The 57671-nt window shown below is 64.1% G+C and carries 45 protein-coding genes, 1 tRNA gene and 1 pseudogene (2 of these 47 only partly in view); 23 read left to right on the top strand and 24 right to left on the bottom strand.

Annotated elements, in window-relative coordinates; all coding sequences use genetic code 11:
- On the bottom strand, positions 1–215 hold the 5' end (the start) of the coding sequence (locus tag K408_RS40920) for an AAA domain-containing protein (RefSeq protein ID WP_024336893.1). The gene continues 3358 nt to the left of window position 1, outside the view; the window shows 215 of its 3573 coding nt (coding positions 1–215); it begins with the start codon at positions 213–215; its stop codon lies beyond the left edge, outside the window.
- A 272-nt stretch (positions 216–487) separates the two neighbouring features.
- On the opposite strand from K408_RS40920, the gene K408_RS0105110 reads away from it, so the two are divergent.
- The 7 genes and pseudogenes from K408_RS0105110 to K408_RS43285 form a co-directional block, all read left to right on the top strand.
- Entirely contained in the window at positions 488–823 is a 336-nt protein-coding gene (locus K408_RS0105110; RefSeq protein WP_024336894.1) for a helix-turn-helix domain-containing protein, read from the top strand.
- Complete coding sequence (locus tag K408_RS0105105) at positions 816–2063, top strand: type II toxin-antitoxin system HipA family toxin (protein ID WP_024336895.1); 1248 nt, start codon at positions 816–818, stop codon at positions 2061–2063. The genes K408_RS0105110 and K408_RS0105105 overlap by 8 nt, the downstream gene beginning before the upstream one ends.
- Positions 2060–3184, top strand: a complete 1125-nt coding sequence (locus K408_RS37590; protein WP_024336896.1) for a hypothetical protein — start codon at positions 2060–2062, stop codon at positions 3182–3184. Before K408_RS0105105 ends, K408_RS37590 begins: the two co-directional genes overlap by 4 nt.
- A 67-nt stretch (positions 3185–3251) precedes the next feature.
- On the top strand, positions 3252–5876 hold the full coding sequence (locus K408_RS0105095; protein WP_024336897.1) for an AAA family ATPase: 2625 nt from the start codon (positions 3252–3254) through the stop codon (positions 5874–5876).
- A gap of 129 nt (positions 5877–6005) precedes the next feature.
- The gene (locus tag K408_RS0105090; protein ID WP_024336898.1) at positions 6006–6497 is read left to right on the top strand and encodes a hypothetical protein; all 492 of its coding nucleotides are present in this window, start codon (positions 6006–6008) and stop codon (positions 6495–6497) included.
- A 110-nt stretch (positions 6498–6607) separates the two neighbouring features.
- Entirely contained in the window at positions 6608–9292 is a 2685-nt protein-coding gene (gene mobF, locus K408_RS37585) for a MobF family relaxase (protein WP_024336899.1), read from the top strand.
- Between the two features lie 313 nt (positions 9293–9605).
- Positions 9606–10757: pseudogene (locus tag K408_RS43285) on the top strand (recombinase family protein); the annotation flags it as partial.
- A gap of 165 nt (positions 10758–10922) precedes the next feature.
- On the opposite strand, the gene K408_RS43280 reads toward K408_RS43285, so the two are convergent.
- From K408_RS43280 to K408_RS0105015, 13 genes are all read right to left on the bottom strand, one after another.
- On the bottom strand, positions 10923–11282 hold the full coding sequence (locus K408_RS43280) for a hypothetical protein (RefSeq protein ID WP_024336901.1): 360 nt from the start codon (positions 11280–11282) through the stop codon (positions 10923–10925).
- A tRNA-Arg gene (locus K408_RS0105070) sits at positions 11268–11344 on the bottom strand. The genes K408_RS43280 and K408_RS0105070 overlap by 15 nt, the downstream gene beginning before the upstream one ends.
- A 351-nt stretch (positions 11345–11695) precedes the next feature.
- Positions 11696–12739, bottom strand: a complete 1044-nt coding sequence (locus tag K408_RS0105065) for a sensor domain-containing diguanylate cyclase (protein WP_024336902.1) — start codon at positions 12737–12739, stop codon at positions 11696–11698.
- On the bottom strand, positions 12739–15846 hold the full coding sequence (locus K408_RS0105060; protein WP_024336903.1) for a bifunctional diguanylate cyclase/phosphodiesterase: 3108 nt from the start codon (positions 15844–15846) through the stop codon (positions 12739–12741). Before K408_RS0105060 ends, K408_RS0105065 begins: the two co-directional genes overlap by 1 nt.
- A gap of 173 nt (positions 15847–16019) precedes the next feature.
- Entirely contained in the window at positions 16020–17105 is a 1086-nt protein-coding gene (locus K408_RS0105055) for a branched-chain amino acid ABC transporter permease (protein ID WP_024336904.1), read from the bottom strand.
- Positions 17102–18112, bottom strand: coding sequence for a branched-chain amino acid ABC transporter permease (locus K408_RS0105050; RefSeq protein WP_024336905.1), 1011 nt, complete (start codon positions 18110–18112; stop codon positions 17102–17104). Before K408_RS0105050 ends, K408_RS0105055 begins: the two co-directional genes overlap by 4 nt.
- A complete protein-coding gene (locus tag K408_RS0105045; RefSeq protein ID WP_024336906.1) occupies positions 18109–18831 on the bottom strand; it encodes a branched-chain amino acid ABC transporter ATP-binding protein in 723 nt (240 codons plus the stop codon). Before K408_RS0105045 ends, K408_RS0105050 begins: the two co-directional genes overlap by 4 nt.
- Complete coding sequence (locus tag K408_RS0105040; RefSeq protein ID WP_024336907.1) at positions 18828–19604, bottom strand: ABC transporter ATP-binding protein; 777 nt, start codon at positions 19602–19604, stop codon at positions 18828–18830. Before K408_RS0105040 ends, K408_RS0105045 begins: the two co-directional genes overlap by 4 nt.
- A 174-nt stretch (positions 19605–19778) precedes the next feature.
- Complete coding sequence (locus tag K408_RS0105035) at positions 19779–20963, bottom strand: substrate-binding domain-containing protein (RefSeq protein ID WP_024336908.1); 1185 nt, start codon at positions 20961–20963, stop codon at positions 19779–19781.
- Positions 20964–21069: 106 nt separating this feature from the next.
- Positions 21070–23094: an acyl CoA:acetate/3-ketoacid CoA transferase gene (locus K408_RS0105030; RefSeq protein WP_024336909.1), complete on the bottom strand. Its 2025-nt coding sequence runs from the start codon at positions 23092–23094 to the stop codon at positions 21070–21072.
- A 240-nt stretch (positions 23095–23334) separates the two neighbouring features.
- Entirely contained in the window at positions 23335–24777 is a 1443-nt protein-coding gene (locus tag K408_RS0105025; protein WP_024336910.1) for a sigma-54 interaction domain-containing protein, read from the bottom strand.
- Between the two features lie 152 nt (positions 24778–24929).
- Positions 24930–26666 (bottom strand): putative bifunctional diguanylate cyclase/phosphodiesterase, encoded by a 1737-nt coding sequence (locus K408_RS0105020; RefSeq protein WP_028145801.1) that lies wholly within the window; start codon positions 26664–26666, stop codon positions 24930–24932.
- A 301-nt stretch (positions 26667–26967) separates the two neighbouring features.
- Positions 26968–27933: a sensor histidine kinase gene (locus K408_RS0105015; protein ID WP_024336912.1), complete on the bottom strand. Its 966-nt coding sequence runs from the start codon at positions 27931–27933 to the stop codon at positions 26968–26970.
- Between the two features lie 171 nt (positions 27934–28104).
- Between K408_RS0105015 and K408_RS0105010 the strand changes: the two genes are divergently transcribed.
- Positions 28105–28944, top strand: a complete 840-nt coding sequence (locus K408_RS0105010) for an SDR family NAD(P)-dependent oxidoreductase (protein WP_024336913.1) — start codon at positions 28105–28107, stop codon at positions 28942–28944.
- A gap of 120 nt (positions 28945–29064) precedes the next feature.
- On the opposite strand, the gene K408_RS0105005 is transcribed toward K408_RS0105010, so the two are convergent.
- The gene (locus tag K408_RS0105005; RefSeq protein WP_024336914.1) at positions 29065–30441 is read right to left on the bottom strand and encodes a cytochrome P450; all 1377 of its coding nucleotides are present in this window, start codon (positions 30439–30441) and stop codon (positions 29065–29067) included.
- A 135-nt stretch (positions 30442–30576) separates the two neighbouring features.
- Positions 30577–31812 (bottom strand): LLM class flavin-dependent oxidoreductase, encoded by a 1236-nt coding sequence (locus K408_RS0105000; protein ID WP_024336915.1) that lies wholly within the window; start codon positions 31810–31812, stop codon positions 30577–30579.
- Positions 31813–32003: 191 nt separating this feature from the next.
- On the opposite strand from K408_RS0105000, the gene K408_RS0104995 reads away from it, so the two are divergent.
- Together K408_RS0104995 and K408_RS0104990 are read left to right on the top strand one after the other, a co-directional pair.
- The gene (locus K408_RS0104995; RefSeq protein ID WP_024336916.1) at positions 32004–33416 is read left to right on the top strand and encodes an MFS transporter; all 1413 of its coding nucleotides are present in this window, start codon (positions 32004–32006) and stop codon (positions 33414–33416) included.
- A 140-nt stretch (positions 33417–33556) separates the two neighbouring features.
- A complete protein-coding gene (locus K408_RS0104990) occupies positions 33557–34741 on the top strand; it encodes an extracellular catalytic domain type 1 short-chain-length polyhydroxyalkanoate depolymerase (protein WP_024336917.1) in 1185 nt (394 codons plus the stop codon).
- A 69-nt stretch (positions 34742–34810) separates the two neighbouring features.
- On the opposite strand, the gene K408_RS0104985 is transcribed toward K408_RS0104990, so the two are convergent.
- The gene (locus tag K408_RS0104985; RefSeq protein WP_024336918.1) at positions 34811–35479 is read right to left on the bottom strand and encodes an MBL fold metallo-hydrolase; all 669 of its coding nucleotides are present in this window, start codon (positions 35477–35479) and stop codon (positions 34811–34813) included.
- 157 nt (positions 35480–35636) lie between these two features.
- Between K408_RS0104985 and K408_RS0104980 the strand changes: the two genes are divergently transcribed.
- Positions 35637–37238, top strand: coding sequence for an alpha-amylase family glycosyl hydrolase (locus K408_RS0104980; protein WP_024336919.1), 1602 nt, complete (start codon positions 35637–35639; stop codon positions 37236–37238).
- A 101-nt stretch (positions 37239–37339) separates the two neighbouring features.
- Positions 37340–37831: an MmcB family DNA repair protein gene (locus tag K408_RS0104975; protein ID WP_024336920.1), complete on the top strand. Its 492-nt coding sequence runs from the start codon at positions 37340–37342 to the stop codon at positions 37829–37831.
- Positions 37832–37905: 74 nt separating this feature from the next.
- Here the strand turns inward: K408_RS0104975 and K408_RS37580 are convergent, their stop codons facing one another.
- From K408_RS37580 to K408_RS0104955, 3 genes are all read right to left on the bottom strand, one after another.
- Positions 37906–38895: a c-type cytochrome gene (locus K408_RS37580; protein ID WP_024336921.1), complete on the bottom strand. Its 990-nt coding sequence runs from the start codon at positions 38893–38895 to the stop codon at positions 37906–37908.
- Positions 38896–39250: 355 nt separating this feature from the next.
- Complete coding sequence (locus tag K408_RS0104960; RefSeq protein ID WP_024336922.1) at positions 39251–39805, bottom strand: ActR/PrrA/RegA family redox response regulator transcription factor; 555 nt, start codon at positions 39803–39805, stop codon at positions 39251–39253.
- A gap of 102 nt (positions 39806–39907) precedes the next feature.
- Complete coding sequence (locus K408_RS0104955) at positions 39908–41230, bottom strand: ActS/PrrB/RegB family redox-sensitive histidine kinase (protein ID WP_024336923.1); 1323 nt, start codon at positions 41228–41230, stop codon at positions 39908–39910.
- A gap of 107 nt (positions 41231–41337) precedes the next feature.
- Here K408_RS0104955 and K408_RS0104950 point away from each other — a divergent pair, with 107 nt between their 5' ends.
- From K408_RS0104950 to K408_RS0104935, 4 genes are all read left to right on the top strand, one after another.
- Complete coding sequence (locus tag K408_RS0104950) at positions 41338–42141, top strand: ABC transporter ATP-binding protein (RefSeq protein WP_024336924.1); 804 nt, start codon at positions 41338–41340, stop codon at positions 42139–42141.
- Positions 42142–42179: 38 nt separating this feature from the next.
- The gene (locus K408_RS0104945) at positions 42180–42998 is read left to right on the top strand and encodes an ABC transporter permease (RefSeq protein WP_024336925.1); all 819 of its coding nucleotides are present in this window, start codon (positions 42180–42182) and stop codon (positions 42996–42998) included.
- A gap of 121 nt (positions 42999–43119) precedes the next feature.
- Positions 43120–44448: a polyhydroxyalkanoate depolymerase gene (locus K408_RS0104940; RefSeq protein WP_024336926.1), complete on the top strand. Its 1329-nt coding sequence runs from the start codon at positions 43120–43122 to the stop codon at positions 44446–44448.
- Between the two features lie 217 nt (positions 44449–44665).
- Positions 44666–45505, top strand: coding sequence for a M48 family metallopeptidase (locus K408_RS0104935; RefSeq protein ID WP_024336927.1), 840 nt, complete (start codon positions 44666–44668; stop codon positions 45503–45505).
- 168 nt (positions 45506–45673) lie between these two features.
- On the opposite strand, the gene K408_RS0104930 is transcribed toward K408_RS0104935, so the two are convergent.
- Complete coding sequence (locus K408_RS0104930) at positions 45674–47890, bottom strand: transglycosylase domain-containing protein (protein WP_024336928.1); 2217 nt, start codon at positions 47888–47890, stop codon at positions 45674–45676.
- Between the two features lie 184 nt (positions 47891–48074).
- Between K408_RS0104930 and K408_RS0104925 the strand changes: the two genes are divergently transcribed.
- The gene (locus K408_RS0104925) at positions 48075–48500 is read left to right on the top strand and encodes a DUF1330 domain-containing protein (protein WP_024336929.1); all 426 of its coding nucleotides are present in this window, start codon (positions 48075–48077) and stop codon (positions 48498–48500) included.
- Between the two features lie 95 nt (positions 48501–48595).
- Here K408_RS0104925 and K408_RS0104920 read toward each other — a convergent pair whose 3' ends face one another.
- Positions 48596–49819, bottom strand: a complete 1224-nt coding sequence (locus tag K408_RS0104920) for an ABC transporter substrate-binding protein (protein ID WP_024336930.1) — start codon at positions 49817–49819, stop codon at positions 48596–48598.
- A 134-nt stretch (positions 49820–49953) separates the two neighbouring features.
- Complete coding sequence (locus K408_RS0104915; RefSeq protein ID WP_024336931.1) at positions 49954–50310, bottom strand: DUF1304 domain-containing protein; 357 nt, start codon at positions 50308–50310, stop codon at positions 49954–49956.
- A 98-nt stretch (positions 50311–50408) separates the two neighbouring features.
- Here K408_RS0104915 and K408_RS0104910 point away from each other — a divergent pair, with 98 nt between their 5' ends.
- Entirely contained in the window at positions 50409–50939 is a 531-nt protein-coding gene (locus K408_RS0104910; RefSeq protein ID WP_024336932.1) for a methylated-DNA--[protein]-cysteine S-methyltransferase, read from the top strand.
- Positions 50940–51060: 121 nt separating this feature from the next.
- On the opposite strand, the gene K408_RS0104905 is transcribed toward K408_RS0104910, so the two are convergent.
- Positions 51061–53850 carry a [protein-PII] uridylyltransferase gene (locus K408_RS0104905; protein ID WP_024336933.1) on the bottom strand — a complete coding sequence of 930 codons (2790 nt, stop codon included), beginning with the start codon at positions 53848–53850 and terminating at the stop codon, positions 51061–51063.
- 188 nt (positions 53851–54038) lie between these two features.
- Between K408_RS0104905 and K408_RS0104900 the strand changes: the two genes are divergently transcribed.
- From K408_RS0104900 to K408_RS0104880, 5 genes are all read left to right on the top strand, one after another.
- Positions 54039–55010, top strand: a complete 972-nt coding sequence (locus K408_RS0104900) for an aliphatic sulfonate ABC transporter substrate-binding protein (RefSeq protein WP_024336934.1) — start codon at positions 54039–54041, stop codon at positions 55008–55010.
- A 241-nt stretch (positions 55011–55251) separates the two neighbouring features.
- On the top strand, positions 55252–56097 hold the full coding sequence (locus K408_RS0104895) for an ABC transporter permease (protein ID WP_024336935.1): 846 nt from the start codon (positions 55252–55254) through the stop codon (positions 56095–56097).
- 4 nt (positions 56098–56101) lie between these two features.
- Positions 56102–56887: an ABC transporter ATP-binding protein gene (locus K408_RS0104890; protein WP_024336936.1), complete on the top strand. Its 786-nt coding sequence runs from the start codon at positions 56102–56104 to the stop codon at positions 56885–56887.
- Between the two features lie 54 nt (positions 56888–56941).
- Entirely contained in the window at positions 56942–57451 is a 510-nt protein-coding gene (locus K408_RS0104885; protein ID WP_024336937.1) for an OsmC family protein, read from the top strand.
- A 187-nt stretch (positions 57452–57638) separates the two neighbouring features.
- Positions 57639–57671 carry the 5' end (the start) of a hypothetical protein gene (locus tag K408_RS0104880; protein ID WP_028145800.1) on the top strand. It continues 747 nt past the right edge of the window, so 33 of the gene's 780 nt are visible here — the first part of the coding sequence; its start codon is at positions 57639–57641; its stop codon lies off the right edge, out of view.

Here is a 57671-nt window from a genome sequence, read left to right as displayed (position 1 = left end):
ATTTCATGCCGCCACAGTTCTCGGAAGTCCGCGTCGACCGCGGTTCCGGTCTTTGCCCAGTATTTAAGGACCACCGGATCGCCAGTACGGCGGTCGGTCGCACGGATCACTGCAGATTTCAGCGCGGCCGTGTTTGGGGATGACAGGAAGGTTTCATCGAGCTCGAAGCGTTGCTCAAGCGTATCGAGTTGCCGTTTGGCATTCCTTGATTGCATCAATCTCCCCAACGCCACCTTGAATGCAAACGTCGATATGGCGCTTGCGCGTTGTTCGAATCAGTCACGGCGGAGCCCTCACGATCCGTGTTTCCTGTTTTGTTCGCAAGGAGGGTCATGGTAGCCAGCTGCCCGAGTCTTACGAGGATCTCGCTGGCTGTCTCCATTCTGGGTTGGCACCGTTCTGGCGTAGCGCGGGTAGCCCCGAAGGACTAGCGAAATTGTTAGCTTCGTGCTACATATATCAAAATTTTGTAGTGCGAAGATGTCAAATGCCGACTCCTCACAATCCTCCCGCCGCTGTGCGGCGCACCCTGCGCAAGCTGGGCGCGGACATCCATGACGCCCGCCGCCGCCGCCGGCTGCCCATGGCGGTTGTGGCGGAACGCGCCTTCACGTCCCGCTCCACCCTCCAGAGAGTCGAAGCCGGCGACACCAACGTCAGCATCGGCATCTATGCCGGTGTTCTCCAAGCGCTCGGTCTCCTCGACGGCCTGAGCCAGATTGCCGACATCAGCAACGATAGCGTCGGGCGGGCTCTCGCCAGTGCCGAGCTGCCCAAGCGCGTCCATCTCAAGCGGCCGGCTGGACCGCCCCGTAATGGCTGATTTCGAGGTCCATATCGATCTCGAAGGTCGCACGCACCAGATCGGGCTGGCGCGGAGCAATCGCGTTCGCGGCGCCGAGACGATCCTCTTCGAATATGACGGCGCATGGCTGGAAGACCCCGACGCCTTCTCGCTTGAACCTGCCCTCGCTCTGGGCCGCGGCGCCTTCGCGCCGCCCGCCGGCCTTGCAACTTTCGGTTCCATTGGCGATTCGGCTCCTGACACCTGGGGGCGTCGCCTCATGCAGCGTGCCGCGCGCCGCCTCGCCGAACGCGAAGGCCGTGCGGTCCGCACGCTCGCGGAGAGCGATTATCTCCTCGGCGTCGCCGACGAGACCCGATTGGGCGCGCTGCGCTTTCGCTGGGCTGGCGACGATACCTTCCAGGCGCCGATTCGCGCGGGCGTGCCTGCCCTGGTCGAGCTTGGCCGCCTGCTTCAGATCACTGAACGTATCCTTCGCGACGAGGAAACCGACGAAGATATGCAACTCATCTTCGCCCCTGGCTCCTCCTTGGGCGGGGCGCGGCCCAAGGCGTCGGTGATCGACCAACACGGGCAACTCTCCATCGCCAAGTTCCCCAAGGAAACTGACGACTACAGCATGGAGACGTGGGAGGAGATCGCGCTGCGCCTTGCGAGCCAGGTCGGCATCGTCACCCCCAGACATGAATTGATCGACGTCGCCGGTAAGAAGGTCATGCTGTCGCGGCGCTTCGATCGGCGTGGCGCAATCCGCATTCCGTTCTTGTCAGCCATGGCGATGATGGGCGTCCGGGACGGCGAACGCGGCAGCTATCCCGAAATCGTTGATGCCCTCGCTGAATATGGCGCGCAGAGCAAGACCGACGCGCATGCTCTTTTTCGGCGCGTCGTCTTCAATGTGCTGATCTCCAATGTGGACGATCATCTGCGTAACCACGGTTTCCTGTGGCTCGGAAGGGCAGGATGGTCGCTCTCTCCGGCCTACGATCTCAATCCTGTCCCGACGGATCTCAAGGCGCGGGTTCTGACAACCAACATCGATCTCGACGAGGGCACCTGTTCGCTCGATCTGCTGGAGGCTGCTTCCGAGTTCTTCGCGCTGACGCTGGTGCAGGCCCGCGCGATCATCAAGGAAGTCGCCACCGTCACAGCGACCTGGCGCCACACCGCGAAGTCGGTGGGCGCGCGCGGGGCCGAGATCAACCGCATGGCCAGCGCATTCGAGCACGACGACCTGAACCGAGCGCTCGCCTTATGACGAGAACCTTTCTTCACAGCTTCGACCCGCCGACCGCCAATCCCGTCACTGGTCCCACCGTCGACCTTGATGTCGCAGCCATCGAGGACGCGGGTATCCGGGAAGTGCTGCAAACGCCGGGCGCTGCCTATGGCGCATGGTCCATTCTGGATGCGCTGCTCACCCCAACCGGCTCTGGAACGCCCTTCATTTTCAAGGAGCCACTTGGTCAGGCCCGCGAGGTGAAGGTGGCCCTATCTGGTCTGTTCGGGCGCTTCATCGCGCGCGCCTATCTTGAGCGGTACTTTAGCCTGTCGATCTTCGCGCATCTCGGCAGCCGCGTCATCGATCTCGACGGGCGCCGAAAGGTGAAGGTCAAGCGGTTGTCCCGAGGTGATCTGCCTGACTGGATCGCTTGTGCCTCCGACTTGGCCGCCCTGACCGTCGCGGAGGCCAAGGGCTGCCATGATGCAGGAGGTCCGGCATCGGCATTGGCCCGCGCCTGGAGGCAGGCCGCGCGAATTGATGTGACGGCCCGAGGCCGCAAAGTCACCGTGAAGCGCATTGCCGTCGCGACACGTTGGGGCATGGCCGTCTCAGGCCCGGCTGATGCCCATCTCTCGGTCAAGGACCCCGTGGACGAGGGCGAGCCCATCAAGCCAGAGGAGAAGGACGCACTCTTCATTGGGCTGCTCCGCCTCCACATCGCCAATCTGATTCGGCCGCTTGGTCATGTCGAACTGTCGGATGCCCTGAAACGCATGACCCATCAGCCCTTCGCCAACCGGCTCCAGGCTGACCTCCAGACGGCACGATCGCTGCTCGACGCCGCCCCGGTGGGCGATGTTGAAAAGGCAAGCGCGATCGGCGGGCTTGTCGGTGGATTCGTCACACGCGCCGGACCTGTCAACGATGCCGATATTTCCGTTGCCGATCAGGAAGCGCTCGCCCGCCTCAATCTCCGGCCGATCTTCGTGGGGATAGACCGGGATCTCATCCGCGCTGCCATCGACGCCGAGCCCGACGCGGTGCGCGTCCGGCTGACTGAGACCGCGCAGCCGGATGACTTTGCACGGCCTGATCGTGCGGGTGGCTGGATCGTGCCGCTCGGCCAGGAACGCCGCATCATCAGGGGGACCTGAGACGGTGATTGCGAGAACGAAACGTGGAAACGGGGCCTGTGGCAGCAGGTAAGGGTCGGGGGAAACCATGGACGGACAGGACGAGGATCTTTCGAACGAAGCAGCAGCTCTTGCCGACATTCTCAAATGGTCCGCAGATTTGCCGGCTTGGCAGCGCGATGCGCTGCGGCGGCTATGTAGTCAGCCCAAGCTGGAAAGCGCCGATATCATAACGCTTGTCGCCATCTGCAAGGCCGCCGAACAGGGAGTGCCCCTCGACGCCAGCCACGTCCGCGACCCGTCGGCCAGCCATGCCGTCGTCAGCCTTGCCGCCCTTTATGGCCTCTCGCACGTCAACGCCCTCGCGCCCGGCGAGCGGCTATCCTTTGGCAAAGCCGGCCTCACGGTCATCTATGGTGACAATGGCGCAGGTAAATCCGGATATGCTCGCGTTCTCAAGCAGCTTTGCCGCGCGCGTTCGCCGAAAGGCGATGCGATCCTGCCTAACATCTACGCGGCCAGCCCCGGCACTCCCGCTGCCTGCATCGACTTTTTTATCGGCGCACAGAAGCGAAGCGCGTCGTGGACCCAGGGCAGCGCGCCGGACGCCATGCTTTCCGCCGTGAGCGTGTTCGATTCCCGAACCGCCAACGTCCATGTCGAGAACACCAACGATCTCGCCTACACTCCGCTTCCGCTCCGCATTCTCGCCGGCCTCGCGCAGGCCTGTCAGGACGTAAAGGCCAAGCTGGCCGCGGAGATTAAGTCGCTCCAGGAGCAGACGCCGGCTGTCCTTTCCACACCCGAATGCAAGGAGGACACTGCAGTAGGCAAGCTGATCACCGGGCTGTCGGGCAAGACCAAACCGGAAGACATCGAGAACCTCGCCGGTCTATCGCCCGACGAGGAAGCACGCCTCCAAATGCTCACAACAGATCTCTCAAGTGATCCGACCCGGACTGTTCGTCAGCTCCAGGGCGAGGAAAACCGCATCAAGACCATTGTCAGCCAGCTCGAGCACCTGGCTGCGGTCGCCACGGATGAAACGTGGACAGAGCTCAGCGAAGCCCACACGCATTTGTCGAACGCGCGCTCCGCCGCCGCAGCCGCATCCGCAAATCTCTTCGCCGATGAACCGCTGCCCGACATTGGTGCTGACGTTTGGAAGGTCTTATGGGAGGCCGCTCGCGATTATTCGCGCGCATCTGCCTACCCGGATCGGCCGTTTCCGGTAACGGAAGGCCGCGCCCATTGTGTCCTCTGCCAACAGCCGCTCAGCGAGGAGGCCGCGCAGCGGCTCCGCAGTTTTGAGACCTTTGTTCAGGACGAGAGCAAGCGCCGCGAGCAGGAAGCCGCTGACGCCTACAGTGAGAAGTGCGAGGAGGTCTCGTCGAAAGCCATCTCGATGACGGATCTGCTGGCAATCGTCGCCCTGATGCGGGATGGCATCGGCCAGGAAGAACTGGCGGCCACTCTTCGCCGTGAAATCCTGCAACTGGCCTGGCGGCTGCGCGCGCTTCTCAGAACTCACCACTTGGCGGCGATGCCGGCCCTTCCGCCCGCAGCAGTCCCTTCCGTCGCGCCGTTGCGCACGGTGCTCGATGATATCGCCGCCCGCATTGCTGGCCTTCAGGCGGAGGCCAATTCTCCACAGCGGGCAGCGCTCATCGCGGAGCGTGATGGCCTCACCGACCGCAAATGGCTCGGTGTGGTGAAAGCCGATGCGCTGGCCCAGATCGAACGCCTCAAGGCTATCGAGGCGATCGAGAAGGCCAACAAGGACACGGCGACGAACAAGATCACGACCCAGAGCGCCCGTATCGCGCAGGCGCTCGTCACCAACCGCTTGCGCGGCCAGTTCGCCATCGAGGTAAACAAGCTCGGCGTCGCCGGTCTTGCCATCGAACTTCAGCAGGCGAAAACCAGTGCGGGGGTTCCCTTCTTCCAGGTCCGGCTCATCAACAGGCCGAGTGAGCCGGTCGGTAAGGTCCTGAGCGAAGGCGAGCATCGCTGCGTGGCGCTCGCCGCTTTCATGGCGGAGCTTTCGACCATCGACGCCCAGTCGGCGATCGTGTTCGACGACCCCGTCTCCTCACTCGACCATCTACACCGCGACAAGGTTGCCGCCCGACTGGCCGAGGCCGGGCAGACCCGGCAGGTGATCGTCTTCACCCACGATATGGCCTTCCTGCTCCTTCTTGATGAAGCCTCCCGGGCCACCAAAGAGCGGGAAGCGACACCGGTGGCCTATCGGCTGATCAGCCGCGGCGCCGACAACGCCGGCTATTGTCACCAGGAGCCGCCGGCCAGCGTGATGCCGCTCGACAAAGTGATCGAGGGGATGAAGGCGCATCTTGCGAACGTGAAAATCCATTACGAGCGCGGCGATCAGGCGAAGTGGCTTCGCGAGGTGACGTCCTTCCAGGATCAACTTCGCACCACATGGGAACGCGCCGTCGAGGAAGTGGTGGGGCCGGTGATCCGCCGCTTGTCGCGCAAGGTCGATACGACGGGCCTCATCAAACTGACGGTGCTTACCAACGCTGATTGTACCGTGATGCGCGAGGCCTTTGGGCGCTGCTCGGCGCTCCTACATAGTCAGCCCGGTGAGATCAATCCGCGCTTGCCAGCCCCGGCGCTTATCGAGGGCGAGATCGATGTGCTAGAAAAATGGATCGCCGACGTGCGGACCCGTCAGGATAAAGCGGCATGAAATGGTCCGAGCTGAAGCGGACGTCCGATACCATCCTCGCCGCCGGTCGGTACCGCTTACGCACCTCAAGAATGATAGCCGTGACGGACTCTCCTCTTCTCGTCGCCGCGCCGGCACGGAACACCGACCATGCTGCTACGGCTTCTCGCGCTGGGGCGCGAATTGCGCGTCAACACCATCGCAACCGCACAGGAGCTGGGTCAGATCACAGCTATGTTCGGCCAAGAGCAAGGCTCGGTTGTCGAAGCACGCTTCGGAATCCGACTAGTCCTTCGTCTGGAGCCGGGTGAAACCGCAAGGCGCATCTGCGAGGTCTGGATCGACCGGCGTCAGGTCCGCAGGCGCCGGGATGCGACCGTCGAGGAGCTGGCCCGAGGAATCACGAAGCCGATGGAGACCGTCTGGGAGGACACGATCACGACCGACTTCCTGTCGGATGCGCTTGGCGTGTTCGAGACATCGGCCGGGAAAATGATTCGTGTCCTGGTGACGGGGTTTCCCGCGCTCGCCGTCGTCGACGTCCCGCTGACGGCCTGGGCTGATCGGCGCGAAGCGCACGTCCCCGCGCCCTGGATTGCCGAATCCGGCATACTGCATCAGCACGGAGCGCAGCGGGCCTAAGGGGCGCCCCAGGGTCGAAACTAGGAGAATAGGCGAAAAGTTCATTCATTTCCGAGACCCCTACCAGCACGCGCTCTAATTGGAAGGCCTCCCATTCGGAGGTCTTCTTCGTGGTCGCGACGTGGAATCCTGCAGCAAGCGCGAGCTACTACACGCGCCAGACCGAGTATTACCTCGGCGACGGCGAGCCTGCGGGCCTCTGGTACGCCCCGGCGGGGGATTTTGGCGTTGTAGACGGCGCGCAAGTCGAGCGCCAGACCTTCGAGCAATTGTACAATGCCCTCGACGCGGATGGCCGCCCCCTCCTGGATAAGATTCGCCGCCATAGGGAGCGGACAAGCGCGTTCGACGTGACACTCAGCGCACCGCGCTCGGTATCCCTGGTCTGGGGGCTGGCGACGCCCGAGACGAAGCGCCTCATCGAAGTTGCGCAGCAGCGAGCTGTTAAAGCAACGCTGAACGTCCTGGAGCGAGAGGCCACCTGGGCGCGCCGGGGCCGCAACGGCATGTCGCTGGAGAAAGTCGCTCTCACAGCCGCCTTGTTTCAGCACGGCGAAAGCCGCCCTGCAAAACACGCCGACGGGCGCATATTCGCAGATGCAAATTTGCATACGCATTGCGTATGCATGAATATCTCGACCCGCCAGAGCGACGGCACAGTTGGAGGTCTTCACTCCAAGGTCATCCGCGATTGGAAGATGGCGGCCGGCGCGACCTATCACGCCGCCCTCGCACATGAGCTGACGAAGCTCGGCTTTGACATCGTCCGCGTCGGCAAGAACGGCATCTTCGAAATCGCCGGCGTGGATGATGCCACGATCAAGTACTTCAGCGCGCGTCGTCAGGAGATCGAAGACGAACTGGCCGAACACGGTGTCGCCAGTGCTCAGGCGCCGGCACTCGCCGCTGCCATCACCAAAGCGACGCGCACCGCCAAACGCGACAGCGAAACCGCTCGCCGCGAGGACACTTGGCGAGATGCCGCGGAATCGATCGGGATCGAAGTCGAGACGTTCACCGAACGTCTGCGAGATCCGTCGAGGATATTCGATCGCGCAGCGGCCGAACAACTCTTGTCGGAGCGACTGGACGCATTGCCGGCCGCCCTCACCGAGCAGGAGAGCGTGATCGAGCGCCGTGAGTTGTTGCGTTCCGTGACCGCCACGCTCGTTGGCACCGGGCTGCCGGCCGAGCGTGCGGAGGTCGAAGTCGATCGCCTGCTGAGGAATGGCGCAATCGTCGAGATCGGTCACGATGCCCTTGGCCTGCCCAACTATTCCACCCCCGAAATGCTCGCTATTGAACGGGAAGTCGTCGCGATGGCGCAGGACCTCGCGTCCCGCTCCTGGCACGCCGTCGATCTGACGCGAATCGCTGAGCGCTGCGTGGCCATCGGGCTGAGTACGGAGCAGACCGAAGCCGCCATTGCTGCGTGCGGCGGCAACGCGATCTCGATCATCGAAGGAGCGCCTGGCAGCGGGAAAACAACCACACTCTTCCAGATCGTTTCGGCCCACACCGCGATCGGCTCAGGTGATGTGACGTTCAAACAGGAGGGCCGACGAGCAGGTCCGCCGATCAGATGCATCGCCACGGCCACGGCCTGGCGTGTCGCAAATACCTTGGCTAGCGACCTCGGCATCGAGTCGCGCGCGACGGCGTCCTGGATCGCGATGCTCAAGGCCGGTCACAATGTCTTCGATGAACGCACGCTCCTGATCGTCGACGAAGCCGGCCTGCTGTCCTCGCGCGATATGCATGTGTTGCTCAGCGCTGTGAAGAAGGCCGGCGCCAAGGCCGTACTCGTCGGGGATCGCCGCCAGCTCCAGCCGATCGGGGGACCCGGGCTTGACCTGGTGTCCCGCGCCGTCGAAGCGACTCGGGTCGACAACATCGTTCGCCAACGCGAGGCGTGGGTCCGGGACGCCATTACCGCCTTCGGCAAGGGCGACGCTGCAGAAGGATTGAAGGCCTTCGCCGATCATGGCCTGCTGGTGGAATCCCAGGGCGCCAAGACTGCCATTGCAGCTACGCTTGATGCAGCCGAGGCGGCCAAGGTTCGCGATCCGGCCGGTTCAATCCTTATTCTTGCAAAGTCCAATGCCGCGGTTGCCGCGATCTCGCGCGTAGCGCGGGAACGCCGCAAGACCGCCGGCCTCATTAGGGGCGACGAGATCTCCTTCACGGCGGTCACTTCCTCGGGACACGCCACTCAATTGGCGCTGGCTGCAGGCGACAGGATCCGATTCCTCGTTCGCAATGACGATCTCGGCGTCATCAACGGCACGACCGCGACGGTCGTGACGGTCAGCGAGACGCAGGCGCCCTTCGGCGAGACGAGCCAGCTTCGGATCGAAGCCGACGTAGGTGATCGGCGCATCGTCTTCAATCCCACGTGTCTTGCCGACGCGCAGGGGCGCCCGCGCCTTGGCTGGGCCTACGCCTCAACGATCTATGGGAGCCAAGGCCTGACGGTCGACAACAGCATCGTCTATGTCGACCATACCCTCAGCCGGCACGATATCTTCGTGGCATCGAGCCGGGCGCGCGAGACGACGACCCTCGTGGTGGACTCACAGCGCATCGATCGACACCTCGCCTCCGAACTGCCGTTCGACCGGCAACATGACGGATCGGCCTTTTCCGAAACGCAGCGACGCGAGTGGCTCGCCGAGCGGCTCTCCCGCGCGGCACCTAAGATCTCCACGCTCGACGTGATCGAGGGCGTAAGTTTCCCTGATCGGAAAGCCGAACATTTGCGCGACCGGCGGCGGGAGCTCAACCATGAGCTCTAGACGCGCAAGCCTTCGCAAGCGAGCTGAGCTGAGGTCCCGCGATGCCGCACCAGGCGAGTCCTGTACTGCGTCAGCACAGTCCCCAAAGAAGCGCGGCCCGCGTCAGCTACAGCCGGGGGATTTCCGTGTGACGATCGAGATGCCGCATTCTGTTCCCATCCTGGAAAGAGAACTGCGCGCGATCGAAATTTTGCTCGGCGCTGAGCTTCAGAATGTGCTCAGGGGCAGTGCCAAAGAGCGCTAATTCCGTGCGCAGATTTTGATTGACAGAGCACCTTGTCTGCTGCGCAGATTCGATCCTGGCGACAAAGAAATGCATTGTGCAGCCGTAGATCTGACCATGAACAAGCACGTATTTCGCAACTCGGCCCAGAACCAAACAGATGCGCCGAGGCGCGTTGCCACCTATTATAGAGTTAGTACGGGACGACAGCTAAACCACGAAGCCTCAATCCCGAGCCAACGCAAGGTCACCGCAGCTTTCTGCGATCAGAATGGCTATGCCATTGTCGAAGAGTTCGTGGAGGCGAAGACAGCAACGGACGACCGCAGGCCCGTGCTACAGGACATGATCGATCGCGCCTGCGCTCCGGATCATCCCTACGATGCTATCGTGTTTTATGCGTTTAATCGCTTCTTCCGCAACGTCGCTGAAATGGAGTTGACCATCCGCAAGCTGCGGAAGCATGGCGTCGAGGTCGTGTCGGTCACTCAGCCGACGGGCGATGACCCTAGCCAGATTCTAGTTAGGCAGATCATCGGAGCATTTGATGAACATACATCTCGGGAAATCTCCAAGAACACTACGCGCGCAATGCGCGAGTCAGCGCGCCAGGGTTTTTGGAATGGCGCCACGCCGCCGCTTGGCTACAAGATTGTAGAGGCGGAACGACGCGGACAGAAGATCAAGAAAAAGCTCGGCATCGATCCCGTCGAGGCCGAAACGGTCCGGCTAATTTACAAGCTCTATATGGACGGCGATGGGACTACCGGTCCACTCGGCGTGAAGGAAACGACAAAGTGGCTGAACAGCCACGGCTACCGCACGCGACGGGGCGTGACCTTTGGCGTCGGGCCAGTGCACAAGATCCTGACCAACGCCTGCTATGCTACCGGTCAATGGCCCTATGGCGTGCGTAGCTCGCGGGATGGCCGCAAGCACGATCCATCCAGCGTCGTCAATATCACTGTTCCGATTCTGATCGAGAAGAGCGACTTCGACCGCGTGCAGGCGAAACTCACGCAGAACAATCCCAAGACGACGCCGCCACGCGTGGTCAACGGCCCCTCGCTGCTCACGGGCATCGCCGTCTGTGCGTCCTGCGGGGCGGGAATGACCCGTACGGGAACCACCAATCGGCAGGGCCGGTCGTATTCCTACTATTCCTGCGCGGGTTGCCAACAGAAGGGCAAGACGGTCTGCAACGGCCGGCATATCCCGGCGGCGACCCTGGACGATATCGTCCTGACCAACCTGAAGACGCGCGTGCTCGCTCCGGACCGGCTCGCCGACCTCCTGAAATCGCTGATCGAGCGCCAAGCCGCAAAGAGCGAATCCGCGGACCAGCGGCTGATAACGCTCCAGAAGGAGCTGACGGACGTCGACGAGCGCTTGAGGCGGCTCTACCGCTCAATCGAGGACGGCATCGTAGAACTCGACGAAATCTTGCGGGAACGCACCACGGCGCTGAAGTCCCAGCGGGAGCGCGCAAAAGCGGCTCTTGATCACGCTCGCGCTCAGTGCAGTACGGCGGCCGCAATCGACGCCGGGAAGATTGACGCTTTCGCGAGGCTCATGACCGAAAAGCTCGACGCAGGCGACACGAACACCCGCAAGGCGTACATCCGCTCGATCATTGACGCGGTCGAAGTCGACGATCGGGCGATCCGGATTGTTGGCAGCAAGGACATTCTCCAGGCTGCCGTTGCCGGCAAACAGACCGAGAACGGAAATGTTCGTGGTTTTGTACGCAAATGGCGCGCCCGACACGATTCGAACGTGTGGCCTCCACCTTCGGAGGGTGGCGCTCTATCCAGCTGAGCTACGGGCGCATCGATATTCAGATAGTGTCCGAGATCGACCACGGTCAATCGCGAATTCTAGAATCGACATGGCTCAAACGACGCGGGCTAAAGCCTCGCCGATCATCGCCATTCGTACTCCACAACCTCCTTTCGGTTTGCTTCCGTGGTGCTTCCGCGACCTCGAATGCGATTTTCGTGCTTCCTTCGAGTTTCGCCAATCGCTTGGTTTCACTCGTTTTTTACGACACCCTCGACCATCAGAAAGAGCTTGCATTTGCCTTCGGAGGGCAACGCTCTATCCAGCTGAGCTACGGGTGCAGAGAGGCTTCATGTAGCCGATTGGCGCGGGGCGGGCAACCGCTTCTCGCCGGATCGGACTCAAGCCATCTTGCGCCGGAAGGGCGCCGGAACCGCTGCGGCCTCCCGGCCGATGGCGGCGAACTCGGCCAGGACCTGTTCGGCGCAGATGACGCGGTTGCGGCCGAGCCGCTTGGCGACATAAAGCGCCTCGTCGGCGGCGCCCAGCAGCCGGTCGGCACTGCCGTCGGCGCTAACGGGAATGTGGCTGGCGACACCGACACTGAGGGTGACATGGTCGCCGGCGCCCAGGGCGCCGTGGGCGATCTGCAAGGCCATGACGGCGCAGCGGATCGCTTCGGCGACGCTGCAGGCGGCGTCGCAATCCATGTCCGGCAGGATCAGCGCGAACTCCTCGCCGCCGTATCGGCTGGCGAAGTCGAGCGGGCGCATGGCGTGCCGGCTCACGGCCGCGGCGATCGCGCGCAGGCATTCGTCGCCGCTCTGGTGGCCGTGGTGGTCGTTGAACAGCTTGAAATGGTCGACATCGACGAACAGCAGCGCCAGCGGCTTCTGCGTGCGCTGGGCGCGGGCCCATTCGCTCGTCAGCATCTGGTCGAAAGCGCGGCGGTTCGACAGGCCGGTCAATCCGTCCTTGGTGGCGAGCTCCTTCAGTGCCATCTCGGCGCGCTTCTGGTCGGTGAGGTCGCGCAGCGTCTCCACCACCGCGATCAGGTTGCCGGCCTCGTCGTGGATCGGGCCGGCGTCGATGGCGAGGTAGAGCTGGCTGCCGAGCTTCGGCATCACGCACCAATTCTCCGCGGAAAAGCCGAGCCCGTTATGGCCGCGCGCAGCGTATTCCGAATAGTATTCCGGGAGCTGCTCGGGCCGGTCGAGCGCGACGAGGTCTGCGAGGCAGGGGCGCTTCGTCTCATAGAAGGCCTGCCAGTGCTTGCTGGTGCCGATCACTTCGGCCGCGGCGACGCCGGTCAGCCGTTCGCAGGCCCTGTTCCAGATCACGACGCGACGTTGCGGGTCGATCACGAAAGTCGGCACCACCAGGTGCTGCATCAGCCGCACCGCGTAGGAATCCGCGACGTCGACCGCTTTGCGTGATCTTGTCATCAAGCCACCGCCGCCACCGGCCCGGTATCGCCGCCGAACAGCTTTCGCACCTCGCTGGCCGGCTTCGGCGCGCTGAACAGATAACCCTGCATCTCGGTGCAGCCGAGCGTGCGCAGCATCTCGCGCTGCGCTTCGGTCTCGACGCCTTCGGCGACGGTGGTCATGCTGCTGGCCGCAGCGATGTTCACCACGGCCTGCACGATGACGGGCGAGCCGCTCGCCTCCGCGATATCGGCGACGAAGCAGCGGTCGATCTTGATCTTGTCGAACGGGAAGCGCTTGAGGTAGCTGAGCGAGGAATAGCCGGTGCCGAAATCGTCCAGCGCGATGCGCACGCCGATCGAACGGAGCTGATGCAGGATCGAGAGCGCCGCCTCGTCGTCGCGGATCAGCACGGCCTCGGTGATCTCGAGCTCCAGCCGGCGCGGGTCGAGCCCGGAAGCGGCCAGTGCGCCCGCGATCCGCAGCGCCAGCGTGTCGCATTTGAGCTGCACCGGCGAGACGTTGACCGCGACGCGCACATGCGTCGGCCAGGTCGCGGCCTCGTTGCAGGCCATGCGCAGCACCCAGTCGCCGAGCTCGGTGATCAGGCCGGTGTCTTCGGCGACCGGGATGAACTCCGCCGGCGAAACCATGCCGCGCTCGGGATGACGCCAGCGCAGCAGCGCCTCGCAGCCCGAGACTTCGCCCGAGCGCAGGTCGACCAGCGGCTGGTAGTGAATCTCGAAGCCGCCGTCCACCAGCGCCTGCCGCAGGTCCTGCTCCATGCTCAATCGCGCCTTGGCGCTCGCATCCATCTCGGGCTCGAAGAAGCGGTGCGTGCGTCGCCCCTCGGCCTTGGCGCCGTACATCGCAAGATCGGCGTTCTTGACGAGCTGGTCGAGATCGTCGCCGTCCTGCGGCGCGAGCGCGATGCCGATGCTGGCGTCGGTGGAGAGCTGATGGCCGGAACAATGATAGGGCTGTCGGATCGCCCCATAGATCCGTTTCACGAACGAGACCACCTCGGCCGGTGACTGGACCGCGGTCTGGATGACCGCGAACTCGTCGCCGCCGAGCCGCGCGATCAGGTCGCCCTGCTTGAGACAGCTTCGGATGCGGCCTGCGATGGCCTTCAACAGCTCGTCGCCGACGTGGTGGCCGAGCGAATCGTTGATGCCCTTGAACTCGTCGACATCGATGTAGAGCAGCGCGAACTGATCCCCGTCGGCGACCTTTGCCAGCTCGCGTTCGATCTGCTCCCGGAACAGCGTGCGGTTCGGCAGGTCGGTCAGCGCATCGTAATGCGCCATATGCGCGATCTTTTCGTCGGCGCGTCGACGCTCGGTGACGTCGTCGATGACATGGATGAGGTAGCGCGGCTCTCCCGTTTCGTCGGGAATACCGATCCTGGTCGAGGTGATGTAGCGCAGACCCGTACCAGGCATCTGCCAGGCGTGCTCGTCCTTGAACAATCCCTTGGCCGAATTTAGCGCGCGGCTGTCGTCTTCGGTGATGCGGGCGGCCGGCGCCTCGGGGAAGACGTCAAAGGCAGTCCTGCCTACGACTTCCTGGCGAGACCGGCCGAAGAGCTGCTCGGCGACGCAGTTGAGCAGCAGATATTGGCGCGTGCGTGCGTCCTTCACGGTGATCTGCGAAGGGATATGGTCGATGATCTCGCGCAGGAAGGTGTGGTTGCGATCCCGCTCCTGCTCCAGCTTGCGGCGGTCGGTGATGTCTTCGATCGTGGCCACCCACCCGCCCTGTGCGAGCGGGGTGTTGATGACCTGGAAGGCGCGGCCATTGGCGAGCTGATGAACTCTCGTGGAGACCCTGCCCTCCGCGACGATCCTCATGACCTCGGCGCAGAATGCCTCGACGTCGCCGTCGAACGCGCCACGCTCCTTGCGATGGCGCATCGCCTCGCGGATGTGGCAGCCAGGCTTGATGACGTCGTGGGACAGGCCGAACATCTCGGCGTACCGGCGGTTACAGATGACGATGTAGCCGGCGGCGTCGTACAGGATCAGCCCTTGCGACATGTTGTTGAGCGCCGTGTCGAGCTGCATCCGCTTTGCTTCGATCCGTTCCCGGGCCTCACGATTCTGACGGCTGATCTGGCGGATGATGAAATAGAGGATCAGTGCGATCACCGCCGCCGAAAATCCGGCGGTCGCGACCAGGAAGCCGGTCTGCTGCCGCCAGTCGACGAGCGCTGCGTCGGTGGTGGTGGTGGCGATGATGACGAGAGGGAAGTGCTTCAGCGACGCCGCCGAGCCGAGCCGTTGCTCACCATTGACCGGACTGTTGCCGCGCAGCGTGTGCTGGCCGCCCTCGGCCAACACCTTCTGCATCAGCGGCCCATCCTTGAAGTTGCGCCCGATCAGCTCTTCGACGTGCGGATAGCGCGCCAGCATTTTGCCTTCGCGGTCGAACAGCGAGATTGCCGTGCCCTCGGCAAGCGCGACGGACGCGAAATACTTGTGGTAGCTGTCCGGATCGATCCGGCGCGCCATTGCGCCCAGGAACGACCCGTCGGCGCTGTTCAACCGTCGTGCGACGACGGTGGTCCATTTGCCTATGATGAAGCTGCGGACGGACTCCAGAATGACCGGTTCGGATTGCGGATTGGTCTTGAAGGCCTGAAAGTAGCCGCGGGAGGAAACGTTGATCTTCGGCAGCGGTTGAGCCCGCGACCAGCTAATCAGCTCGCCATCGGCGTCATAGATGGCGATGTCACCGAGATAGGATACGGAGCTGATCTTGCTGCGCAGCATCTGGCTGGTGGCGGGACCTGACATGCGCTCGCGGAACATTGCGGGCGAGGTGATCTCCTCAAGGTTCATCTGCGCGATCAGATCGGCGGCGACGACGTCGGAATCCTCGAACTGCTGATCGAAGTGCCGCGCGATCAGCTGCACCGTGTTTTCCAGCTCGCGTTCGCGGTTGGCGAGGGTGCGTTCTCGGAATTCGCCGACGGCCATGGCCGTGACGGTGAAGATGCCCGCGACCAGCAATACGCCGCACAGGGTCAGCCACAGGACAGGACCACGCCGCGTCAAGGCCTCCCAGCCGTTCCTCGCGGCTAGAGACATTCCGGCGGTCACCATGGAAAAGACCTGGCGCATTCCCTCTCCTTGGAGGGAGAGGAATACACCGCACAAATGGCGCAAACCTTAGGAAAACCAGTTACCTAAGGATTAATCCAGTTGCGCAGCCTGGCCGCATGCATCGGAGCGGGAGACGCGTCACGGTTGTGCGGCGCGCGCGGCAACCGACGCGCTGCATCATGAATCCCCGCTTAATGCGATCTGCCGCCGCTCTTGTCTCCGGCGGGATTGCGCAGCCGCCCCACCACGCCGGTCGGGAAGAAATAGACGCTGGCGATGAACAGCAGCCCGAGCCACAGCAGCCAGCGGTCTGGATGCAGCAGCCCCGGCAGCAGCGGCAGGCCCGCTTCGCCCGCTGCCGTGGAGGCGGCACCCATCAGCGCCTGAAGATAGTTCTGGGCCAGGATGAAGATGGTGGCGCCGATGATCGCGCCGTAGATCGTGCCCATGCCGCCGATCACGACCATCAGCAGGATGTCCAGCATGATCGAGAAGCTCAGCGACGTATCGGGGCCGGCATAGCGCAGCCACAGCGCGTTCAGGATGCCGGCGCTGGCGGCGACGAGGGCCGCGATGCAATTGGCGTAGGTGAGGTGGAACACGGTGCGGAAGCCGAGCGCCTCGGCGCGGAAACGATTTTCGCGGATGGCCTGGAGCACGCGCCCGAATGGCGAGTTCACGACACGCAGCAGCGCGAGGATCATCAGCGCCGAGACGGCGAAGACCAGATAGTAGGTCAGGATGCGGCCGTTGATCTCGAAGCCGAACAGGTTCTTGGAGATCAGTATCGTGCCGGGGCGAAGCAGCTCGGGCAGCTGGAAGCTGCGCCCGTCCTCGCCGCCAGTCAGCCAGGACAGCTGCGAGGCCAGCACCTGGAAAGCCGAGGCGACCGCGAGCGTGATCATGGCAAAGAAGATCGCGGCCACCCGCAGCGAGAACAGCCCGATCGCGAGCGCGAGCAGGGCGGCCAGCGGCAGGCCGGTGACGATGCCGGTGGCGACCGCCGCCCAGTTCGGCCCCATTCCGTACAGCGCGATCGCGATGGCGTAGCTGCCGATGCCGTAGAACATGGTGTGGGCGAACGACACCGAGCCGGTATAGCCGAGCAGGAGGTCGTACGAGGCGACCAGCGCGGCGAAGACGCAGATCTTGGCCGCGACGTTCAGGGCCTTGGCCCCCGGAAACAGGAACGGCGTCGCTGCCAGCGCCAGGATGATGAGAATGAGAACGAGCGTCAGAACGCGGCTGCGCGGCGGATCGCCTGAGAGGATCATCATCGGCTGGTCACCGCATAGAGGCCGCGCGGCCGCCACATCAGAATGGCGACCATCAGCAGGATGTTGGAGACGAGGGCGAGTTTCGGCACCAGGAAGCCGCCGTAATTGGCCACCATCGCCACCAGGATCGCGCCGATGAAGCAGCCGCCGATCGAGCCCAGCCCCCCGATGATGACGACGATGAAGATGAGCACGGTGAGCTCGTCGCTCATCGAGGCGTGCACCTGCTCGCGGTAGAGCGCCCACATCACGCCGCCGAGGCCGGCCAGCGCCGATCCCGTCATGAACACGCCGAGGAACAGCCGGCGGATGCGATAGCCCAGCGCCTCGACCATCTCGCGGTTCTCGACGCCGGCGCGGATCAGGAGGCCGAGCTTGGTGCGGTTGAGCACGAGCTGGATGGCGATGAAGACGGCGAGCCCGATCAGCATCGCCAGCACCCGGTATTTGGCGATGGCGACGTCCCCTATGATGAAGGAGCCGCGCAGCGACGTCGGCAGCGGCATCGGGATGATCTGCGGCCCCCACAGCGCATACAGCGTCTGCTCGGCGACGATCAGGCCACCCGTCGTCATCAGGATCTGCTTCAGATGCTGGCCGTAGACCGGGAGGATCAACACGCGCTCGACGACCAGGCCGAGCGCGCCCGAAACCGCCATCGAGAGCAGCGCGGCCGGCCCCAGCACCGCGAGGTTCATCCAGAGCGAGTCGGCCTGCACGGAAGCCGCGAACGGGGCCAGCACCAGGGTTGCGATATAGGCGCCGACGGCGATGAAGGCGCCATGGCCGAAATTGAGCACGTCCATCAGGCCGAACACCAGCGTCAGGCCCGAGGCCATGATGAAGATCATCATGCCCATGGCAAGGCTGGCGGCGGTCAAGGTCAGCCAGGAGCTCGGCGATCCGATCAGCGGGATCATGAGAAGCGCGAGCGCCACCGGCAGCAGGATCGGCGCGAGATCGCGCTTCGGTTTCGGCAGCGGATCGGTTGCGGCAAGTTCAGTCACTGATGCGTCTCCAGGCTCAGGCCGAGCAGCCGCTCCTGCAGCGGCACGTCGGCGGCGAGCGCCGCCATCTCGCCGCGATGGACGATGGTGCCGTTGTCCATGACCAGCACATTGTCGCCAAGCTCGCGGGCGGCGAAGAAATTCTGCTCGACCAGCAGGATGGTGGCGCCCTTGCGCTTGATCTCCTTCAGGCACTCGATCAGCGCCATGACGATCGCCGGCGCCAGCCCCTTGGTCGGCTCGTCGATCAGCAGGAGCTTGCGCGGCTCGACGATCGCGCGGGCGATGGACAGCATCTGCTTCTGCCCGCCGGAGAGGCTTCCGGCGCGCGACAGCCAGAACCGGCGCAGTGCCGGGAAGAAGCCGAAGATCCAGTCGAGCTGGGCGTCGTCGAGCGGCCCGTCGCGTGCCGCCAGCACCAGGTTCTCCCTGACCGTGAGGTCGGAGAACACCGCCATGCTCTCCGGCACATAGCCGACGCCGAGCTTCGCGATGTCCGGGGTGGCAAGGCTCTCGATGCGCTTGCCGGCAAGGCTGATTTCGCCGCTCGATGCCTGCCAGAGACCCATGACGGTGCGCAGCGTCGTGGTCTTGCCGGCGCCGTTGCGGCCGAGCAGCATCGTGACCTGACCTTGTGGCACCGCAAGATCGATGCCCTGAAGGATGTGGTAGCGACCGATATGGGTGTGCACGCCGGAGAGTTTCAACAGATCGCTCATGCTGCACCCTCGGTGGCATTCTTGGGTGCGACGCCGAGATAGGCTTCCTGCACGATCGGCGAGGCGATCACCTCGGCAGGCTTGCCGTCCGCGACGAGCTGGCCGTTATGCAGCACGATGATGCGGTCGGCGAGGGAGCGCACCACGTCCATCTTGTGCTCGACGAGGAGAATGATCTTGCTCTCGTCCTGCTTGAGCTGCGCGATCAGGTTGAGAACGACGGGCACCTCGTCGATGCTCATGCCGGCGGTCGGCTCGTCGAACATGAACACTTTCGGCTCCAGCGCGATCATCAGTGCCACCTCGAGCTTGCGCTGGTCGCCATGCGACAGTGCGGTTGCGGCGCCGCCGCGGCGGCTGCCGAGCGCGACCTGGTCGAGAATGGCGTCGGCCCGTGCGATCAGGTCGCGACGCACCATCCAGGGTCGCAGCATGTCGTAGTGAGTACCGCTAGCGGCCTGCACCGCGAGGCGCACGTTCTCTTCCACCGACAGGTTCGGAAACAGGTTGGTGAGCTGGAAGGCGCGGCCGAGGCCCGCGCGCGTGCGCATCGGCGCGGAGTGCTGGGTGATGTCGGCGCCGTCGAACAGGATGCTGCCGTTCGAGGCGCGCAATTGGCCCGAGATCAGATTGAAATAGGTGGTCTTGCCGGCGCCATTCGGCCCCACGATGGCCGTGAGCTCGCCCGGTCGAAACGTGCAGGAGACATTGTTGACCGCGACATGACCGCCGAAGCGGATGGTGAGGTCGCGGGTTTCGAGGGTGAGCGGCATGGGTGTCTGGAAATGATGAAGCTAGATTTATCCGCAGTCGCGGTGCGCTCCCTCCCCCGCTTGCGGGGGAGGGTAGGGAGAGGGTGTTTCCGCAATGGAACTATCCCCGAGAGGAGAAAGCCCTCACCCGGCGCTTCGCACCGACCTCTCCCGCACGCGGGAGAGGTGACCATATTACCTCTTGTTCTTGACCGGAACGTCCATGTCCTCGATCTTCAGCTCGCGCACGGGCTCGAGCACCGCCCAGGCGACGTTCGGATCGACCTTGACCTTGAAGTGATACATGCTCTGCAGCGCCTGATGGTCTTCCTTGCGGAACACCATCTTGCCCTTGGGCGTGTCGAACTCCAGGCCTTCCATCGCGGTGATCAGCTTCTCGGTGTCGGTCGACTTCGCCTTGGTGACGGCGGCGACGACGGACATCGCAGCGGCGAAACCGCCTGCGGTGAAGAAGTCCGGCGGTGCGTTGAAGCGCTTCTGGTGCTCGGCGACCAGCCAGTCGTTCACCGGGTTCTTCGGGATTTCATAGTAGTAGTAGGTCGCCCCTTCCATGCCGGGCAGGCTCTTATAGGCCGCGAGCGCCGGCAGGATGTTGCCGCCCGTTGAGAGCTCGATGCCGTAGCGCTTCGGGTCCATGTCCTGAAGCTTGGCCAGCGGATTGCCAGCGCCGGCCCATATCACCCAGATCACCTTGCGGCCGGGCTTGTCCTTCAGTGCGTCGAACAGGCGCTGGCCGACAGCGGTGAAGTCGGTGGTCGAGGTCGGTGCATATTCTTCGGCTGCGAGCGTCGCGCCGGTCTTGGCGAGCGCCTCCTTGAAGGCTGCGACGCCGTCGCGGCCGAAGGCATAGTCCTGCGCCAGCGTCGCGACGGTGACGCCCTGCTTGCCGATCGCCACCGCGTTGGAGATCGCGTCCTGCGAGGAGTTGCGCCCGGTGCGGAAGATGTAGCGATTCCACTTCTCGCCGGTAATCTGGTCCGCGACCGCGGGCTCGACGATCAAGATCTTCTTGTTCTCCTCGGCGACGGGGAGAATGGCGAGCGCGGCGGCCGACGAGGTCGTGCCGATCGCGATATCGACCTTGTCATCCTGATAGGCTTCGGCGAGCGCGGCCTTCGCAAGATCCGGCTTGCTCTGGTCGTCCTTGGTGATGATGACGATCTTGCGGCCGTCGAGCGTCATGCTGCCTTTGGTGGCGTATTCGAAACCCATCTTCAGGCCGGTCTCGGTCTGTTTGGCATAGGCCTCGAGCGGGCCGGTCTTGCCATAGATCAGCCCGATCTTGAGATCCTCGGCCCGTGCGGAGGAGCCCGCGGCGAGCGCGAGAATGGTTGTTGTTAAGATGAGTGATCGACGCACGATGGTCCTCCTGATCTAAAGTTTCTCGGCAACAGCGATTTGCACAAGCTTACGAACATTGCAATTGAACCTTGCGGTGGAGCGGGCGCTGGCTTTTTAGCATGCATCATCTTTGGGCCTGCCTCGCTGCGCCAGCCTCGACCTGGCGCCAGTCCGACTGCGCTTCTTCCGCGCTCTCGAAGATGTGCGGCGCGACGCCGCGTTTCTCCAGAGCTTCGCCGAGTTTGATGCGCAGGAAGCCCGACGTCGTGTAGCGCGACACGCCGGAATAGAAGCGATCGACGAGGCTGCGCACCATCGCCGAATAATCGTCCATTAGCTCCGGCAGGATGGAAAAATTGTCATAATTGACGATGGCGTAGACCCGGCGTCCGAGCGGCGCCAGGCGGGCCTCGACGATGGCGGCGATGGTGTCGATCTCGGCCTTGCTGCGCAGCGGATAGCGTTCCAGATTGACGAAGAACAGGTTCTGCTGCTCGTCCAGCGTGAAGCGCTGGTCGAGCGGGATGGTGAGCAGGCGCTCGCGCAGGTCCATCAGGCCTTCGCGGAAGATGCGCTCGTCCATCATAGCCGGGTCGCGCGGGATCAGCGGCTTGAAATCCATCAGCCGCAGAATGTCACGCTCGATGTCGATACCCGGCGCAACTTCGGTGAGCTCGAGCCCGTCCGCCCTGAGCTCGAACACGCAACGCTCGGTGACGTACAGCGCGCGCTGCTTGCGCGCGGCGGCAAACGGACCGCTGAAGGTGACGTGCTCGACGCGATCGACGAACTTGCGCGACTTGGCTTCGTCGAGGATGACGAGCTTGCCGTCATTCACTTTGATGCGCTGCTTGCCCGCGCCGAACGTTCCGACGAAGACGACCTCCTTGGCGTTCTGGCTGATGTTGATGAAGCCGCCGGCGCCCGCAAGCTTCGGCCCGAACTTGCTGACATTGAGGTTGCCGGCGCGATCGACCTGGGCAAGCCCGAGGAACGCGGCATCGAGACCGCCGCCGTCGTAGAAGTCGAACTGATAGGGCTGGTCGATCACCGCCTGCGTGTTGATCGCCGCGCCGAAATCGATGCCGCTCGCCGGGATGCCGCCGATCACGCCCGGCTCCGCCGTCAGCGTGATGAGATCGATGATCCGCTCTTCATTGGCGACGGAGGCGATCCCTTCGGGCATGCCGATGCCGAGATTGACGACGCTGTTGGCCTTCACCTCCAGCGCGGCGCGCCGGGCGATGATCTTGCGCTCGCTGATCGGCATCACCGGCAGCGAGGCCGCGCGGACGCGGATCTCGCTCGAAAAAGCCGGATTGTACTGCGTGCCGAAAGTCTGCCAGTGGTTCTCCGGCCTCGACACCACGACGCAGTCGACGAGGATGCCGGGAATCTTCACCTGGCGCGGATTGAGGCTGCCGGCCTCCGCCACGCGTTCGACCTGGGCGATGACGATGCCGCCGGAATTATGCGCCGCCATGGCAATGGCCAGCGCCTCCAGCGTCAGCGCCTCCTTCTCCATGGTGAGATTGCCGTCGGGATCGCCCGTGGTGGCGCGGATGATCCCGACCTGGATCGGAAACGTCTTGTAGAGCAAGCAGTCTTCGCCGCCGATCTTGATCAGCTCCACCATGTCCTCGGTGGTGCGTGCGTTCAGCTTGCCGCCGCCGTGCCGGGGATCCACGAAGGTGCCCATGCCGACGCGGGTGATGTGGCCGGGCCGGCGCGCGGCGATGTCGCGAAACAGATGCGTGATCACGCCCTGCGGCAGGTTGTAGGCCTCGATCTGGTTCGCGATCGCGAGCTGCTGCAGTCTGGGCGCAAGGCCCCAGTGCCCGCCGATCACGCGCCGGACCAGTCCTTCATGCGCGAAATGATTGAGGCCGCGCTGCCCGCCGTCGCCCTGTCCGGCTGCATAGACCAGCGTCAGATTGCGCGGCTTGCCCTGCGTGTAGGGCGCATCGCCCTCATGGGACAGATAGAGCTCCTCCAGCGCGATCGCGATCTCCTCGGCAAAGCCGATGCCGACGAAGCCGCCGGTCGCGACGGTGTCACCGTCGCGGATCAGCATGACGGCCTCGGCCGCCGAGACGACCTTGCCCTTCTCGGAATTGCGCAGATAGGGCAGAGCTGGGTGATGGCTCACGGCGTTCCTCCCGATCCCTCGACCGTATGCCGTTGTTCTTGTGCGTTGATCTTAGCGTGGGGAGCTGCCCTGGAACAGCTTGCTCCCGCGCGAGAAGACAGAGATAGCAAGGTCCGCGCCAGATGCCGCTGGTTCGCGGAAAGCGGCCGAAGTTGCGGCAATTCCCACATGCCGGCGTCAAAGAGTAGCCCGGCACCGTGTCCGGATTCCGAGACTCCGGACAGTTTCATGTCTCAAAACTCAGACGGGAGCCGACCCGGAGGCGAGGCCGAACTTGGCGAGCTTCTTGTAAAAGGTCGCGCGCGAGATCCGCAGCATCCTGGCGGCCTCGGTGATCTGTCCGTTGCTGGCAGCGAGCGCCTGCTCGAGCGTGTGCTTCTCGAACTCAGCCTCGGCTTCGGCATAGGGCACGACGGCCGCCGCGGAGCGTGCGGGCGCCGCCGGCCTGACCTCGGCACCGACAGGAAGGATGCGGGCGACATCCTCGCCGGTCGGTCGCCCGGAGTCGCTGAGGATCAGCGCGCGCTCTAGAATGTTACGGAGCTCGCGGACGTTGCCCGGCCAGTCGTAGCGGGCGAGCGCTGCAAGCGCGCTCGGTGTGATCTTCGCCTTGACGTAGTCGCCCGACGCGCTGATGTCGTCGAGCAGCCGGGCGCAGATGTCGGGGAGATCGCCGAGGCAGTGCCGCAGCGGCGGCAGATCGATCGAGAGCACGTTGAGACGGTAGTAGAGATCGGCGCGAAATGCGCCGTCGCTGACGCGCTTGCGCAGGTCGACATTGGTCGCGGCGATGACCCGGACGTCGACCTTGGTGATCTTGTCCGAGCCGAGCGGCTCGATCTCGCGCTCCTGGAGGACGCGCAGCAACTTGGCCTGCAATTGCAGCGGCATCTCGCCGATCTCGTCGAGGAACAGCGTCCCGCCGTCGGCGATGCGGAATTTGCCCTCGCGCCCCCTGCGGTCGGCGCCGGTATAGGCGCCCGGCGCGGTGCCGAAGAATTCCGACTCGATCAGCGTGTCAGGGATGGCGGCGACGTTGACGCTGACGAACGGCTTGTCTGCACGTGAGGAGGCGTTGTGAATGGCCTGAGCCAGCATCTCCTTTCCCGTTCCGGTCTCGCCGGTGAGCAGGACGGTGACGCTCTGTCGCGCCGCACGGCTCGCGAGCTCCTTGGCTCGCGCTATTCCCGGCGTTGAGCCGACGAAATCGGCGAAGGTGAAACGCGCGGCGCGGGCGCTCGACAATTGCCGCCGCGCCAGCCGCAGATCGCTCTCGAGCTGGGCGACGCGGGCGAGCAGCGGCTTCAGGCTTTCGAGGTGATCATAGAGCACGAAGCCGATCGCGCCGATCACCGTCCCGTTCTCGTCCTCGATCGGCATGCGCGTGACGACGAGCTGCTCGCCGCCGAGCTCCATGATGTCGAGCAGGATCGGCTCGCCGGTCTCGGCCACCTTCCGCATCAAGCTGTTCGGGATGACTTCCTCGATCGATCGTCCGATCGCCTCGCTGGTCTGCTTGAGACCGAGCGCAGCAAGGTATTTTTCGTTGACGTAGACGACGCGTCCGCTGCGATCGATCGCAATCGCGCCCTCGCAGAGCTTCTCCAGCCGCTCGAACAGCGTCTCCATCGCGCGTGCACGGAGATAGGCGGGATCGCTGATCGAGGAGGAGGGAGCGGACATGACATATCCCAGGCGGCGTCCGCCTGTGTATCAGCAAAATGCCAGCAATTTCAAAGGGGAAATGACGCTGAAGCCAGCTCCGCAATCGCGGTCGTCCCGGGTTCGCTTCGCGCCACGGAACGACAATGGTGCGTGTTGCGCCGCTCCGCGTCCTACCTTCGATACCCGCTCGCCCGGGAATAGCCTTGGCGATTGTGTTGCACCGGCCGGCTCGCCACGCTGATCCGCGCCTCGCTGGAGGCCGGCGTTGCGAGCTTCAGCTCCTCCAGGAAGATCGGCCGGGAGAAGTAATAGCCCTGCGCGTAGCGGATCTTCGTTGCCGCCTGGAGATAGGCGAGCTCCTCGTGGGATTCGAGGCCTTCGGCGATCACCGTCATGCCGAGCGCTTCGCTCAAGGATTCGATCGCGCGCAGGATGCCCTGGCTGCGCGGGCGCTTATGGATGTCGGTGATGAAGGAGCGGTCGATCTTGATCTCGTCGGCGGTGATGTCGGCGAGCGCGGAGAGCGAGGAATAGCCGGTGCCGAAATCGTCGATGGAGATGCCGACGCCGAGCTTGCGGAACATCGGCAGGATCTCGGTCTGGAAATGATTCTTGGCGACGAAGGCGTCTTCCGTCACCTCGATCATGAAACGCTGGGGAAAGCCGGTCTCGTCCAGCGCCTGCGCAAAGCTGCGCATGAACTCGGGATTGCCGGCCTGCTTGGCGGCGACGTTGATGCTGATGGTCGCTTCCGCGCCGAATGTGTCGTTGATCAGGTCGATCGATTTGACGATCTCGGCGAGCACGAGATGGGTCAGCTCGTCGATCAGCCCGAGCTCTCCGGCAAGATTGATGAACGAGCCGGGCGCCTGGATCACGCCTTCGTCGTCGCGCAGGCGCACCAAGGCCTCGATGCCTTTTACGGCCTGCGTGCGGATGTCGACCTTGGACTGGAAGGCGCAGCAGAAGCGTTTTTCCAGGATGGCGAGCCGCAGCGACTGCTCGACCTTCATACGCGCCTGCGCCTCGCGCTCCATGCTGGCGTCGAAGAAGGCCGCCAGCCCCTTGCCGTTGTTCTTGATGCGGTACATCGCGATGTCGGCGTTCTGCCGCAACGTCTCGAAGCTGCGTCCGTGGTCCGGATAGAGGCTGATGCCGACCGAGGTCGAGGCGAAGATCTCCGAATTGTCGATGAAGAACGGCGCGGTCAGCCGCTCCAGTGTCGATTGCATGAATTCGGCGACTTCCTCCTGGCTCTGGATCGGGGAGAGCAGCAGCAGAAATTCGTCGCCGGAGATGCGCGACAGCATGTCGGAATCGCGCAGGTCGCGCCCGAGCCGCTTCGACAGTTCGACCAGCAGCGCGTCTCCGACGGCGTGACCGTAATAGTCGTTGATGTGCTTGAAATTGTCGACGTCGAGAAAGGCCAGCGCGAATCGCTCCCCGCCGCGATCCCTCGCCAGCAGATTGTTGGCGCGATGCTCGATCACGCGCCGCGAGGGCAATCCCGTCAACTCGTCGAAATATGCCGAGCGGAACAGCTGGTCTTCGAAATTCTTCTGCTCGGTGATGTCGGAGGATGCCGAGATCAGGAGCTCGCGCCCGGCGAGGCGAACGGGACGATGGGTCGTGAGCAGCACCTGCCGCGCGGCGCCGGCGTGAAGCGCTTCCTCCGTCACGACCGCCTGGCCGGCGCTCAGTGCCTGCCGGCAGGCTTCGCGTCGCGGTGCGAGGTCGGCCAAGGGACGGCTGCCGTCGATGCCGAGCTGGGCGGCGGCGGCATCGTTGACCAGCAGAAGCTCACCCTGCGCGTCCTGCACGGTGAGGCCGGCCGGCAGCATTCTAACGATTTCCTTGAGAAAACCGAGTTCGGCTTCGGTCGCGCCGGAATAGCTATTGTCGTTCATAGAAGTCATGAATCTTGTTGTTTCAGCGCGCCTTTGCAATGGGCGCGATCTTCCGCGGTTCCCTCTTAAGTTTGGTTAAGGGGTCCGGAGAAATACGGGGGTGTTTTGGAGAAAACTTGCGGCGATGCGATGCGCGCCGACGATCGTCATTAACAGAGGGTCAACGCGCATAACGAAACTGCGTGACGTGCGCGCGCTTGGTTTTCGTTGGCGTCGTGGGTAGCATTTTGACGAGGTCGATCGGATGCAGCCTGGCCGTGACGCTGCGGAAACTCCGGTGGTCCGGTCGACCGGCCTTGCGTTAGCCGCTTCGCGGGATCCGGCATTGCATGATGCAATGGAGCCCGGTCTTCAGGTAGGAGATCTCTGTTCTGCCTTCGAAGGCGGAAAGCGCCGACTTCAGCAGCTTGGTGCCGAAGCCGGGCTCGGACACCTTGTCCACGCTCGGCCCCTCTGTTTCGTCCCAGGTGATGGTCAGGCGGTCCTCGCTGACGGTCCAGGACACCTGCAGCAGACCGCGCGGAGAGGAGAATGCGCCGTACTTGCCCGCATTGGTGGCGAGCTCGTGAAACATCAATGACAGCGTGACCGCGAGCTTCGGCGGCAGGAACAATCGATCGCCGTTGAGCGTGAAGCGGACATGGCCGTAAGGGCCGAGCTCGGAGATCAGGAGGTCGCGGATGTCGCAGCCGGCCTTGTCGATCCGCGAGATCAAATCGTCGGTTGCGGCCAGCGAGCGCAGCCGGGGATCGATCCGCGCCCAGACCTGCGGCTGGTCGTGCAGGACCTGATGCAGCACGGCATGCACCGTCGACAGCTTGTTCTTCAAGCGGTGCTGAAGCTCGTCGACCAGCAGCTTGCGATACTCTTCCTCCTCGATCAGGCGTTTGGAGATCCGGCGCTGCTCAGCCAGCATGGTGCGATAGTGCTCGACTCCCCAGATGGTCATCGCGCAGACGGCCCAGTAAAGCGCGAGCAGAGCGAACCGCGCACGATCGGCAAAGGCATCACCGAAATTCAGGACGACTCCGAGCACGCCGCCGACCAGCGCCGTCACCACGCCGATACGGAATCCGCCTAGCGCAGCGGCAAAGAAGACGGCCGGGAAGTACGGCGTAAAGTAGATGTCGGGGCGTACATGAGCGAGACCCCAGCGCACCAGGGTCGCGCCCAACAGGCAGATCACCGCAAAGGAGATGCTCAAACCGAGCGAGGGCGGTGCGGCGCCCTGCCAGCCTTTGCGAAACTCTTCGATCAGCTTCCCCATGCGCAGCCCGCTCGCGAGAGGCGTTCGAAAATCGGGCGGCCCGTGAGGATGTTACGCATGCCGCCTGCACAAGCATAGCTTGCCTTGGCGGACGCGGACAGGGATAGTGGTTGCTCTGGCGATGGCCGACATTCGTCACTCGACATCAATCGCTCAAAACAGGAACATCTCATGGGCAGGCTGGACGGCAAGGTTGCGGTGATCACGGGCGCGACCAGCGGGATCGGATTGCGCACTGCGGAAGTCTTCGTTGCCGAAGGTGCCAAAATTGTGATCGCTGGGCGGCGTCTACCGGAAGGCGAGGCGCTGGCGAAGCAGCTCGGAGCCAACTGCATCTTCCGTCAGACCGATGTCACGGTCGAAGCGCAGATGCAGGCGCTGATCGCGCTCGCAGTGGATAAATTCGGCAGGATCGATTGCCTGTTCAACAATGCCGGGGGGCCGGCGCAGACCGGCGGCATCGAAGGCCTCGAGGCCGAGCGGTTCGATGCGGCAATGGCGACGCTGGTGCGCAGCGTCATGCTCGGGATGAAGCACGCCGCGCCCTACATGAAGAAGCAGGAGGCGGGCAGCATCATCAACAATGGCAGCATCGCCGGCCGCCTCGCCGGCTTCTCGTCCTCAATGGTCTACAGCGCGGCGAAGGCAGCGGTGATCCATCTCACCAAATGCGTGGCCATGGAGCTTGGCGAGTCCAACGTGCGCGTCAACTCGATCTCGCCCGGCGCGATTGCGACAGGCATCTTCGGCAAGGCGCTGGGGCTCTCGATCGATGCAGCGGAGAAGACGCCGGCGGTGATGCGCGAGGTCTACAAGACCGCGCAGCCGATCCCGCGTGCCGGCCTTCCCGACGACATCGCCCATGCCGCGGTGTTCCTGGCCAGCGACGAGTCCAGCTTCGTCAACGGCCACGACCTCGTCGTCGACGGCGCCATGACCGGCGGCCGCAACTGGAGCCAGCAGCAGCAGGGTTACGTGGCGCTGCGCAAGGCGTTCGATCAGGGCGCGTAGTCGATATCTGCTGTCATTCCGGGGCGATGCGAAGCATCGAACCCGCAACCTCGAGATTCTCAGGTGCGCAATTGCGCACCATGGTTCGCAGTTCGTGCGCCGCAGAATGACGGAGTTGACTCAAGCAGGCTTCACGCTCACCCGCAGCCCATCCCGAGGCTTCGGGATCGGCCACATCTGCCAGTCCGGCTTGTAGCCGGGCGCGAGCGACACCTCTATGTTCTGCAGAAAGTGCCGCGCGAAGCACTTCGCCTGCATATAGGCGAAGTGCAGGCCGAGACACATGTGCGCGCCGCCGCCGAACGGGACGAAGGCGAAGCGGTGACGGTTGCGTTGCGCTTCCTCGGTGAATCGCAGCGGATCGAAGCGCTCCGGCTCCGGCCAGATGTCCTTCATGTGGTGTGTATAGAGCGGATTGATGCCGACGGCGGTACCGGCCGGCACCTTGAAGCCCTTGAAGGTGAAATCGCGCATCGCACGCCGCGGCATCGAGGGTACCGGCGGCTTGATCCGCAGCGCTTCCTTGAAGGCCATCTCCGTCAGCGGCATCTTTTCGAGATCGTCGAAGCTGCTCGGCGCATCCGGCGCAAGGCCGAGCGCGAGCACTTCCGCGCGCAACTTGTCCTGCCATTCAGGGTTGGCGGCGAGCTCGCCGATGAAGGAAGTCAGCGACGAAGTCAGCGTGTCGTGCGCCGCCATCATCAGGAAGCTCATGTGATCGATGATGTCCTGCTCCGAGAGCAGCGCGCCATCCTCATGGGTGGCGCGGCAGAGCTGCGAGAACAGATCGTCGCCGCCGTGATTGCCGCGGCGCAGCGGAATCTGCTCCCGGAAATAGGCGACGATGCGCTTGCGTCCCTTCACCCCTCGCGCCATCTGGGTGCCGGGCAAGGGGTGGCGGACCGGCGACACGGAGGCGGCGACCATATCGACAAAGGCGCGGTTGATCTCCTCGACCTCCGGCCCGATATCGGTGCCGAGGAACGAAGCCGCGGCGAGATCGAGCGTGAGCTGCTTCATCGCCGGATAGAGCTGCATCTCGCCGGGTCGTGCCTTCCACTTCGCGACGCGCGCGGAAATGCCGCGATCGAGATCGCCGAGATAGGATTTCATCGGCCCCGACTTGAACGCGACCGACAGCGCCTTGCGATGCAGCCGGTGCTCGTCGAAGTCGAGCAGCATCAATCCGCGCGGAAACAGCAGGCCGAGAACCTTGTTCCAACCGTGCGTCGAGGAGAACAGCTTCTGCTGGTCGAACAGCACGAGCTCGTTGGCCTCGGGCCCGAGCAGCACGACATTGGTCTCGCCGAAAAAGTGAGTGCGGTAGACCAGGCCGTATTTGGCGCCGTTCGCTTCGACATGGCCCTTGGGATCGGCGAGCACCTGAAAGGTCTTGCCGATGATCGGCCAGCCTTCGTCCCCGGGGATGTGGGTCAGCTCATTGCGTCGCGGCGGGGTGAACGGAAACGCAGGGGCGGCCACATTCTGCATCGACATGACGATTGCTCCGGTTGGCTGGCCTTGCCAGGATAGCACATCCGGGCAGGCTGGCGCGGCGGTCTCCCGTGCACGATAACGTCACCTCACCATCGTCGTCCCGGCTTTTGCCGGGATGACGACCGGGCATTCTCCCTATCGCTTCGCGGCTTCCTTTTGCAGATCCGGCGCGTTGACGGCGGGAATGGCGACACGGCCGGGGCCGGTGACCTTCAGTGCCTCGGCGGCCTTCTCGTTCTCCATGATCTTCGCCATCACGGCCTGCCCTGCGCGTTCGAAGATCGCGCGGTTCTCGATCACGAATTTCTGCGAGCTGCGCAGGCCGTCGATGTAGCCGTTGATCTCCGGCACGACATAGCGCGCCACCATGTCCCAGCTCCTGCGGGTGTTCTCCGGATTGGCCCAGTCGTGCACGAAGCCGATGATGGCGCCGACGCCGCCGGAAACCTGCATCACGTTCTTGATCGTCTTGACGAGATCGTCGGGCGTGCCGATCGTGGATGCCGCGCCTTCGACGAAGGCGGTCTTGTCGACGGCCTCGTCGGGCGAGGAGAATGCCGTGAGGCCCGGCCGCTGCAGCGTGCCGACGTTATATTCGTTGTGCCAGCGCATCAGCCCGGCGCCCGCCTCCTTGCGTGCCTGTTCGCGGGTCTCGGCGATGTGGAAGGTCAGCAGCACGCGCCAGTCGGCACGGCTCACCGTGGTGCCGTGCTTCTTGGCGGCATCCTCGGCGAACTGCCATTGCTGCTGCAGCGACATCAGCCCCTGCGTCGTCATCGATCCCAGCGAGATGATGCCGATGCCGTATTTTCCGGCCAGCGTCATGCCCGACGGCGAGATCTGCGAGGCGACCACGAACGGCATCTCCTCCTGCAAGGGCAGGATCTGCAGCGCGGCATCGTTCATCGTGAACCAGTCGCTCTTGGCGGTGACGCGCTCGCCGTTGAAGAGGCGGCGGATGATGCCGATGGCCTCGTCCTGGCGGTCGCGCTGCGTCATCGGATCGATGCCGAGCGTGTGCGCATCCGAGGCGAGCGCGCCCGGTCCGGAGCCGAAGATGGCGCGGCCGCCGGTCATGTGGTCGAGCTGCACCATGCGCTGCGCGACGTTGAAGGGATGGTGATAGGGCAGCGACACCACGCCGGTGCCAAGCTTGATTCGCTTGGTGCGCTCGCCGGCCGCAGCCAGGAACATCTCGGGCGAAGCGATCATCTCCCAGCCGGAGGAATGATGCTCGCCGCACCAGAACTCGTCATAGCCGAGCGCGTCCAGCTGCTCGACGAGGTCCAGATCGCGCCGGAACTGCAGCATCGGATGCTCCCCGATCGGATGATGCGGGGCAAGGAAGGCTCCGAACTTCAGGCGCGCCATGGGGTTCTCTCCGGCTGATTTTCTGTTTGTTGAGCCGATGAGGCTACGTGTCTCATGGCACGAACGCAATCGCGCGATGTCCCGTGCGGCGGAATGCGGTCATGCGTGCAGCGTCCTTACCTGCGAGGTAATCGCGGCGCCCTGTGCGATCTGAAATCCTGAGAACAGACAGGTTCCAGAGCCGTGCGCCAATGCACCAGATCGTCACAAGGCAAATCGATTCGTCCTGCCGCTGGTGGGTGCTGGCCATCGTCGTGGCCGCCCAGTTCATGCTCGGCGTCGATGCCTTCGTGGTCAACGTTGCCATTCCCACAATCGCCATCGACCTGCACGCGACGTCGGCAGAGATCGAGTCCGTCGTGGCGATCTATCTGATCGCCTATGCGACCCTCGTCGTCACCGGCGGCCGCCTCGGCGACATTCACGGCACCAAGAACCTGTTCCTGGCGGGCGTGCTCGGCTTCACCCTGACCTCGCTGTGGTGCGGCCTCGCGCAATCCGGCCTCGAACTGATCATCGCGCGGCTGGCGCAGGGCGCCACCGCGGCGCTGATGGTGCCTCAGGTGCTGGCGATGCTGCATCTGCTGTTCACTGACGAGGCGCGCAATCGCGCCTTCGCCGTTTACGGCATCGTGCTCGGGCTTGCCGGCGCCGCGGGCCTCCTGCTCGGTGGCCTTCTGCTCACGGTCGATCTCGCCGGCACCGGCTGGCGCTCGGTATTCTTCATCAACGTGCCGTGCGGCCTCGTCATCGCGGCCGCGGCCTGGCGCATCATGCCATCGACATCGCGCCGCGCCGACACGAAGCTCGACATCAAGGGCAGCGTGGTGCTGTTCGCGGGACTGTTGTGCCTGATCGGTCCGTTGCTGTTCGGGCACGATGTCGGCTGGGCGCCCTGGCTCTGGGCGATGATGGCCATCGGAGGCTTGATTCTCATTGCGTTCCTGAAGCTGGAGCAGGCGGTCGCACGCGCCGGCGGCATGCCGCTGATCGATCTCGCGCTGCTGGCGGACGCCGCCTTCATGCGCGGTCTCGGCGCCGTGTTCTTTTTCTTCTTCGCCAATCTCTCGTTCTATCTGGTGATGACGCTGTTCATGCAGCGTGGCCTGAACATCCCGCCGCTCGCAGCCGGCATGGCATTCATTCCGCTCGCGATTGCATTCGTCGCGGCTTCGCGCCACAGCGGGGTGCGGGCGCGCCATCGCGGCACCAAGGTTCTGCTCGAAGGCTGCGCACTTCAGATCGTAGGCCTCGCGGCGCTCGCGATCGTTTCGGTCCATGCCGAGCAGCCGACGGCGCTTGCGCTGGCGCTTACCATGATCATCTTCGGCTATGGTCAGGGTCTGGTGATGGCGCCACTGTCCGGGGCCGTGCTTTCGACCGTAAAACCTGGTGCCGCAGGCTCGGCCTCCGGCATGTACGGCACGACGGCGCAGATCGGAAATGCGGCCGGTGTGGCCGCAATCGGCGCGGTGTTCTTCGCGGGCGAAGCGCTGCAATCAGCGCGCGCGGGATTCCTGGTATCGCTCGCCCTGTTTGTGACATTCATCATGATCTGCGCCACGTTTCTGCTGTGGACTCGCCGCGCCGGAGCAAGAAGTTGAGGCATTGCGGTTAATACGTGCAGATTCGGCGCCATTTCCGCGCTTTTCGCCGCGATTGACCGCGCACGGCCTTTTTATTTTGCAGCGCAGCAACTATCTGCTTGGGCTGGACGTTGAACGTCGCCCACCAGGAAGCCGCCGTGTCGCTAGCCAAGAACATCGATCTCTTGAGACGCCTGCCCAGGCTGGACGGACTGCGTTTTGCCGGGCCAGGCCGCAGCCCGGATTCATCCAGTCCGCTGCAAGAGGTCACGGATTTCGGTGACAATCCCGGCGCCTTGCGCATGTTCGCGTTCGTGCCGGCCGAATGGCAGAAGCCGCGCGCGCTCGTCGTCGTGCTGCATGGCTGCGGGCAGACGGCGGCCGCTTACGACCTCGGCGCGGGCTGGTCGACGCTGGCAAGACACTATGGCTTTGCGCTGGTGATGCCCCAGCAGCAGCGCGCCAACAACGCCAACACCTGCTTCAACTGGTTCAATCCTGAAGACACCGCGCGGGACAGCGGCGAGCCGCGCTCGATCCGCGAGATGATCGCGTACATGGTGAAAGCGCATCGCATCGACCCCAAGCGCGTCTTCATCACCGGCCTGTCGGCCGGCGGCGGCATGACGTCGGTGATGCTCGCGACCTATCCGGAAGTCTTTGCGGCCGGCGCGGTCATTGCCGGACTGCCCTATGGCATCGCCTCCAATCTGCGCGAGGCGCTCGACGGCATGTTCCATTCGCCCGCGCGTCCGGCGCGCGAACTCGGCGACCTCGTGCGCAGCGCCTCCGATCATCGGGGGCCCTGGCCGAAGGTCTCGGTCTGGCACGGCAGCGCCGACCGCACCGTCAATCCCGGCAATGCCAATGAGATCGTCAAGCAATGGCTGGATTTGCACGATCTGTCCGTTGACGCGCCGATGGCGGAGACGATCGTCGACGGCTATCCGCGCCAGGCGTGGTGGGACAGGGACGGCGAGACGCTGGTCGAGTCCTATGCCATCACCGACATGGCGCACGGCACGCCGCTTGGCCTTGCCGACAACGATCAGCGCTACGGCGTCGAAGGCGCATTCCTGATCGAGGCCGGCATTTCCTCATCCTACCATATCGCAAAGTTCTTCGGCCTCACCGGTTGGATTGCCGACGCCGCAAAGGCGGAAGCCAAACCCGCGACAAAGCCTGCAACGAAGCCGGCGCTGACCTCCGCGCCGCATCTCGCCCGCTCGATCCGCACCACGATTGCCGAAGCGCCGGTCGAGCCGCAGCGCGAGAAGACAGGCGGCTTGGATATCGGTCAGATCATCACGCGGGCGCTGACGGCAGCGGGCTTGATGAAGTAGCCCCCGCGGTCGTCCCGAAATGACGGCGGAGTTCGAGACGGCGGCGCGGTGGCCGCCATCGCGTAGCGCTTACATCTCGCCGGTGATGAACGGATTGGTCATCCGCTCCTGGCCGATGCTCGAGCCGGCGCCGTGGCCGCAGATGAAACCGACATCGTCGCCGAGCGGCAGCAGCTTGGTGAGAATCGAGTTGATCAGCGTGGCGTGACTGCCGCCGGGCAGATCGGTGCGGCCGACCGAGCCGGCGAACAGGACATCGCCGACATGGGCAAAGCGCAAATCCTTGTTGAAGAACACGACGCTGCCGGGCGAATGACCCGGGCAATGCAGGATGTCGAACTGCAGGCCGCCGATCGACACGCTATCGCCCTCGTCGAGCCAGCGATCAGGCGTGAAATCGCGCCCTCCGGTCATGCCGAAGCGCGCTCCGCTCGCGACGACATTGTCGAGCAGGAACTTGTCCGCGGCATGCGGACCTTCGATCGGCACCCCCAGCGCATCGCGCAGCTCGGCCGCGCCGCCGACATGATCGATATGGCCGTGGGTGAGCCAGATCTTCTCCACGGTGACGCCGGTCTGCTTGATCGCGTCCAGGATCTTCGGGACGTCCCCGCCTGGATCGATCACCACGGCCTTCTTGGAAGGCTCGTCCCAGATGATGGTGCAGTTCTGCTCGAACAGCGTCACGGGAACGATGATCGCGCCCGCCTTGGCTTTGGTGTCGTTTTGCTCGGTCATGGCCTCACAATGCCGATTTTTGCCGGGCCGCCAAGCAAAAGATTCGGACCGCTCTTCCGGAACAAATGTCACAGGGCCGTCCCAATTGGCCCTGCAATTTGAACCGGGGCGTTGCTGTGGCGTTCTCTCGCGCAAGGCGGCAGATTTCGGGTGGTCTATGGCTCACGGCAACGAGAATTGGTGGCGCGACGGCATCTTCTATCAGATCTATCCGCGCTCGTTTCAGGACTCCGGCGGTGATGGCGTCGGCGACCTCGCCGGTATCCTGCGTAGGCTGCCTTACGTGAAATCGTTGGGCGTCGACGCGATCTGGCTGTCGCCGATCTTTCCCTCGCCGATGGCCGATTTCGGCTACGACATCTCCGACTACGTCGGCATCGAGCCGCTGTTCGGCACGATGGCCGACTTCGACGCGTTGCTCGCGGCCGCTCATGACAATGGCCTGAAGCTGATCCTCGACCTCGTGCCGAACCACACCTCGGACCAGCATCCCTGGTTTGTCGAAAGCCGGTCCTCGCGCGACAATCCCAGGCGCGACTGGTACATCTGGCGCGATCCGGCACAAGGCGGCGGCGTGCCGAACAACTGGCTGTCCGAGTTCGGCGGCAGTGCGTGGCAGTTCGACGAGACCACGGGTCAGTATTACTATCATGCCTTCCTCGCCCGGCAGCCGGACCTGAACTGGCGCAATCCGGACGTCCGCGCCGCCATCTACGACGTGATGCGGTTCTGGCTGGACAAGGGCGTCGACGGTTTCCGCGTCGACGTGATCTGGCACCTGATCAAGGACGCCGAATTCCGCGACAACCCGCCGAACCCGCATTACGTCGAGGGCCGGCCGCCGAACGAAAGAATCCTGACGCAGTACTCGACCGACCAGCCGGAGGTGCACGATGTCATCGCCGAGATGCGGCGTGTCACCGATTCCTATGGCGCGCGCGTCCTGATCGGCGAGATCTATCTGCCGCTGCATCGCCTCATGGCCTATTACGGCAACGATCTCACCGGCGCACAGATGCCGTTCAATTTCGCGCTGCTCTCGACCTTCTGGAGCGCGCGCTCGATCGAGAAGATCATCGAGGATTACGAGAAGGCGCTGCCGCGCGGTGCCTGGCCGAACTGGGTGCTCGGCAATCATGATCGCCCGCGCGTGGCGAGCCGCGTCGGTCCCGAGCAGGCCCGCATCGCCGCGATGCTGCTGCTGACGCTGCGCGGCACGCCGACACTCTATTATGGCGATGAGATCGGCATGCATCAGCTCGTGATCGCGCCCGAGGACGTGCGCGATCCATTCGAGAAGAACGTGCCCGGCATCGGTGTCGGCCGCGACGGCTGCCGCACGCCGATGCAATGGGATTCGTCGAACTTCGCCGGTTTTTCCCAAGTGCGGCCATGGCTGCCGCTGCCGGAGGATCATATCAGCGAGAATGTCGCCAATCTGGAAGCCGATTCGCGGTCGATTCTCAATCTCTACAAGCGCCTGATCGCATTGCGGAAGGGCTGTCCACCGCTGGTCGCCGGCGATTATCATCCGATCGCCGCGCAGGGCGATCTCCTGATCTACCGCCGCGAGGCCGAAGGTCGCGCGGTGATCGTGGCACTCAATCTCGGTCCTGAACCGGTTTCGGTGACCACCAGCGCGATGCGTTTCGGCAGCAGGATATTGCTGTCGACGTTCCTGGATCGCGAAGATGAGCGAATCGAAGGCGTGCTGGATCTGCGCGGCAATGAGGGCGTGGTGGTGGCGCCGCCAAGCTAGCTGTCTGGTGCGCCATCACGCTCCAGCCCGGGCGATAGGGAGGATGCGATCTCCCTTTACCGAGCAGTGTGCGCGCCGACGGAATCGGTTATCCTGCCTCCATGGACAACACCGCCCGCAACATCTCGCTCGTGCCGCCTCCGGACCGCCGTCAATCCGAGACCGCGCTTGCGGTCGCGCGCGGCACGGCGCGGCTATTGAGGTCGCTCGGCTTCTCCTGCATCAGCGAATTGCCGCTGCCCTCAGGCCGGCGCGCCGATCTCGTGGCGCTGAACGAGCGCGGCGAAATCTGGATCGTCGAGATCAAATCCTCGCTGGAGGATCTGCGCGCCGATCAGAAATGGCACGAATACCGCGCCCATTGCGACCGGCTGTTCTTCGCCTTCACGCAGGATCTGCCGTGCGAGATCTTCCCTGAAGACACCGGCCTGATCATCGCCGACGCCTATGGCGCGCACCTGCATTGCGAGGCGCCCGAGCACAAGCTCGCTGCCGCCACGCGCAAGCAGATGACGGTGCGCTTTGCGATGGCCGCAGCCTTGCGGATCAACCGGTTGGTCGATCCGCAAGGTCACGCGGATTTCTGGGAATAGGGGCGCGCTGATCGAAGCGCGGCGCAATCGGGAGTCCTCGTGATGCGTGAGGCGCCGGTTTCCAACGGTCGCGGCTACTTCCTGGCGTGCGCCGCCCGGATCGGACCGAAGGGTCCGTATGTGTGCTGCTGCTGATCGAATCCATCGGCGTACGGTCCGTAAGGCGTATCGACCGGCTTCTTCGACAGGTCTGGATAGTCCTTGTCGAGACCGGCCTTTCTCGGACGCGGTTGAGAGATCATATAGGCGGCCACGTCCCACGCCTGCTCGACCGTGAGCTGCGGATTCAGGTAGTCCGTGCCGTGCGGCATATTGAAGTGCAAGAAGTTCGCCGCGGTAATCAGCCGCGCCATGCCGGCACCGTCATTGAAACTGTCCGGGCCCCAGAGCGGCGGCACCATGTAGCCGAGATCGACGCTCGGCAGGCTGCGGCGTATTCCGGAGCCGTCCTCGTTGTGACAGGAGAGACAAGCGTTCGCATAGATCGCCTTGCCACGAACGGGGTCGGCCGCCCGATCGAGCTCAGGCATCGATCCGGTGCCGAGTCCTGACAATGCCTTGCCGGCCGGCACGCCGGACGAGAGGAACTTGATGTAAGCCACGAAGGCCTGCATTTCCGGACTGTCGAGCGGCAGCGCGCGGCCATTCATGCTGCGCGCCATGCACGAGTTCACACGATCCTCGATCGTGATCTCGGCGCCGAGGCGGGCACTGTATTGCGGGAAGAGCTCGACCAATCCAAAGATCGGCAAGCCGAATTTTTTCGTGCCAGCTTCGAGATGGCAGTTGCTGCAGGCGAGATTGTTGCCGGCATAACGCTTGGCTGGGTCCGGCACCTCCGGCCCGATATGGGCGTAAGTCGCCGTGATGAGGTCGCGCCCGCGCCGCACGAGCCGGCCATGAGCGTCATCAGGCAGCGCGCCGACTTCCGGCACCGTCCAGACCGGCGGGGAGGCTTGCTGCGCGCGCCCCGCACCCGGTGCGGCTACGGCGATGACGGCGACGGCAATCGCGCGTACGGTCCAGAAGCAAAGCAATGCAAGCAGTGGCGTGGGGTGAACCATCGTTCTCTCGAGACTATTCGACGCGTCAGGTCGGCGCGATGATCCGCCGCCTGAGGTTAACGTCGGGTTCAGGGGCGCACGACGCCAGCACCCGGCCTTGTCGATATGGCGCAGGGGACATCGGGCCGGCACGTTCAGCCGCAGACCGGCTTCAGGCGTGTTGATCGAGGAGCGTACGCGCCGGGAGCTGCGAAGCCCGGCAGCTCATCGGCCTGAAGGGCAAATTCGGCCTGGCCGCCGATGTCCATCGCCAAATGGCCAAGCCGGGCCAAAGCGGCAACGCTTTGACCCCGTCGAGCATCTCTGCCTCAGCCATGAAGGCTGGAGATCTGCGCTTCCCAGAGTGAGGGTGGGATTACCGCGGCGCGCGCTTGGCCAGAATCCGCTGCAGCGTACGGCGATGCATGTTCAGCCGCCGCGCCGTCTCCGAGACGTTGCGGTTGCACATTTCATAGATGCGCTGGATGTGCTCCCAACGGACGCGGTCGGCCGACATTGGGTTGCTCGGCAGCTCGGATTTCTCCGCATTGGTCGAGAGCAGTGCCGCGACCACGTCGTCGGCATCCGCAGGCTTGGAGAGATAATCGATTGCACCCATCTTCACCGCGGTGACGGCGGTGGCGATGTTGCCATAGCCGGTCAGCACGATCGCGCGGGCGTCCGGGCGCTTCTTCTTCAGCGCCGAGACCACATCGAGGCCGTTGCCGTCGCCGAGCCGCAAGTCCACCACGGCGAATGCCGGCGCCGACTTGCCGATCTGCGCAAGTCCGTCCGAAACGGTATCGCATGACGTCACTGAAAAGCCGCGGGTCTCCATGGCGCGCGACAGGCGTTCCAGAAACGGCTTGTCGTCTTCCACGATGAGCAGCGAGCGGTCGGTCTGTTCGTTCAGTTCGGCGATGGCGTTCAAGGTGTTGTCCTCTCTCCAGCGCGTTGACATATGGCGTCGCGACCGGGCGGTGCCAAGGCGACAAATCGTCGATCTGGCCCGTTATGCGACGCAAGGTCGCGCCTATCCTATTGTTTCTTCGAGGCTCTCGATAGCCTCAAAACGCTCCCTGGGCCACGTGATCTGGACCACCGCGCCGTGGTCCGGGAACGTCCGGTTGGTAAACGAGACCTTGGCGCCGGTGCGCTCCAGCAGGGTGCGCGCGATGAAGACGCCGAGCCCGAGCCCGCGGCGTACGCTGCCGCCGTCATCCTGGGTGCGCCGCCGCGACAGATAGGGCTCGCCGATCCGGTTCAGAATATCAGGGGGAATGCCGGGGCCGTCGTCCGAGATCACGAGTTCGATATGATCCTTGTTCCACCAGGCGTTCACCTCGACTGTCGTGCGGGCGAAATCGACCGCGTTCTCGACGATGTTGCCGATCCCGTAGAGGATCGCGGGATTGCGCGAGCCGACCGGCTCGGCCGCGGCGGTCACCGCGATCCGCACCTTGATCTCGACGCCGAAATCGCGGTGCGGGGCCACCACCTCCTCGATCAGCTCCGACAGCTTCATGCGATCGAACGGCGCGCCGGTGGAGGAGAGCTGGGTGATCTTGCTCAAGATGTCGCGGCAGCGCTGGGTCTGTTCGCGGAGCGTCTTCAGATCGGCGGCGATGCTCGGGTCCTTCACCGTCTTTTCCAGCTCGCGCGAGATCAGGAAGATCGTCGCGAGTGGCGTGCCGAGCTCGTGCGCGGCCGCGGCAGCAAGGCCGTCGAGCTGGGTCAGATGCTGCTCGCGCGTCAGCACCAGCTCGGTGGCAGCCAGCGCGTCCACGAGCTTGCGCGCCTCTTCGGTGACCTGGAACGAGTAGAGGCTGGTGACGCCGATCGCGAGCACGATCGAGAGCCAGACGCCGACGAGATAGATCGGCGGCAGCACCAGCGGATCGTCGGAATCCCACGGCAGTGAAAAATGGAAGAAGAACAGGATCGAGGCACAGGCAACCGCGAGCACGCCGAGGCCGAACGTAAAGCGGGCCGGCAGCGCGGTGGCGGAGATCAGCACGGGCGCGAGGAACAGGAAGGAGAACGGGTTCTGCAATCCGCCGGTAAAGTACAACAGGCCGGCCAGCTCCACGATGTTCAGCGCGAGCAGCCCGGCCGCCTGCATCGGCTCCAGCCGCTGCATGGGATTGGCTGCGGTCTGGAGCGCCAGGTTGAGCGCTGCCGACAGAAAGATGATGCTGACGCAGGGAACGATCTCGACGTTGAACTCGAGCCCCTGTGCCACGATGAAGATCGCAGCGAGCTGCCCCAGCACGGCCAGCCAGCGCAGCCGCAGGATCGTGTCCAGCCGGATATTCCGCTGCGCGTGGCGGAAGTCGGAAGCGGCAATTTCGGTCATGGCTGCCAATGCGGCGGTCCCTTCTCGATCACAAACGCGCGGCTCGCGGAACCATCCAGGATTACAAGCCTTGCGCTCTTCGCTGCAATAGCAGAAGAACGGCAAGCATGACGGAGAATGACGAGGCTTCAAGCCTGCCGACTGTCGCGGATCGCAGCCCGCCTGCGGCCATCGCGGTCGATCACCTCGTCAAGGTCTACAAGCAGACCCGCGCCGTCGACGACATCTCCTTCTCGCTTCCGCGCGGCAGCATCACCGGCCTTCTGGGCGGCAACGGCGCCGGCAAGACCACGACGATCGCCATGATCATGGGCCTGGTGCTGCCGACCTCCGGCCGCGTGCAGGTGCTCGGGCATCGGATGCCCGAGGACAGCGCGTCCGTGCTGGGGCGGATGAATTTCGAGAGCCCCTATGTCGACATGCCGATGCGGCTCACCGTGCGGCAGAACCTCACCGTGTTCGGCAAGCTCTATGCGGTGAAGAACCTGTCCGATCGCATCGCCGAGCTTGCCGAGGATCTCGACCTCACCGACTTCATCGACCGCGCCAACGGCAAGCTCTCCGCCGGGCAGAAGACCCGCGTTGCGCTGGCGAAGGCGCTGATCAACCAGCCTGAGCTGCTGCTCCTGGACGAGCCGACCGCTTCGCTCGACCCCGATACCGCGGACTGGGTGCGCGCGCATCTGGAGCGGTATCGCCGGGACAACGACGCCACCATCCTCCTCGCCTCGCACAACATGCTCGAAGTCGAGCGGCTTTGCGACCGCGTCATCATCATGAAGCGCGGCCGCATCGAGGACGACGATACGCCGGAGGCGATCATGGCCCGCTACAACCGCACCACGCTGGAGGAGGTGTTTCTGGACGTCGCTCGCGGCCGGGTGAACGGCGCGAAGGAGGCGGCGCGGTGAGGGGGAGCAAATCTCCATCCGGGCTGCGGGAGCGTGCCATGACCGACACCTCCCTCCACCGCGGCATCTCCGTCCATCGCATCGGCGCGATGATCCTGCGCTATTGGTATCTCTTGCTGTCGTCCTGGCCGCGGCTGCTCGAACTCTTGTACTGGCCGGCGCTGCAGGTCATCACCTGGGGCTTTCTCCAGCTCTACATCGCCGAGAATGCCAGTTTCTTCGCGCGCGCAGGCGGTACGCTGATCGGCGCCGTGATCCTCTGGGACATCCTGTTCCGTGGCCAGCTCGGCTTCTCCATCTCCTTCCTGGAGGAGATGTGGGCGCGCAACCTCGGCAATCTCATGATGAGTCCGCTGAAGCCGATCGAGTTTCTCCTGTCGCTGATGGCCATGAGCCTGATCCGGCTCGCGATCGGCGTGATTCCGATGACGCTGCTTGCGCTGTTCCTGTTTCACTTCAACGTCTATGCCCTCGGCCTGCCGCTGATCGCGTTCTTCTGCAACCTGATCTTCACGAGCTGGTCGGTCGGTATCTTCGTCTCGGGTCTCGTGCTGCGAAACGGCCTCGGCGCCGAGAGCATCGTCTGGACCCTGATGTTCGCGATTCTTCCGCTCGCCTGCGTCTACTATCCGGTCAGCGTGCTGCCGGCCTGGCTGCAATACGTCGCCTGGGCATTGCCGCCGACCTATGCCTTCGAGGGAATGCGCGCGCTCCTCATCGAGCACACCTTCCGAACCGATCTGATGCTGGAGGCGTTGGCCATCAATGTAGTGCTTTTGGGTGCATCTTTTTGGGCATTCCTTGCCCTTTTGCGCAGCGCCAGGGAGCACGGCTCGCTGCTGGCGGGCGGCGAATAACGTCACTTTATCGTGGATTCAGGCAGATTTGGCTGCTTCGGCTACGTAGATGTACGGAACCATGCATTGACGCAATATTACGCATTCGGCAGTATGTTGCGATGCGAAGAGGAATATAGCGATGCCCATTGGTGAGTTTGGCGGCGCGCCGCCCCTGGCTGCAGAAGGCAGTCCGGTCCTGACGACGCCGATGTACTGGATGTACGAGATGGCTCATGCCGCTCTCAATCCGGCACGTGCGGTCACCGACGCGACCAAGCTGTTGTTTCAGAATCCCCTCAATCCCTGGACGCGCACCGAGGTCGGCAAGTCAGTTGCCGCGGCCTGCGAATTGTTCGAGCGCACCACGCGCCGCTATGGAAAGCCTGAATGGGGCCTCAACGATACCGAGGTCAACGGCATCCGCGTCCCCGTCGAGATCCGCTCGGTGTGGGAGAAGCCGTTCTGCAAGCTGCTCTACTTCGATCGCAAGTTCGCCCGTCCGTTACGCAGCCCGCAGCCGCGCGTGCTGATCGTGGCGCCGATGTCCGGCCATTATGCGACGCTGCTGCGGGGCACGGTGGAAGCTTTCCTGCCGGCGCATGAGGTCTACATCACCGACTGGGCCGATGCCCGCATGGTGCCCTTGAGCGAAGGCCGCTTCGATCTCGACGACTACATCGACTACGTGATCGAGATGCTGCACGTCCTCGGCGGCAACACCCATGTGATGGCGGTGTGCCAGCCTTCCGTGCCCGTCGTGGCGGCCGTCTCGATCATGGAAGCGCGGCGCGATCCGTTCGTGCCGACCTCGATGACGCTGATGGGCGGCCCGATCGACACCCGCCGCAATCCGACCGCGGTGAACAATCTCGCCCAGGAGCGCGGCATCGACTGGTTCCGAAATCACGTCATCACCAAGGTGCCGTTCCCGCATCCGGGCATGATGCGCGATGTCTATCCGGGATTCCTGCAGCTCAACGGCTTCATCAGCATGAATCTCGACCGGCACATGGATGCCCACAAGCAGCTGTTTGCCAATCTGGTGAAGGGTGACGGCGATCTCGTCGACAAGCATCGCGACTTCTACGACGAATATCTCGCGGTGATGGATCTCTCGGCCGAGTATTACCTGCAGACCGTGGACACAGTTTTCGTGAAGCACTCGTTGCCGAAGGGCGAGATGACTCATCGCGGAACCCTCGTCGATCCTTCCAAGGTCAAGCGCGTCGCGTTGATGACGGTCGAAGGCGAGAACGACGACATTTCCGGTCTCGGTCAGACCGAAGCGACGCACACATTGTGCACCGCGATTCCCGATCATCGCCGCGTTCATTACGTCCAGAAGGGCGTCGGACATTACGGCGTGTTCAACGGCTCGCGCTTCAAGTCGGAGATCGTGCCCCGCATCCATGACTTCATGGTTTCGGCGGCGAATCCGAGCTCGTTGCAGGCCCTCGCGGCCGAATAAGCAGCAATTTCGGCTTTCCCGCCGAAATTTGGGTCCCTGCCGGAGGCTCCGGCAGCGAAAGATTGCCCCTAGATTCGCGGTATTTAGGTAGCTTTATAGGAGTGAGTCTTCCCTCACCCCTTGGGGGTGCCGCATGCGTCCAGCGAGGGCGAAAAAAGCCGGTTCCAACCCCAGTCTGTAGGGTCTCCCGGACGCCTGACCGCTGTATATTGGGCAAATGATTTGTTTTTGCGCCGAGCGCTTTCCATGGCGGCGGTTATGGCAGAATCCGGGCGTTCTCCTGCCCCCCGGACTGACAGACATGGCCACCCGCGCACTTCTTTATCGTCGGCCCCACGAACCGAAGACCCTCGTCATCACCCACGGATCGCAATTCTTTGCCATCCGATTGCGCCGGCACCGCCGCGCGCGCCGTTACACGCTCCGGATTCATCCAAGTGACCGCGAGGCCATCCTCACGATGCCCCCGCGCGGCACCTTGGCCGAGGCAAAGGACTTTGCGCAACGGCACGGCGCGTGGATCGCGGCCCGTCTCGGCCGCTTGCCGAAGGCAGCACCATTTCAACCGGGCACGGTGATACCGCTGCGCGGCACGCCGCATCGCATTGTTCATCGCGCCGGCCAGCGCGGCACGGTATGGACCGAGACGCGTGACAGCGGTGAACGCATCCTCTGCGTCGCCGGCGGCCTCGAGCATGTCGACCGCCGCGTCAGCGACTTCCTCAAGCGCGAGGCGCGCCGCGACCTGCAGCGCTCGGCCGAAGCCTACGCCGCCGAACTCGGCGTTCGCGTCAAGCGGCTTTCGATCCGCGACCAGTCCAGCCGCTGGGGCTCCTGTACCTCTGCCGGCTCGCTGTCGTTCTCCTGGCGTCTGATCCTCGCACCGCCCTTCGTGCTCGACTATCTCGCCGCCCACGAGGTCGCCCATCTCGTCGAGATGAACCACTCGGCACGGTTCTGGCGCGTGTGCGGCAAGATCTGCCCGTCGATGGAGCGCGCCAAGAAGTGGCTCGACACGTACGGGAACGATCTGCACCGCTACGGTGTCGAGGATTAGGGCCAGGCCGACGGCGAGATCTGGCGGCGCGAATGACATCGGACTGACGGCGCGAGGTTCACCTGCAGTGCGGTCTGCGCAAGCTGTTGATCTTGCTAGCGCTGCCTACTGTGCATGGGGTTGTTTTTCGCACCCGCCGCCGTGAGGTACCCAGAACCTCAGTGCGAGCTATCGGTTTCCGCCGAACAGCCGATCCATCAGCCACCCGTCGAGCCCTGCCGCCGGTTCGGGCCGCACATTCGCGCGCGTCGGGGGCGGCGGACGATAGCCGCCGTTGCTGGACGGAGCTGGTCCGGGCGCGGCCGGCGTCGGCGGCGACACCTGCGAGGCCGCGTGCGCGAGGTTCGACAGGCCCCAGCCACCGGGCACGCTCGGCAATGCCGCCACGGGCACGCCCTCATGCGCCGCCTTCATGAAGCGCGACCAGACTTCGACCGGCAGGCCGCCGCCGGTCGCTTTCTTGGTCGGCGAGTTGTCGTCGTTGCCGAGCCAGACGCCCGTGACGAGATTTGCAGTGTAGCCGATGAACCAGGCGTCGCGATAATCCTGACTGGTGCCGGTCTTGCCGGCCGCCGGCCAGCCGGGGATCTCGGCCTTCTTGGCGGTGCCTGATATCAGCGTCTCCCGCATCATCGCGTTCATCATGCCGACATGGCGGGTGTCGATGACCTGGTTGCGCTCCTCCGGCTGGCGCATGTAGAGCAGCTTGCCGCTGAGCGTCCTGATCCTCGTCACGACATGCGGCGCCACCGCGAGGCCGCCATTGGCGAACGGCGCGTAGGCGCCGACCAGCTCGACCATGGAGACTTCGGACGTTCCGAGCGCGATCGAGGCGTTCGGCTCGAGCTTGGAGGAGATGCCGAGCCGGTGCGCGGTGCGCACCACATTCTTCGGCCCGACCTCGAGCCCGAGACGGATCGCGACGGTGTTGAGCGACATCGCCAGCGCCTGCGTCAGCGTCACCGCTCCGAAATATTCGTGGGTGTAGTTCTCGGGTTTCCAGCCCTTGACCTCGATGGGAGCGTCCTGGCGGACGGTGTCGGGCGTCAGCCCCTGTTCGAGCGCGGTCAGATAGACGAACGGCTTGAACGAGGAGCCGGGCTGCCGCTTGGCGGTGACCGCGCGGTTGTACTGGCTGTCTGAATAGTTTCGTCCGCCCACCATGGCGCGCACTGCGCCATCGGGCGTCATCGCCACCAGTGCGCCCTGGCTGACATTGAACTTCACGCTCTTGGCCGCGAGCTCGTCGATGATCGCGGCTTCCGCAACGCTCTGCAGCTTCGGATCAATCGTGGTCTCGACCTTGATGCTCTCGTCGATCTGGCCGACCAGATCGTCCAGCACCTCGCCGATCCAGTCCGCGACGTAGTTCACCGTGCCGGCGCCGACGGGCTTCACGTTGTAGGAGGGGTGGCCGATCGAGGCCTTCGCCTGCGCGTCGGTGATGAACTGCGCATCCGCCATCGCAGCGAGCACGATCTGCGCCCGCGCTTCGGCACCTTCCGGGTTGCGGTTCGGCGCAAGGCGGGACGGCGACTTGACGAGGCCGGCCAGCATCGCGGCCTCGGCAATGGTGACGTTCTTGGCCGACTTGCCGAAATATTTCTGCGCGGCCGCTTCGACGCCGTAGGCGCCGGAGCCGAAATAGACGCGGTTGAGATAGAGCTCCAGAATCTCGTTCTTGGAATGCTTGCGCTCCAGCCAGATCGCGAGCTCCACCTCCTGCAGCTTGCGCCGCATGGTGCGTTCCTGGGTCAGGAACAGATTCTTGGCGAGCTGCTGCGTCAGCGTCGAGCCGCCTTGTGAGACGCCGCGATGGAGCACGTTGGTGACCAGCGCGCGCAGGATGCCGACGGGATCGATGCCGAAATGCGAGTAGAAGCGGCGGTCCTCGATGGCGATGAACGCCTTCGGCAGGTACGGCGGCAAATCCTTCAGCGCGACATTGGCACCGGCCATCTCGCCCCGCTGCGCCAGGATGCTGCCGTCCATCCCGACGATCTGGATCGTCGGCGGGCGCTTGGGGATTTCCAGCGACTGGATCGGCGGCAGATGGGCGCCGACATAGATCACGACGCCGATCACTGCGATGACGCCCCACAGGCTCAGCACCGCGCCCCAATAGACCAGACGGCCGAGGCCGAAGCCTCCACGCGACTTCGTGCGGCGCTTGGCGCCGCTGCGACCGGCGGGTGCCTTGCGCTCGCGCGGCGGCTCGTTGCCGGCATCGTCGCTCTTGCGCTTGGCGGATGTCTTGGAAGATTTCTTCGGCTTGTCGTCACCGCCGGGAATGCGGTCGGCCGGAGTGAGGCGCAGATCGGCGAGCGCGGCGGGCAAGCCGAACAGCGGCTCCTTCCGCGCACCCTTCTTCTTTCCCCACGCCATACGCAATACGCCCGGTCAGCTCGCCCCGCCGCACGCTAGCGGTCGCTGTTTAAGGCCCGGTTACCCCGGACCTTAACGCGCAATTAGGAGGTGCGGCATTCACCCGCCGCAGTTCCGCTTGAAGCGCCGCAGCGCTAGGATCGCCGGCACAAAGCAGACTTGGAACCTCACGAAGGGAGCACAAATGGGCCACATCGACCCGACCAAGGAGATCTTCGCGCAATTCCGGGAGGACGATCGCCCGGGCCCGATCCACATGCTCAATCTTGTGCGCTTGCGGAAAGAAGCGGCCTACCCCGATGGCCGCAAGGCCAGCGGCGCGGAAGCCTATGCGGCCTATGGCCGCGAGAGCGGCCCGGTGTTCGAACGCCTCGGCGGGCGAATCGTCTGGCAGGGAAAATTCGAGCTGATGCTGATCGGCCCGCAGGAGGAACGCTGGGACCATTGCTTCATCGCCGAATATCCGAGCGTCGCTGCCTTCGTCGAGATGATCCGTGACCCCGTCTACCGCGAGGCGGTGAAGCATCGCCAGGCCGCGGTGGAGGATTCCCGGCTGATCAGGCACGCTGTGCTGCCGGTAGGGAAGAACTTTGGGGAGATACCGAAGTAGACAACGTCATTCCGGGGCGACGCGAAGGCATCGACCCCGGAATCGCAAGGTTCCGGGTCTGGCGCTTGCGCGCCATCCCGGAATGATCGCGAAGCCTAGCCCGACGGCCCCGAGTCCTCGATGATCGGTCCGAACAGCTCCCAGCGTTCGCCGTTGAACTTCATCATCTGCATCTGCTTGTTGACGCGGTAGTCGTTGGGGCCGGTGTTGATCTTGATACCCGGCAGCGCAAGGCTCGGCGTGAAGCCCTTGATGTTGGCGGCCTGCTTCATGACGTTCTCGCGCGTCAGGTCGTCGCCGCATTGCTTGAGCACCTGCACCAGCAGTTCCGCCACCGAATAGGCGTAGGTGTTGATGGTGTTGAGCTTGTCTCCTTCGGGGAAGTACTTGTCCATGAAGGCGAAGAAGGCCTTCACACCTGGATCGTCCTTCCACTGGGGATCGCCCGGGTCCTTGCCGTAGTTCGTCGAGATGATGCCTTTGGAGATGTCGAGGCCGGCGGGCTTCAGCGTCGCCGACACCGGGCTCGCGTTGATGTCGAGGATATGCACCGGGGTCCAGCCGAGGTCGGCGAGCTTCTTGATGGCCTGCGCCGCGAACTTGGGCGTTGAGGCGTCATAGAACAGGTCGACGCCCATCGACTTCAGCTTGACCACCTGGGAGTCGACGGTCGGATCGGTCACCTCATAGGACACCTCGCCGACGATCATGTTGGCCTTGTCGCCAAGGCCGCTCTTGAGGCCGGCGAGATAGTCGCGGCCCATGTCGTCGTTCTGGTAGAGCACGCCGATCTTGGCGTTGGGGTGATTGGCGAGAATGTACTTGGCGTAGATCCGTCCCTCGGACACGTAATTGGGATTATAGGCCATGGTCCAGGGGTAGTTCTGCGGGTCGTTGAAGCGCGCGGCACCCGTCGAGGCGAGGAGCTGCGGGATCTTCTTGCCGTTGAGGTATTTCTGCACGGCGGCGTTCGCGGCAGTTCCGATCAGCTGGAAAGTGAACAGGACCTCGTCGCCTTCGACCAGCTTGCGGACCTGCTCGACCGTCTTCGGCGGCGAATAGGCGTCGTCATATTGGATCAGGTTGATCTTGCGGCCGTTGATGCCGCCCTGATCGTTGATCATCTTGAAGTAGGCGGCCTGGGTCTTGCCGATGTTGGCATAGACCGAATAGGCGCCGGAGAACGGCACAGTCTGGCCGATCTTGATCTCCGTGTCGGTTGCGCCGGTGTCGTATTTCTTCTGGGCGAGGGCCTGGCTGGTGGAGACCGCGACGGCGAGCGCCGCTGCGGCAGCTATGAAGGCTCTGCGATTGTTCATGTTGGGTCGTTCCTCCTGACGGAATTATCGGCCGACGGTCTTTCTCCGTTGATTGCAACGGTCGCCATCGCTGCCGAAGATTGTGGAGGAAGGTTTGCCGCTACGCAAGGATGGCGGCGCTGCGCCGTAGCGTCTCAGGCGAGAAACAATGCGACCAGAGCGACGGCCGCGGGCAGCGCCTGCACGATCAGAATCCGCGTGCTGACGGTCGCGGCGCCATAAGCACCGGCCACGATCACGCAAAGCAGGAAGAAGACCTTGATCTGGAATGCGAAGGTCGGGTTGCCGTGCGCAAGCCCCCAGATCAGGCCGGCGGCGAGGAAGCCGTTATAGAGGCCCTGATTGGCGGCCAGCACCTTCGTGATCTCGGCCTTCTCCGGCGTGTTGCGAAACACCTTGAGGCCCTGCGGCCTGTCCCAGAGAAACATCTCCAGGATCAGGAAGAAGACGTGCAGTGCTGCGACCAGCGCCACCAGGACATTGGCGATCAGGTTCAAGTTGACCTCCCCCGAAGCGTCAGCTTTCGGGTGGACGTTAGCACGGCCGGCATGGCAAGTGCGACGGGTGTGTTTCGATGCCTGGTGCCGCGATGCCCGCTCGTTCAACCAACTTGCCCGACCGCTTCGACCTCGATCGCGTGACGACGCCGATCGGTACCGCGCTGCTCGTCACCGATGCCGAAGGCGCGTTGCGTGCGCTCGACTGGGAAGACTACGAGCAGCGCATGCGTGAACTGTTGCGCCTCCATTACGGCACGGTGGATCTGCGCGAGCAGCCTGCGCCGACGGCGATGCGGATTGCGCTGGAGCGCTATTTCGACGGCGATCTCGGTCAGATCGCAGGCATTGCGTGGCGCATCGCCGGCACGCCGTTCCAGCAGAAGGTCTGGACTGCGCTCGCGCAGATTCCTGCCGGCACCACCATGAGCTATGGCGCGCTCGCGGCAAAGATCGCCATGCCCAGGGCGATCCGCGCCGTTGGTCATGCCAACGGCTCAAATCCGATCAGCGTGGTGCTGCCCTGCCATCGCCTGATCGGTGCGAACGGTTCGCTGGTGAAGTACGGCGGCGGACTGGAGCGCAAGCGCTGGCTGTTGCGGCATGAGGGGGTGGAGGTTTAGGTCTCCCCCATCGTCTTCCGGGGCGCGCGAGGCGCGAGCCCGGATCATCTATCCGCGTAACCGTTCGCTCAATGGATACCGGGTTCGCCGCTATCGCGGCGCCCCGGAATGACGAGAGGCCTCACGCCGCCGGCTGAACCGCTTTGTCGCTAGCCATCACATGAGTCAGCGCGCTCTTGATCGCGGCCTGCCGCGTCGGCGCGTTGATCTGCGCGCCCAGGAGGTCGGTGACGTAGAACACGTCGCGCGCGCGCTCGCCGAAGGTCGCGACATGGGCCGACGCAATATTGAGGTTTAGCTTGGAGATCGCCGTGGTCAGCTCGTAGAGCAGGCCGGGCCGGTCGAGGCCGGAGACCTCGACCACGGTGTAGCGGTCGGACCATTGGTTGTTGATGGTCACTTCCGGCTCGATCACGAACGGCCTCGCCTTGCTGCGCACGGTGCGCCGCGCGACGGCTTCGGGCAGGCGCAACTTGCCCTCCAGCACGTCCTCGATCATCTCGCCGATGCGCGTGGCGCGCCTTCCCTCGTCCTCGTCGCGATCGTATTCCCGGGAGATCGAGATCGTGTCGAGCGCGCGGCCGTCGGTCGTGGTGTAGATCTGGGCGTCCACGATGTTGGCGCCGGCCGAGGCACAGGCGCCGGCGATGATCGACAGCAGCCAGGGATGGTCGGCGGCGAAGATCGTCAGCTCGGTGACGCCGCGCACCTCGTCGAAGCCGACATTGATCGCGAGCTTGTGGCCGGCCTGCTCGCTGGAGCGGACGAAGCGGGCGTGGCGGATCTTGCGCGGCAGCTCGACCTTGAGCCAATAGGCCGGATAGTGCCGTCCGATATAGGCATCGAGCTCTTCCGCCGGCCATTCGGCAAAGGCGTTGCGGAATTCGGCATAGGCGGCCGTGAGGCGCTTGCCGCGATCGACTTCCGAGAAGCCGCCCGTGAGCACCGGCTCGGTTTCATAATAGAGCGAGCGCAGAAGCTGCGCCTTCCAGCCGTTCCACACGCCTGGACCGACACCCCGGATGTCGGCCGTGGTCAGGATGGTCAGGAGCTTCATCTGCTCGACCGACTGCACCACGGCGGCGAAATTCTCGATGGTCTTGCGGTCCGAAAGATCGCGCGACTGCGCGACCGTGGACATCGTCAGATGCTCCTCGATCAGCCAGGCCACGAGCTCGGTGTCGGCCGGACTGAAGCCGAGCCGCGGGCACAGCCGGCGGGCCACCTTGGCGCCAGCGATCGAGTGATCCTCGGGCCTGCCCTTGGCGACGTCGTGCAGCAAGGTCGCGATGTAGATCACGGCGCGGTGCTCCGGCCGGATCTTGCGGAAGAGGTCGCTGGCGAGCGCGAACTCCTCGATGCCGCCGCGCTCGATGTCCTGCAGGAAGCCGATGCAGCGGATCAGGTGCTCGTCGACGGTGTAGTGATGATACATGTTGAATTGCATCATCGAGACGATCTTGCCGAAGGCGCGGATGAAGTGGCCGAGCACGCCGGTCTCGTTCATCCGCCGCAGCACGATCTCCGCGTTGTCGGAGGTCAGGATCTCCATGAACAGCCGGTTGGCCTCGGGATTCTCGCGAAGCTGGGCGTTGATCAGGCCGAGCGAGCGCGTCACGTCGCGCATGGCATCCGGGTGGAAGGCGAGGTTGTTCTTTTGCGCCAAGCGGAAGATGCGGATCAGATTGACCGGATCGTGCTTGAAGATGTCGGGCGCGGCGACGTTGATGCGGTTGTTGTCGACGATGAAGTCGTCGCTGTCGGGGACGCGCCGCTTCACGGTGCTGGGGCGCAGCCGCGCCATCATCCGGCTCAGCACCGGCGCAGGCTTGGCCTGCTGGTCCTCGAGCTTGGCGCAGAGGATGGCGGTGAGGTTGCCGACCTCCTTGGCCACCAGGAAGTAGTGCTTCATGAAGCGCTCGACGTCCTGCATCCCGGGATGCGAGGTGTAGCCGAGGCGCACCGCGATCTCGCGCTGGAGGTCGAAGGAGAGGCGCTCTTCGGCGCGGTTGCAATGGAAATGCAGATTGCAGCGCACCGACCAGAGGAAATCCGCGCAGCGACGGAAGGAGCGATATTCCTGCGCATCGAACACGCCGCGCACGACCAGCTCGTTCGTATCGCGGACGCGGTAGACGTACTTGGCGATCCAGAACAGCGTGTGCAGGTCGCGCAAACCCCCCTTGCCGTCCTTGACATTGGGCTCGACCAGATAGCGTGACTGGCCGCCGCGGCGGTGCCGCTCTTCGCGCTCGGCGAGCTTTGCGGTGACGAATTCAGACGCGGTGCCCTGCACGACCTCCTTGTCGAAACGCTCGACCAGCTCGTCATAGAGCGGCTTGTCGCCGGTGAGGAAGCGCGTCTCCAGGATCGCGGTGCGGATCGTCATGTCGCCGCGCGCCTGCCGGATCGATTCATCGACCGAGCGCGTGGCGTGTCCGACCTTCAGCCCCATGTCCCAGAGACAATAGAGAATCGCTTCGGCGACCTGCTCGCCCCAGGCGGTCTGCTTGTAGGGCAGGATGAAGAGCAGATCGATGTCCGATTCCGGCGCCATCAGGCCGCGGCCGTAGCCGCCGGTCGCCACCACCGCCATGCGCTCGGCGCCGCTCGGGATCGGCGAGCGGTACAGATGGCGCGTCGCGGCAGAGTACAGGATACGGATGATCTCGTCCTGCACGTGGCACAGCCGCTCGGCGCAGCGGCGGCCGTGGCGGTCCTTCAGGAGGATCGCCTGTGCGGCGGCGCGCGCGGCGATCAGCTCCGCCTTGAGCAGTTGCGCCATCGCCGTGCGGAACGCGTCCTCGCGTCCCTGATGCTTTTCGGCAAGCGCATCGACCGCGGCGGTGATCCGCGCGGTATCGAAGCGATCGTCCGCCCCGGCCTTCTGCTCAGTCGCGATGCTGTCCATGTCTCTCCGGATATAAGAGGTGAAAGGCGCTGTCACCCGCCAATCTCTGGCAATAGTCGTTCCATGCTGGAAAGGCGCGGCTTCGGGCAAGTCTGTCCTCAGCTCGGGTACTTTGGAGGGACAGATTTCTCATTGACCTCTAGATATAACTCATTGAAAGACAATGAAGTTTTTGGAGGAGGCTGAGCGTGACCAGGATTACACGACGCATTCTGTTGGCAGGCGCGGTGGCGCTCGCCGTGACTCCCGCGGCACGGGCGGCGGATCCGCTCAAGGAGATCCGCATCGATTGGGCGACCTACAATCCGGTATCGATGGTCCTGAAGCAAAAGGGTCTTCTGGAGAAAGAGTTCGCCAAGGACGGCATCAAGGTCACCTGGGTTCAGTCGGCCGGGTCCAACAAGGCGCTCGAATTCCTCAACGCCGGCTCGATCGATTTCGGCTCGACCGCGGGCTCGGCGGCGCTTGTCGCCCGCATCAACGGCAATCCGATCAAGTCGATCTATGTCTATTCACGCCCCGAATGGACCGCGCTGGTGACGGGCAAGGACTCCAGGATCGCTGCTGTTGCCGATCTCAAGGGCAAGCGCGTCGCGGTGACGCGCGGCACCGATCCGCACATCTTTCTGGTGCGTGCGCTGCTCGGCGCCGGCCTGACGGAGAAAGACATCACACCCGTGCTCCTTCAGCATGCCGATGGCAAGACCGCGCTGATCCGCGGCGACGTCGACGCTTGGGCCGGTCTCGATCCCATGATGGCGCAAGCGGAGGTCGAGGAGGGCGCAAGGCTGTTCCACCGCAAGGCTGAGGCCAACACCTGGGGCATCCTCAATGTGCGCGAGCAGTTCTTGAAGGATCATCCCGAGGCCGTCCGCCGCGTCCTCTCGATTTACGAGGAAGCGCGGAAGTACTCGCTGGCGAACTACGACGAGCTGAAGAGGACCTTCATCGCCGTCACGAAACTCCCCGAGGCGGTCGTCGACAAGCAGTTGAAGGACCGCACCGAGCTCACCCACAGCCGCATTGGCGCCCCCCAGCGCGAGTCGATCCTCGCCGCCGGTCTCGCACTCCAGCAAGCCGGCGTCGTCGATCCCAAGGTCAACGTCAAGGCGACGCTGGACGCCCTGATCGACGACCAGGTCCCGCTGCCGACGAATTGAGGTCGGCAGAGAAGAGGCGGACAAGCGCAGCAGTCTCCGCTGTCGTCCCGGGCAAGCGTGAGCGCAGACCCGGGACCCGTAATCAAGGGGAGTCGTTTGGCGCGGAAGACGTCACTCCGGGTCCCCGTAACCACATCGTCCTGGGGTTATGGGCCTCGATCTGCGCTTCGCTTGTCCGGGGCGACGGCGGAGAATGTCGCGCGCCCTTGCATTCCTTCACCAGACACGCTTGCTAATGGCCATGATCTCCGACGCGCCAGTTCTTCGACAATCCTCTGATACAGCCGAGCGTGCCGCCGCAACATCGGCGCTGTCGCGCTTTGGGCGGCCCATGCTGGGTGTGCTGCTGCCGGCCTCGCTGGCGCTTGGCTGGGAGCTCGTGGTCTGGTTTGGCTGGTCCAACGGCCGGCTGGTGCCGCCGCCCTCGCGCGTCCTGGTCGAAATCGCCGAGCTCGCCCACTCTGGGGAGCTGGTCCGCCACATCACGGCGACGCTCTGGCGCGTCGGCCTCGGCTTCCTGTTCGGCGTGGTTGCGGGCACGCTGCTCGGCGCCATCTCCGGCTATTGGTCGCTGGCGCGCCGGCTGCTCGATCCGACCGTGCAGGCACTGCGTGCGATTCCCTCGCTCGCCTGGGTGCCGTTGTTCATTCTCTGGCTCGGTATCTTGGAGACCTCGAAGAACGCACTGATCGCGGTCGGTGTGTTCTTTCCGGTCTACCTGGGCGTGATGGGCGCGATCCTGTCGGTCGATCGCAAGATCGTCGAGGTCGGTCGCACCTTTCGCCTGTCCGGGTTCGCCATGATCCGCCGCATCCTGTTGCCTGCGGTGCTGCCCGCCTATGTCGTGTCCTTGCGCGTCGGACTTGGGCTCGGCTGGATGTTCGTGGTCGCGGCCGAGCTGATCGGCGCCGCCGAAGGCCTCGGCTATCTCCTGCTCGATGGCCAGCAGCTCGGCAAACCATCGCAGATCCTCGCCGCCATCGTGATCTTCGCCGTCCTCGGCAAGCTCACGGACTGGCTGATCGAGATCGGGTCCGCGCCCTTCCTGCGCTGGCAGGACGCCTTCTCGCGCGCGGCGGGAGCTTGAGGCAATGCTGGCGCTCGACCGGGTCAGCAAGACCTATCCCAACGGCGTCGAGGCGCTGGCGCGCTTCTCGGCCGAGATCAGGCAAGGCGAGATTATCGCCATCATCGGCGGCTCCGGCTGCGGCAAATCCACATTGTTGCGCGCCATCGCCGGCCTCGACCGTGCCAGCTCAGGCTCGGTGACGCTCGACGATGAGGTCATCACCTCGCCGCACGCCAAGATAGGCATCATCTTCCAGGAGCCTCGGCTGCTGCCGTGGCTCAGCGTCGCCGACAACATCGGCTTTGGGCTCGCCGATTTGCCCGCGATCCAGCGCCGCGAGAAGGTGGCGCGCGCGCTCGAGCGCGTCGGGCTCGCCGACAAGGCGCAGGCCTGGCCGCGCGAGCTCTCCGGCGGGCAGGCGCAGCGGGTTGCGATTGCGCGGGCGCTGGTGCCGCAGCCGGAGGTGCTGCTGCTCGACGAGCCGTTCTCCGCGCTCGACGCTTTCACCCGCAGGGATCTCCAGGATCATCTGCTCGACCTCTGGGCCGACACGCGGCCGACCTTGATCCTCGTCACTCACGACGTCGACGAGGCCGTGGTGCTGGCCGACCGCGTGCTGGTAATGCGACCGCGACCGGGCAGGCTGTTCGACCAGATCGGGATCAATCTCGGCCGGCCCCGCGACCGCAACTCGCCCCTGTTCGAGAATTTCAAGCGCAGCGTGCTGACCTCACTCGACCGATCGCTCGACCGCAGCGTGCCCGACCGCGACGCAACAGAGGGTCCCGGGCGGGCCATGTGGTGGTGACAATCTTGCTGCGAGCCGGTACATCGGAGGTATCATGTCCCGGGAGAGAACAAGATGGACGCTGTGCAACTGCGCCAGATGCAAGCCCCGATCAAGGAGCGCTACAAGACCGATCCCAAGGCTGCGTTGATCACGCTGAAGGCCAAGGGCTCCACCGCCAGCGAAGGCATCGCCTGCAAGATCGAGACAGGGCGCGCCATCGCGATGGCCGGCCTGCATCCGGGCACCGGCGGCTCCGGCCTCGAGCTCTGCTCCGGCGACATGCTGCTTGAAGCCCTGGTTGCCTGTGCTGGCGTCACGTTGAAATCGGTTGCGACGGCGATCGAGGTGCCGCTCAAGACTGGCAACGTCTATGCCGAGGGCGATCTCGACTTCCGCGGCACGCTCGGCATCGACAAGGAAGCGCCGGTCGGCTTTGCCGAGATCCGTTTGCGCTTCGAGGTCGACACAGACGCGCCGCAGGACAAGCTCGATCTCCTGCTCAAGCTCACCGAGCGCTATTGCGTGGTCTATCAGACCATCAAGAACGGCCCGAAGGTGTCGGTGTCGATGCAGCGGATGTAAGGGCGCAAGTCATCATCCCAGCAATTGGTGTCGTCCCGGGGGCATGCCTCTTGGCGCGAGCCCGGGACGCCATGAGCGCAGGCCGTCGCGATTTCGGGACGGTCGTTGCTCCCAGCTCTCGAACCACGACGGCCTGTGGTTATGGATTCCGGGCGCGCGCTTCGAGCGTCCCGGAATGACAGACAGAATGTCCCTCGACCTCCACTTCCTTCTCTTTCTT

Source organism: Bradyrhizobium sp. in8p8, from assembly GCF_000426845.1.
Taxonomy (GTDB): domain Bacteria; phylum Pseudomonadota; class Alphaproteobacteria; order Rhizobiales; family Xanthobacteraceae; genus Bradyrhizobium; species Bradyrhizobium japonicum_C.
The sequence above is the reverse complement of the archived record's forward strand: the minus strand, read 5'-3'. Positions and strand labels throughout refer to the sequence as shown.

What these genes read in the sequence shown, in the direction of transcription:
- K408_RS0105110 (WP_024336894.1), top strand. Translation starts at nt 488, where the DNA reads ATGCCGACTCCTCACAATCCTCCCGCCGCTGTGCGGCGCACCCTGCGC.
- K408_RS0105105 (WP_024336895.1), top strand. Translation starts at nt 816, where the DNA reads ATGGCTGATTTCGAGGTCCATATCGATCTCGAAGGTCGCACGCACCAG.
- K408_RS37590 (WP_024336896.1), top strand. Translation starts at nt 2,060, where the DNA reads ATGACGAGAACCTTTCTTCACAGCTTCGACCCGCCGACCGCCAATCCC.
- K408_RS0105095 (WP_024336897.1), top strand. Translation starts at nt 3,252, where the DNA reads ATGGACGGACAGGACGAGGATCTTTCGAACGAAGCAGCAGCTCTTGCC.
- K408_RS0105090 (WP_024336898.1), top strand. Translation starts at nt 6,006, where the DNA reads ATGCTGCTACGGCTTCTCGCGCTGGGGCGCGAATTGCGCGTCAACACC.
- K408_RS0105065 (WP_024336902.1), bottom strand. Translation starts at nt 12,739, where the DNA reads ATGACAAGATCACGCAAAGCGGTCGACGTCGCGGATTCCTACGCGGTG.
- K408_RS0105060 (WP_024336903.1), bottom strand. Translation starts at nt 15,846, where the DNA reads ATGCGCCAGGTCTTTTCCATGGTGACCGCCGGAATGTCTCTAGCCGCG.
- K408_RS0105055 (WP_024336904.1), bottom strand. Translation starts at nt 17,105, where the DNA reads ATGATGATCCTCTCAGGCGATCCGCCGCGCAGCCGCGTTCTGACGCTC.
- K408_RS0105045 (WP_024336906.1), bottom strand. Translation starts at nt 18,831, where the DNA reads ATGAGCGATCTGTTGAAACTCTCCGGCGTGCACACCCATATCGGTCGC.
- K408_RS0105040 (WP_024336907.1), bottom strand. Translation starts at nt 19,604, where the DNA reads ATGCCGCTCACCCTCGAAACCCGCGACCTCACCATCCGCTTCGGCGGT.
- K408_RS0105025 (WP_024336910.1), bottom strand. Translation starts at nt 24,777, where the DNA reads ATGTCCGCTCCCTCCTCCTCGATCAGCGATCCCGCCTATCTCCGTGCA.
- K408_RS0105020 (WP_028145801.1), bottom strand. Translation starts at nt 26,666, where the DNA reads ATGAACGACAATAGCTATTCCGGCGCGACCGAAGCCGAACTCGGTTTT.
- K408_RS0105015 (WP_024336912.1), bottom strand. Translation starts at nt 27,933, where the DNA reads ATGGGGAAGCTGATCGAAGAGTTTCGCAAAGGCTGGCAGGGCGCCGCA.
- K408_RS0105010 (WP_024336913.1), top strand. Translation starts at nt 28,105, where the DNA reads ATGGGCAGGCTGGACGGCAAGGTTGCGGTGATCACGGGCGCGACCAGC.
- K408_RS0105005 (WP_024336914.1), bottom strand. Translation starts at nt 30,441, where the DNA reads ATGTCGATGCAGAATGTGGCCGCCCCTGCGTTTCCGTTCACCCCGCCG.
- K408_RS0105000 (WP_024336915.1), bottom strand. Translation starts at nt 31,812, where the DNA reads ATGGCGCGCCTGAAGTTCGGAGCCTTCCTTGCCCCGCATCATCCGATC.
- K408_RS0104995 (WP_024336916.1), top strand. Translation starts at nt 32,004, where the DNA reads ATGCACCAGATCGTCACAAGGCAAATCGATTCGTCCTGCCGCTGGTGG.
- K408_RS0104985 (WP_024336918.1), bottom strand. Translation starts at nt 35,479, where the DNA reads ATGACCGAGCAAAACGACACCAAAGCCAAGGCGGGCGCGATCATCGTT.
- K408_RS0104980 (WP_024336919.1), top strand. Translation starts at nt 35,637, where the DNA reads ATGGCTCACGGCAACGAGAATTGGTGGCGCGACGGCATCTTCTATCAG.
- K408_RS0104975 (WP_024336920.1), top strand. Translation starts at nt 37,340, where the DNA reads ATGGACAACACCGCCCGCAACATCTCGCTCGTGCCGCCTCCGGACCGC.
- K408_RS37580 (WP_024336921.1), bottom strand. Translation starts at nt 38,895, where the DNA reads ATGGTTCACCCCACGCCACTGCTTGCATTGCTTTGCTTCTGGACCGTA.
- K408_RS0104955 (WP_024336923.1), bottom strand. Translation starts at nt 41,230, where the DNA reads ATGACCGAAATTGCCGCTTCCGACTTCCGCCACGCGCAGCGGAATATC.
- K408_RS0104950 (WP_024336924.1), top strand. Translation starts at nt 41,338, where the DNA reads ATGACGGAGAATGACGAGGCTTCAAGCCTGCCGACTGTCGCGGATCGC.
- K408_RS0104945 (WP_024336925.1), top strand. Translation starts at nt 42,180, where the DNA reads ATGACCGACACCTCCCTCCACCGCGGCATCTCCGTCCATCGCATCGGC.
- K408_RS0104940 (WP_024336926.1), top strand. Translation starts at nt 43,120, where the DNA reads ATGCCCATTGGTGAGTTTGGCGGCGCGCCGCCCCTGGCTGCAGAAGGC.
- K408_RS0104935 (WP_024336927.1), top strand. Translation starts at nt 44,666, where the DNA reads ATGATTTGTTTTTGCGCCGAGCGCTTTCCATGGCGGCGGTTATGGCAG.
- K408_RS0104930 (WP_024336928.1), bottom strand. Translation starts at nt 47,890, where the DNA reads ATGGCGTGGGGAAAGAAGAAGGGTGCGCGGAAGGAGCCGCTGTTCGGC.
- K408_RS0104925 (WP_024336929.1), top strand. Translation starts at nt 48,075, where the DNA reads ATGGGCCACATCGACCCGACCAAGGAGATCTTCGCGCAATTCCGGGAG.
- K408_RS0104920 (WP_024336930.1), bottom strand. Translation starts at nt 49,819, where the DNA reads ATGAACAATCGCAGAGCCTTCATAGCTGCCGCAGCGGCGCTCGCCGTC.
- K408_RS0104910 (WP_024336932.1), top strand. Translation starts at nt 50,409, where the DNA reads ATGCCCGCTCGTTCAACCAACTTGCCCGACCGCTTCGACCTCGATCGC.
- K408_RS0104905 (WP_024336933.1), bottom strand. Translation starts at nt 53,850, where the DNA reads ATGGACAGCATCGCGACTGAGCAGAAGGCCGGGGCGGACGATCGCTTC.
- K408_RS0104895 (WP_024336935.1), top strand. Translation starts at nt 55,252, where the DNA reads ATGATCTCCGACGCGCCAGTTCTTCGACAATCCTCTGATACAGCCGAG.
- K408_RS0104890 (WP_024336936.1), top strand. Translation starts at nt 56,102, where the DNA reads ATGCTGGCGCTCGACCGGGTCAGCAAGACCTATCCCAACGGCGTCGAG.
- K408_RS0104885 (WP_024336937.1), top strand. Translation starts at nt 56,942, where the DNA reads ATGGACGCTGTGCAACTGCGCCAGATGCAAGCCCCGATCAAGGAGCGC.